Source organism: Haladaptatus sp. DYF46, assembly GCF_021083305.1.
Taxonomy (GTDB): Archaea; Halobacteriota; Halobacteria; order Halobacteriales; family Haladaptataceae; genus Haladaptatus.
Genome location: NZ_JAJFAY010000011.1, coordinates 57,672 through 114,779, shown reverse-complemented (window position 1 = coordinate 114,779; position 57,108 = coordinate 57,672). Strand labels below are relative to the sequence as shown.

56 protein-coding genes, 2 pseudogenes and 1 CRISPR repeat array (1 of these 59 cut by a window edge) are annotated in these 57,108 nt (G+C 51.9%); of the genes and pseudogenes, 19 read left to right on the top strand and 39 right to left on the bottom strand.

From position 1 onward, the window contains the following. Positions 1-18 precede the first annotated feature (18 nt). The 7 genes from LJF34_RS27150 to LJF34_RS27120 form a co-directional block, all read right to left on the bottom strand. Positions 19-381, bottom strand: coding sequence for a DoxX family protein (locus tag LJF34_RS27150; protein ID WP_231189590.1), 363 nt, complete (start codon positions 379-381; stop codon positions 19-21). Positions 382-385: 4 nt separating this feature from the next. Continuing rightward, positions 386-985, bottom strand: coding sequence for a carboxymuconolactone decarboxylase family protein (locus LJF34_RS27145; protein ID WP_231189588.1), 600 nt, complete (start codon positions 983-985; stop codon positions 386-388). 186 nt (positions 986-1,171) lie between these two features. Then, positions 1,172-1,768 (bottom strand): helix-turn-helix domain-containing protein, encoded by a 597-nt coding sequence (locus tag LJF34_RS29360; RefSeq protein WP_231189585.1) that lies wholly within the window; start codon positions 1,766-1,768, stop codon positions 1,172-1,174. A gap of 560 nt (positions 1,769-2,328) precedes the next feature. Then, positions 2,329-2,493 (bottom strand): cupin domain-containing protein, encoded by a 165-nt coding sequence (locus LJF34_RS27135; protein WP_231189582.1) that lies wholly within the window; start codon positions 2,491-2,493, stop codon positions 2,329-2,331. A gap of 260 nt (positions 2,494-2,753) precedes the next feature. Next, positions 2,754-4,013 carry an MFS transporter gene (locus tag LJF34_RS27130; RefSeq protein ID WP_231189579.1) on the bottom strand — a complete coding sequence of 420 codons (1,260 nt, stop codon included), beginning with the start codon at positions 4,011-4,013 and terminating at the stop codon, positions 2,754-2,756. Then, a complete protein-coding gene (locus tag LJF34_RS27125; RefSeq protein WP_231189576.1) occupies positions 4,010-4,429 on the bottom strand; it encodes a luciferase family protein in 420 nt (139 codons plus the stop codon). The genes LJF34_RS27130 and LJF34_RS27125 overlap by 4 nt, the downstream gene beginning before the upstream one ends. Then, entirely contained in the window at positions 4,426-5,010 is a 585-nt protein-coding gene (locus LJF34_RS27120; RefSeq protein WP_231189574.1) for an NAD(P)H-dependent oxidoreductase, read from the bottom strand. The genes LJF34_RS27125 and LJF34_RS27120 overlap by 4 nt, the downstream gene beginning before the upstream one ends. A 279-nt stretch (positions 5,011-5,289) precedes the next feature. On the opposite strand from LJF34_RS27120, the gene LJF34_RS27115 reads away from it, so the two are divergent. After that, positions 5,290-5,949 (top strand): helix-turn-helix domain-containing protein, encoded by a 660-nt coding sequence (locus LJF34_RS27115; protein ID WP_231189571.1) that lies wholly within the window; start codon positions 5,290-5,292, stop codon positions 5,947-5,949. 181 nt (positions 5,950-6,130) lie between these two features. Next, entirely contained in the window at positions 6,131-6,763 is a 633-nt protein-coding gene (locus LJF34_RS27110) for a LysE family translocator (RefSeq protein WP_231189568.1), read from the top strand. Between the two features lie 217 nt (positions 6,764-6,980). Here LJF34_RS27110 and LJF34_RS27105 read toward each other — a convergent pair whose 3' ends face one another. Both LJF34_RS27105 and LJF34_RS27100 read right to left on the bottom strand, forming a co-directional pair. After that, complete coding sequence (locus LJF34_RS27105; protein WP_231189566.1) at positions 6,981-7,439, bottom strand: cupin domain-containing protein; 459 nt, start codon at positions 7,437-7,439, stop codon at positions 6,981-6,983. A gap of 189 nt (positions 7,440-7,628) precedes the next feature. Further along, positions 7,629-7,991 carry a helix-turn-helix domain-containing protein gene (locus LJF34_RS27100; RefSeq protein ID WP_231189565.1) on the bottom strand — a complete coding sequence of 121 codons (363 nt, stop codon included), beginning with the start codon at positions 7,989-7,991 and terminating at the stop codon, positions 7,629-7,631. 116 nt (positions 7,992-8,107) lie between these two features. Here LJF34_RS27100 and LJF34_RS27095 point away from each other — a divergent pair, with 116 nt between their 5' ends. The 3 genes and pseudogenes from LJF34_RS27095 (at position 8,108) to LJF34_RS27085 (ending at position 9,517) form a co-directional block, all read left to right on the top strand. Beyond that, on the top strand, positions 8,108-8,347 hold the full coding sequence (locus LJF34_RS27095; protein ID WP_231189563.1) for a hypothetical protein: 240 nt from the start codon (positions 8,108-8,110) through the stop codon (positions 8,345-8,347). A gap of 1 nt (position 8,348) precedes the next feature. Further along, a complete protein-coding gene (locus LJF34_RS27090; RefSeq protein ID WP_231189561.1) occupies positions 8,349-8,759 on the top strand; it encodes a nuclear transport factor 2 family protein in 411 nt (136 codons plus the stop codon). 5 nt (positions 8,760-8,764) lie between these two features. After that, positions 8,765-9,517 (top strand): annotated as a pseudogene (locus tag LJF34_RS27085) (SDR family oxidoreductase). A gap of 77 nt (positions 9,518-9,594) precedes the next feature. On the opposite strand, the gene LJF34_RS27080 reads toward LJF34_RS27085, so the two are convergent. The 4 genes from LJF34_RS27080 to LJF34_RS27065 all read right to left on the bottom strand — a co-directional run bounded on the left by LJF34_RS27080 (position 9,595) and on the right by LJF34_RS27065 (position 12,925). Continuing rightward, on the bottom strand, positions 9,595-10,533 hold the full coding sequence (locus LJF34_RS27080; RefSeq protein WP_231189559.1) for an NAD(P)-dependent oxidoreductase: 939 nt from the start codon (positions 10,531-10,533) through the stop codon (positions 9,595-9,597). A 3-nt stretch (positions 10,534-10,536) separates the two neighbouring features. Then, on the bottom strand, positions 10,537-10,920 hold the full coding sequence (locus LJF34_RS27075) for a RidA family protein (RefSeq protein ID WP_231189556.1): 384 nt from the start codon (positions 10,918-10,920) through the stop codon (positions 10,537-10,539). Between the two features lie 817 nt (positions 10,921-11,737). After that, the gene (locus LJF34_RS27070; RefSeq protein ID WP_231189553.1) at positions 11,738-11,920 is read right to left on the bottom strand and encodes a hypothetical protein; all 183 of its coding nucleotides are present in this window, start codon (positions 11,918-11,920) and stop codon (positions 11,738-11,740) included. A 240-nt stretch (positions 11,921-12,160) separates the two neighbouring features. Further along, positions 12,161-12,925 (bottom strand): SDR family oxidoreductase, encoded by a 765-nt coding sequence (locus LJF34_RS27065; RefSeq protein WP_231189551.1) that lies wholly within the window; start codon positions 12,923-12,925, stop codon positions 12,161-12,163. Between the two features lie 1,063 nt (positions 12,926-13,988). Between LJF34_RS27065 and LJF34_RS27060 the strand changes: the two genes are divergently transcribed. Continuing rightward, positions 13,989-14,399, top strand: a complete 411-nt coding sequence (locus LJF34_RS27060; protein WP_231189549.1) for a VOC family protein — start codon at positions 13,989-13,991, stop codon at positions 14,397-14,399. Between the two features lie 133 nt (positions 14,400-14,532). Here the strand turns inward: LJF34_RS27060 and LJF34_RS27055 are convergent, their stop codons facing one another. Next, a complete protein-coding gene (locus LJF34_RS27055) occupies positions 14,533-14,802 on the bottom strand; it encodes a hypothetical protein (protein ID WP_231189547.1) in 270 nt (89 codons plus the stop codon). Between the two features lie 113 nt (positions 14,803-14,915). After that, positions 14,916-15,236 carry a hypothetical protein gene (locus LJF34_RS27050; RefSeq protein ID WP_231189545.1) on the bottom strand — a complete coding sequence of 107 codons (321 nt, stop codon included), beginning with the start codon at positions 15,234-15,236 and terminating at the stop codon, positions 14,916-14,918. Positions 15,237-16,201: 965 nt separating this feature from the next. Here LJF34_RS27050 and LJF34_RS27045 point away from each other — a divergent pair. Further along, a pseudogene (locus tag LJF34_RS27045) lies at positions 16,202-16,935 on the top strand (IS6 family transposase). Between the two features lie 309 nt (positions 16,936-17,244). Here the strand turns inward: LJF34_RS27045 and LJF34_RS27040 are convergent. The 3 genes from LJF34_RS27040 to LJF34_RS27030 form a co-directional block, all read right to left on the bottom strand. After that, positions 17,245-17,628, bottom strand: coding sequence for an ester cyclase (locus LJF34_RS27040; RefSeq protein WP_231189543.1), 384 nt, complete (start codon positions 17,626-17,628; stop codon positions 17,245-17,247). Positions 17,629-17,985: 357 nt separating this feature from the next. Beyond that, on the bottom strand, positions 17,986-18,975 hold the full coding sequence (gene hemB, locus LJF34_RS27035; RefSeq protein WP_231189541.1) for a porphobilinogen synthase: 990 nt from the start codon (positions 18,973-18,975) through the stop codon (positions 17,986-17,988). Positions 18,976-19,633: 658 nt separating this feature from the next. Further along, a complete protein-coding gene (locus LJF34_RS27030; protein ID WP_231189539.1) occupies positions 19,634-20,341 on the bottom strand; it encodes a thermonuclease family protein in 708 nt (235 codons plus the stop codon). 2,003 nt (positions 20,342-22,344) lie between these two features. Here LJF34_RS27030 and LJF34_RS27025 point away from each other — a divergent pair. Next, the gene (locus tag LJF34_RS27025) at positions 22,345-22,821 is read left to right on the top strand and encodes a transcriptional regulator (RefSeq protein WP_231189537.1); all 477 of its coding nucleotides are present in this window, start codon (positions 22,345-22,347) and stop codon (positions 22,819-22,821) included. Between the two features lie 149 nt (positions 22,822-22,970). Here LJF34_RS27025 and LJF34_RS27020 read toward each other — a convergent pair whose 3' ends face one another. After that, positions 22,971-23,687, bottom strand: coding sequence for a helix-turn-helix domain-containing protein (locus tag LJF34_RS27020; protein ID WP_231189531.1), 717 nt, complete (start codon positions 23,685-23,687; stop codon positions 22,971-22,973). A gap of 77 nt (positions 23,688-23,764) precedes the next feature. Here LJF34_RS27020 and LJF34_RS27015 point away from each other — a divergent pair, with 77 nt between their 5' ends. From LJF34_RS27015 to LJF34_RS27005, 3 genes are read left to right on the top strand one after another with little or no spacing between them, the layout of a single operon-like run. Further along, positions 23,765-24,649 (top strand): NmrA/HSCARG family protein, encoded by an 885-nt coding sequence (locus LJF34_RS27015; protein ID WP_231189530.1) that lies wholly within the window; start codon positions 23,765-23,767, stop codon positions 24,647-24,649. Positions 24,650-24,678: 29 nt separating this feature from the next. Then, positions 24,679-25,629: an alpha/beta hydrolase gene (locus LJF34_RS27010; RefSeq protein ID WP_231189528.1), complete on the top strand. Its 951-nt coding sequence runs from the start codon at positions 24,679-24,681 to the stop codon at positions 25,627-25,629. Positions 25,630-25,665: 36 nt separating this feature from the next. Then, positions 25,666-25,992: an antibiotic biosynthesis monooxygenase family protein gene (locus LJF34_RS27005; RefSeq protein WP_231189525.1), complete on the top strand. Its 327-nt coding sequence runs from the start codon at positions 25,666-25,668 to the stop codon at positions 25,990-25,992. 155 nt (positions 25,993-26,147) lie between these two features. Here LJF34_RS27005 and LJF34_RS27000 read toward each other — a convergent pair whose 3' ends face one another. The 6 genes from LJF34_RS27000 to LJF34_RS26975 form a co-directional block, all read right to left on the bottom strand. Further along, positions 26,148-29,969: a type IV secretion system DNA-binding domain-containing protein gene (locus tag LJF34_RS27000; RefSeq protein WP_231189522.1), complete on the bottom strand. Its 3,822-nt coding sequence runs from the start codon at positions 29,967-29,969 to the stop codon at positions 26,148-26,150. After that, the gene (locus LJF34_RS26995; protein WP_231189519.1) at positions 29,966-30,232 is read right to left on the bottom strand and encodes a hypothetical protein; all 267 of its coding nucleotides are present in this window, start codon (positions 30,230-30,232) and stop codon (positions 29,966-29,968) included. The genes LJF34_RS27000 and LJF34_RS26995 overlap by 4 nt, the downstream gene beginning before the upstream one ends. After that, the gene (locus LJF34_RS26990) at positions 30,232-33,273 is read right to left on the bottom strand and encodes a hypothetical protein (RefSeq protein ID WP_231189517.1); all 3,042 of its coding nucleotides are present in this window, start codon (positions 33,271-33,273) and stop codon (positions 30,232-30,234) included. Before LJF34_RS26990 ends, LJF34_RS26995 begins: the two co-directional genes overlap by 1 nt. Positions 33,274-33,285: 12 nt before the next feature. Beyond that, positions 33,286-33,660 carry a hypothetical protein gene (locus LJF34_RS26985; RefSeq protein ID WP_231189514.1) on the bottom strand — a complete coding sequence of 125 codons (375 nt, stop codon included), beginning with the start codon at positions 33,658-33,660 and terminating at the stop codon, positions 33,286-33,288. Then, the gene (locus LJF34_RS26980; RefSeq protein WP_231189510.1) at positions 33,660-35,051 is read right to left on the bottom strand and encodes a hypothetical protein; all 1,392 of its coding nucleotides are present in this window, start codon (positions 35,049-35,051) and stop codon (positions 33,660-33,662) included. Before LJF34_RS26980 ends, LJF34_RS26985 begins: the two co-directional genes overlap by 1 nt. A gap of 107 nt (positions 35,052-35,158) precedes the next feature. Beyond that, positions 35,159-35,551: a hypothetical protein gene (locus LJF34_RS26975; protein ID WP_231189507.1), complete on the bottom strand. Its 393-nt coding sequence runs from the start codon at positions 35,549-35,551 to the stop codon at positions 35,159-35,161. Positions 35,552-35,673: 122 nt separating this feature from the next. On the opposite strand from LJF34_RS26975, the gene LJF34_RS26970 reads away from it, so the two are divergent. Further along, a complete protein-coding gene (locus LJF34_RS26970; protein ID WP_231189503.1) occupies positions 35,674-35,847 on the top strand; it encodes a hypothetical protein in 174 nt (57 codons plus the stop codon). A 69-nt stretch (positions 35,848-35,916) separates the two neighbouring features. Continuing rightward, positions 35,917-36,159, top strand: coding sequence for a hypothetical protein (locus tag LJF34_RS26965; protein WP_231189501.1), 243 nt, complete (start codon positions 35,917-35,919; stop codon positions 36,157-36,159). 32 nt (positions 36,160-36,191) lie between these two features. Here LJF34_RS26965 and LJF34_RS26960 read toward each other — a convergent pair whose 3' ends face one another. Continuing rightward, positions 36,192-36,920, bottom strand: a complete 729-nt coding sequence (locus LJF34_RS26960) for a hypothetical protein (RefSeq protein WP_231189500.1) — start codon at positions 36,918-36,920, stop codon at positions 36,192-36,194. Positions 36,921-36,962: 42 nt separating this feature from the next. On the opposite strand from LJF34_RS26960, the gene LJF34_RS26955 reads away from it, so the two are divergent. The 3 genes from LJF34_RS26955 to LJF34_RS26945 all read left to right on the top strand — a co-directional run bounded on the left by LJF34_RS26955 (position 36,963) and on the right by LJF34_RS26945 (position 38,859). Further along, the gene (locus LJF34_RS26955; RefSeq protein ID WP_231189498.1) at positions 36,963-37,391 is read left to right on the top strand and encodes a hypothetical protein; all 429 of its coding nucleotides are present in this window, start codon (positions 36,963-36,965) and stop codon (positions 37,389-37,391) included. 725 nt (positions 37,392-38,116) lie between these two features. Then, positions 38,117-38,377: an AbrB/MazE/SpoVT family DNA-binding domain-containing protein gene (locus tag LJF34_RS26950; protein WP_231189629.1), complete on the top strand. Its 261-nt coding sequence runs from the start codon at positions 38,117-38,119 to the stop codon at positions 38,375-38,377. Then, positions 38,374-38,859, top strand: a complete 486-nt coding sequence (locus tag LJF34_RS26945) for a nucleotide-binding protein (RefSeq protein WP_231189495.1) — start codon at positions 38,374-38,376, stop codon at positions 38,857-38,859. Before LJF34_RS26950 ends, LJF34_RS26945 begins: the two co-directional genes overlap by 4 nt. Positions 38,860-39,407: 548 nt before the next feature. Here LJF34_RS26945 and LJF34_RS26940 read toward each other — a convergent pair. From LJF34_RS26940 to LJF34_RS26925, 3 genes are all read right to left on the bottom strand, one after another. Continuing rightward, complete coding sequence (locus LJF34_RS26940) at positions 39,408-40,304, bottom strand: mechanosensitive ion channel family protein (RefSeq protein WP_231189492.1); 897 nt, start codon at positions 40,302-40,304, stop codon at positions 39,408-39,410. Positions 40,305-41,532: 1,228 nt separating this feature from the next. Further along, positions 41,533-41,931 carry a hypothetical protein gene (locus tag LJF34_RS26930; RefSeq protein ID WP_231189489.1) on the bottom strand — a complete coding sequence of 133 codons (399 nt, stop codon included), beginning with the start codon at positions 41,929-41,931 and terminating at the stop codon, positions 41,533-41,535. 174 nt (positions 41,932-42,105) lie between these two features. Then, the gene (locus LJF34_RS26925) at positions 42,106-43,092 is read right to left on the bottom strand and encodes an alpha-ketoacid dehydrogenase subunit beta (RefSeq protein ID WP_231189486.1); all 987 of its coding nucleotides are present in this window, start codon (positions 43,090-43,092) and stop codon (positions 42,106-42,108) included. 135 nt (positions 43,093-43,227) lie between these two features. On the opposite strand from LJF34_RS26925, the gene pdhA reads away from it, so the two are divergent. Together pdhA and LJF34_RS26915 are read left to right on the top strand one after the other, a co-directional pair. After that, complete coding sequence (gene pdhA / locus LJF34_RS26920; RefSeq protein WP_231189484.1) at positions 43,228-44,316, top strand: pyruvate dehydrogenase (acetyl-transferring) E1 component subunit alpha; 1,089 nt, start codon at positions 43,228-43,230, stop codon at positions 44,314-44,316. A gap of 1,264 nt (positions 44,317-45,580) precedes the next feature. After that, complete coding sequence (locus tag LJF34_RS26915; RefSeq protein WP_231189481.1) at positions 45,581-46,270, top strand: bacterio-opsin activator domain-containing protein; 690 nt, start codon at positions 45,581-45,583, stop codon at positions 46,268-46,270. Positions 46,271-46,491: 221 nt separating this feature from the next. On the opposite strand, the gene LJF34_RS26910 is transcribed toward LJF34_RS26915, so the two are convergent. From LJF34_RS26910 to LJF34_RS26895, 4 genes are all read right to left on the bottom strand, one after another. Continuing rightward, on the bottom strand, positions 46,492-46,863 hold the full coding sequence (locus LJF34_RS26910) for a tautomerase family protein (protein ID WP_231189467.1): 372 nt from the start codon (positions 46,861-46,863) through the stop codon (positions 46,492-46,494). Positions 46,864-46,869: 6 nt separating this feature from the next. Next, positions 46,870-47,160 (bottom strand): acyl-CoA dehydrogenase family protein, encoded by a 291-nt coding sequence (locus LJF34_RS26905; RefSeq protein ID WP_231189465.1) that lies wholly within the window; start codon positions 47,158-47,160, stop codon positions 46,870-46,872. Beyond that, on the bottom strand, positions 47,085-47,936 hold the full coding sequence (locus LJF34_RS29355; protein WP_231189626.1) for an acyl-CoA dehydrogenase family protein: 852 nt from the start codon (positions 47,934-47,936) through the stop codon (positions 47,085-47,087). The genes LJF34_RS26905 and LJF34_RS29355 overlap by 76 nt, the downstream gene beginning before the upstream one ends. Positions 47,937-48,301: 365 nt before the next feature. Further along, the gene (locus LJF34_RS26895) at positions 48,302-48,970 is read right to left on the bottom strand and encodes a hypothetical protein (RefSeq protein WP_231189464.1); all 669 of its coding nucleotides are present in this window, start codon (positions 48,968-48,970) and stop codon (positions 48,302-48,304) included. 221 nt (positions 48,971-49,191) lie between these two features. Between LJF34_RS26895 and LJF34_RS26890 the strand changes: the two genes are divergently transcribed. Next, positions 49,192-51,090: an ABC transporter permease subunit gene (locus LJF34_RS26890; protein WP_231189462.1), complete on the top strand. Its 1,899-nt coding sequence runs from the start codon at positions 49,192-49,194 to the stop codon at positions 51,088-51,090. On the opposite strand, the gene LJF34_RS26885 is transcribed toward LJF34_RS26890, so the two are convergent. The 6 genes from LJF34_RS26885 to LJF34_RS26860 all read right to left on the bottom strand — a co-directional run. Beyond that, positions 51,087-51,998, bottom strand: coding sequence for an ABC transporter ATP-binding protein (locus LJF34_RS26885; protein ID WP_231189461.1), 912 nt, complete (start codon positions 51,996-51,998; stop codon positions 51,087-51,089). The two genes, LJF34_RS26890 and LJF34_RS26885, sit on opposite strands and share 4 nt — an antisense overlap. A gap of 221 nt (positions 51,999-52,219) precedes the next feature. Next, positions 52,220-52,663 (bottom strand): PIN domain-containing protein, encoded by a 444-nt coding sequence (locus LJF34_RS26880; protein WP_231189460.1) that lies wholly within the window; start codon positions 52,661-52,663, stop codon positions 52,220-52,222. Then, positions 52,660-52,950, bottom strand: a complete 291-nt coding sequence (locus LJF34_RS26875) for an AbrB/MazE/SpoVT family DNA-binding domain-containing protein (RefSeq protein ID WP_231189459.1) — start codon at positions 52,948-52,950, stop codon at positions 52,660-52,662. The genes LJF34_RS26880 and LJF34_RS26875 overlap by 4 nt, the downstream gene beginning before the upstream one ends. Positions 52,951-53,386: 436 nt before the next feature. Then, positions 53,387-54,247 carry a hypothetical protein gene (locus LJF34_RS26870; protein WP_231189458.1) on the bottom strand — a complete coding sequence of 287 codons (861 nt, stop codon included), beginning with the start codon at positions 54,245-54,247 and terminating at the stop codon, positions 53,387-53,389. Positions 54,248-54,834: 587 nt separating this feature from the next. Next, entirely contained in the window at positions 54,835-55,440 is a 606-nt protein-coding gene (locus LJF34_RS26865; protein WP_231189457.1) for a site-specific integrase, read from the bottom strand. Positions 55,441-55,803: 363 nt separating this feature from the next. Then, positions 55,804-56,425: a CRISPR direct-repeat array (repeat unit 30 nt; unit sequence GCTTCAACCCTACTACGGTTCGTCTGTAAC). 118 nt (positions 56,426-56,543) lie between these two features. Further along, positions 56,544-57,108, bottom strand: partial view of a CRISPR-associated endonuclease Cas3'' gene (locus LJF34_RS26860; RefSeq protein ID WP_231189456.1) — the final stretch only. Its footprint extends 2,171 nt past the window's final position; only the last 565 of its 2,736 coding nucleotides appear in the window; its start codon lies off the right edge, out of view; the stop codon is at positions 56,544-56,546.

Here is a 57,108-nt window from a genome sequence, read left to right as displayed (position 1 = left end):
ACCGCTCCCAGGAGTGGTTCACGAGACCAGGTTCAACACCAGTGTGGCAACGGCCAGCAGAAGGTACACATGCTGTCCACTGACTGAATAATCACCAGCGCGCAAGTGGACGATGACAGCACCGACAAAGTACACAACGAGGCCAACTGCGGCGGCAGTCGCGACTGATGGCATTGGTACGCCAATACCGATCAGCAGTCCGAGTGCACCCGCCGCTTTCAGGATGCCAAGCATGGGCAGCCACGATTCCTTCACGCCTACCTTGGCCATAGATTCGAGGATGGCCTCAGGAGGGCGAAAAAAGCCCACCGCCGAAATACCGACAGCGACGATAGTTAGGATACTGACACCGATGTAGGCAATTGACATTGTGAGTGCCATGATTTTATTCCTGTGTGTTTTGCACGGGCGTTCGTTCATCATGTCCCATCTGTATTTCCGACTGAGCAATCGCGCACAAACCGTCGGATTCGATTTCGAGCGGAATATTAATGAGATTAGTGTAATTTTGGAATGCATTCACCCACGTGAGTTCAACAATCTCTCGATCGGAGAAATGTGTGCGCAGTTCTTCGAACGTATCGTCGGAGACGTTCTTCTGGCGTGTGACTTCTTCCGCATACGCCAATGCCGCGTGCTCCCGATCAGAAAAGAGCGTGCTCGTCTGATACTCCGTGAGCGCGTTGAACTTCTCCATCCCGAGGTTCTCACGGATTACCTCCGACTGCGCGAGATCCACGCAAAAGCCACATCCGTTGATCTCTGAGGTGAGCGTCCCCACCATGAGCTTAAGTTCAGGGTCAAGTCGAATCCCATTCGCATGGAATTTCTGGAACTTGCGGTTAAGTCCGAGAGACCTTGGAATGCGCGCGGTCACGACCTTTAGCGGGGTCATTACCTTGCCGAACTTCCGTCGCATCATCCAGTAGATGAACCGCATTTTGAATCCATCGGGCTTTTCGATCGGCTCTAGTCTCGGAACCATATTTCAACGTACGGGAACACGGGGGATGGATGTTCAGTGCAACATGTTCCAGCCAACAGCCAGTCACATAAGCCGCAAGCAAAGAGCCCAGTGTTACAAGCCGGTCGGGTCGGAAGAACGATCAGACTACCCAAACATCGGCGTCCTCGGTTGTGACCCGTGGGTCGTCCCTGAACACCCATCGATCTACTCGATTGGCTTCGCGAAGAACTCTTTGATGACTTTTTCTTCGGCGTTGTGGAGTATCCTGCTCGCCGTCGATTTGCCAACATCAAGTGCGGCCGCAAGATCGGTGAGCGTACATTGGCGTGGACTGTCATAGTAACCGCGCTGGATGGCCTCGAGCATAAATCGCTGTTGACGGTCGGTCAATAGATCGTTCGGCTGAGTCGATTGGGTGACTGAGACGACCTCATACGTGAAGCCAGTGTCCTCGAACTCGGCTTTGAACTGTGACAGCCGCTCGTGTGAGGTCGTCAGATCAATCGTTATCCACCCATTTCGGAGAGTGAGCGGAAATTCCATTGTGACGAGGTTTCCTGAGTCCAAAATTGCACGAATTGGTGGCGGAATGAGCGGCATCTCATACTGGATCAGAATGGACTGGTCGTCGGCGTGGAGTACGTCATAGGGAAGCCCGGCGTCATCAAAAGAGCGAAGGACGATCTGACGGTACTTCGTTGGTGCTTTGAACGCGACACGGAGTCCAGTATCTGTGGGGAAGACAGCGGGTATCCGAAACTCCTCGTCTGGGTGGTCGGTCGAGAAATCTACCACGTCCACCGGGAGTTTGAATCGAATTTGAGCACTAGGCATATATCCCATTTTTCGGTTACTGGCTACTTCTACTTTGACACGAGCATGTGCTTCTAGATATCATTGACTGTATTGCTCTCCGATCACGCTCCTGTGCATTTGGGTGTCGATACCCAATTACGTCACCACTGTGCTATCGGGCTATACTGGATGTCGGTCTGCCTCACGGCACTTCTCATGCTTCTTGATGTAATTCCATTCGTAATCAGGTGTGTGGTACGACTTCGACGTAAATCATAAGTGGTAGTGGTTTTAGGTGAGTTCCCGCCCTAAGTGAGACACGAAATTTGTATCGCTAAGAGAGAGCTGTTCACCACCCAGCTTCGACCATTTTACGGAGGTCAGACCGGTATATTCCACATGTAGATATATTTTTACCCATATGTCTTTGATAGTACAGTTACCCGAACTTTCTCCCAGCATTGCAGGCGCCAACGATCATACAGCGAATGCATTGATCCAGGTGTCTGAGCCAGGAGAATCAGTCGATCTGTTCGAGATCCGTTCGTGTTCGCTCGGTTTCGACGTTAACCGGTGTTGCGCGTGCCAGCCGGTTCGAACAGTAGAATCTCCGCCTCCGTGTCGGCAGTCGGACGATGCTCAACATCCCGCGGTACGATAGCGAGTTCTCCCTCTTGAAGAGTCACATCCGGTTCATCCCGGAGTTCGATCGTGATCTCGCCTGACGTCACGAAGAACAGTTCATCGGCCTCCTCGTGATGATGCCAGTCGAATTTGTCTTCGACCTTCGCAAGTTTGACGGCTTGGCCATTAAGTTCACCGGCGAGCCGTGGGGCCTACTGTTCGTTGAACGAGGCTCGACAATCTATCATCCCGGATGGGGGTTTTCGGAAACGCGTTCGGTGGTATCAAACTGAACCGTGAACCGAACAGGGGTATCTCACAAATGCCTGAGTCCACCTTGCAGTAGTGCACCTCTCAATCGTACTAGTCAGTCAAGTGATTCCTTAGGTGAGTTTCTTGGTTGATCAGTGGGCTCTAAATCGGCTTCAGCTGGTGGCGTGACGTACACGGATGCAAGAGCGAACACGGCCGCTCCACCCGCTAGTAATACCCCCACCGCGACAAATGTCATTCCGAGACCTAGTGTATCGCTTACTGGCTGGACCACTAACGGTGAGAAAAACTGACCAAGGAAAAATGTGCTCGTCAGAACACTGAGTGCCCGACCGCGAACAGACTCGGGGGTGACCGCCGCGATCCACGCATTGAGATTTGTCAGGAGGAACCCACTGCCAGCGCCCGCAATCGCCAGCCCAATAACAACACTGGAGACCGTCCCACTCACACCGATCACAGCATACCCAATACTCATGAATCCAAATGTGAGCGCAACGATACCGATCACACTCAGGGATCGACGGATACGACCATACAACAGCGAGGCGACTCCGCCGGCTCCCGTTGACGCCGCCAACGCAGCACCGATCACCGTGCTACTTGCTCCTGTCCGTGTTTCGAGGTAGAACGGAACCTGCACAGGAGTCATATAGAAGATGATCTGCCCAACCAACCCGAGCGCGGCAATAAGTCCGAGTGTACCGAGTGGGAGTCGACCGAACGTCCGGCGGAGGTCATCAAGACTCGTCGGACGGTCCCCAGTTGGTTCACGGCGGCCCGGCTCTGGCAACCAGAATGCCATTGCCGGGAGGAGCACTAACGCTACCGTATAGACGAGAAACGGAACCCGCCAACCGATATCGGCGAGTACACCCGCGAGCGGCAACAGAACGACGCCACCGAGGGACATGAACGCACCCTGTCGTCCGAGGATTGTATCCCGGCGGTTCTCCTCGTAGTAGTCGGTGATCAGTGCGGTCACCGTTACCATCACGCCTGCAACGGCCAGCCCCAGCACTGCTCGACCGGCGAGGATCGCTATCAACGAATCCAACACGAACCCTGAGCCACCAGCGAGTGCGTACACGACTGTCGAAACGAGGAGCAACCATCGGCGGCCGTATCGATCGGCAAGCGCGCCGATGATGGGGGACCCGACTGCGATAAACAGCCCGTGCATCGTGAGGACGAGTCCAACGAGAACTTCGGCGTTCGGCGTGTTTGCAAACTCTCGCTGAATCGCAGGCAGCGCAGGAGAGATCGTCGCTCCCGCCATGATGGTCAGCATACTAGCGAGCAACAACGTTCCCTGGGTGAGTCGCGGGCGCGGAAGTGTCGTCTCGCCATTCATGCAGCTCTCACCTCGTTGAACACGTCTTCCAACGAGGCACTCATGTCCAACTCGGCGAGTGCTGCGTCGATATCGATCATGTCTCCCGTAGATGTTTCCTCCTCGTGGTTCTGCAGTGTAACCACGTGGTAAAGGTATGCGACGCGGAGGAGCCAGAGTGCTCCATCAACGTCTTCATCAGACTGAATGTGGTAGGAGACCCATCCAGAATCGGACATGACGTGATGCATTTCCGCCAGTTTCTCCTCGAGGAGGATATCACGAATGCGCCTGGTAAACGGGATGTCAACAAGCTTGCCGCGGTGGATGTGACCGATCTCTCGTCCATCAAGAGTGAATTCACGTCCACCACCACGGTCGTGCGAGTCGACTTCTACCCCGGACCACGCACTGACGGTCGATTCAATCGAGTTCATATGCCAGTCTCCGGAGTATCGACAGCAGCCGGGACGAACTGTTCGGCATAGTCAGCGACCGCCTCGACGAACTCTTCGAACCGATCCTCGTATGTCTCGTCGATGAGGGTCCCGTCCTCACCGAAGGCATCACGTACGTTCGAGACAGGGAGATCAGGACCAGGATGCGCGTTGAACTCCAGCGTGATATCGTGGAGATGGCTGAGCGCTCGCACACCACCGAATCCACCCGCCGATACGGTGACGTACGAAAACGCTGTGTTCTCGTATTCGGGATAGAGGTGGTCGAGGAGATTCTTCAGCGTGCCGGGGATCGAGTGGTTGTACTCCGGCGCGACGATAACGAGTGCATCCGCCGCCTCGACTTTCTGGCCAAACGCGTCCACGTCGGGGTGGGGGTCGCTGACTGCATCGCGCCGGTTCCTGAACAACGGAATCTCGTAGTCCCTCATATCGAACAGCTCGGTATTGTGGCCGTTCTCACGGAAGCTGTCAGTGACATACCGGGCAGGGTGGATCGAACTCCGTCCCTCCCGAATCGTTCCCTGTACGACGAGGATTTGCAGTGAGGGAGCAGTCATTGTCTTTCACCTCCTTTGTGAATTTGCGTTCTGGACTGGTGTTTCTCAGTCTGTTCATGGGGGTTACCGGTTCGATGGTGGGTTGGTGGCACCATGACTGAGAAAAGGACGGAGCGCATTGTGGAAATTCGTGTGAATATATTCACCTCCAAAGTTTGTCCTGCAGTGTGAACCCCAAATGCTACTCCGTTTTTATAACTCGATAAAACAAATTGTTGTGGGTTCAGGGGTAGATATTTTCACAGATTTATATTACCGGCCACCCAACTCTCAAACAGGATGCCACGTGTACAGCTTACATTCAACGCTGCAGCACGCCCAGATCCACTAGCTGCGATTTCAACCGAGCTGCCCGACGAAGAGTTCAGGATACTATCGAGTCATCCTACGGACAATGGAATACTCGGACTTGTCGAACTCGACACGCAGGAATCGGACACCGTTATTCAACACTTCGAGGACGCTCCAAAGATGTCGTACGAGGTACTGCACAACGATGGACAGACCGTAGTGATCCAGTACCGGATTCCAGAAACGGAATCAAATCGAGCACTTCGCGCCTCAGGAATTCTGCCGCGATTTCCCGCGCACTTGCAGGATGGGTGGTTAACAGCCGAACATACTGCCGCACACGAGCGAGTATCCCAGTTCCCAACAGAGATGGACGCAGCTGGTATCCCGTATCAGATCCAGTCGATCACACACGCACACGACCCGACAGAACTGCTCACGGCTCGACAACACGAAATCATCACCGAAGCGGTTGAGCGTGGATACTACGATAATCCGCGTGCCTGTACTCTCACGGAATTGGCAGAGGGATTCGGTGTGAATCCATCGGCTGCGAGCGGGGTGCTCCACCGTGCGGAAGAAACCATTATCAAGGAAGCGATCGGCGAGTCAACAGGTGAAGTAGATGAGAGTGGAGAACCAAAATAAATTCAACACGCCCAGGAAATAGAAAGACCGTAAGACAAGGCTTTTCGATGTAGTAGCAGCCATGAACCACTTGAGACAAATATACGGGGATATAACAGTCGAATCTGCAACTGGGTAGGCAAAAGCGGCAATCTGAGACGGCAATCCGTTGCTTTATTTTAATTTGCCATGATTTTAGTCTGTGATTGACCTTCACGTAATCCTCGCATTCATCCCCGCCGCCTTGGTGTTGATAATCTCACCGGGGCCCGATAGCATCTATACGCTGACTCGCAGCATCAGTGATGGCCGGACTGTCGGCGTGACTGCTGCACTAGGATCCTCAACGGGAAGCATTGTCCACACGACAGCCGCGGTTCTTGGGCTCTCAGCTATTCTTAAAACATCAGCTGCTGCGTACACCATCGTCAAATTGGTCGGTGCAGCGTATTTGGTCTATCTTGGCATACAGACATTCAGAAATTCGGAGGAGTTTGAAATCACACCAGAGAGTACGAGCTTTACACCGAACGAATCGTTCAAAAGTGCACTCATGATCAACGTATTGAATCCGAAGGTAGCAATATTCTTCCTTGCGTTTCTCCCGCAGTTCGTTCAGCCAGGTGGTTCGACTGCTATCCAGCTGTTTACATTCGGAGTCCTCTTTGCGACACTTGGATTTTGCTATCAAGCACTCTTAGCAATCTTCTCGGCACGGGCTCGACGATCAATTACCGAACGCGAACTCGTGCCGACGATCCTTCGTGCAGTAAGTGGAAGCGTCCTCATTGGCTTCGGGCTCAAGCTAGCGCTTGAACGACGGGTCACATCGTAATCTTCGAGACACCGACTATCCGTTCTTCCTCGGTTTGTGAAACGACAGTGAACGATCTATTAACCAGATACATTGAGAATTCCGGTGTCAACTTTTCGACTGCGGGGAAGGGAAGACTACAGCAGATCGCTTCAGTGATGGTGCTACTAGTTCGTGGGATTGTGTGAATCACTACAAACAGGGAACAGGCATTTCGACGATGGACGAAAAACTCGAATTAGGTATACTGGCCAGTCTCTGTCCCACACTCCTCACAGTAAAAAATCACTGGTGTATCGCTCTCATCAACAATCACGGGGGTTCGCTGTTCACACGAGGGACATTCACGACGGAGATCAGTCGGGCCCGCATCACGAGGCGCTCCCAATGCAAGAACTTGGAGCCGTTCAGACCCTCTATTCCAGCCACGTTGCCATTCACCGGGCGCAAACCGAATCGTTTCTCCCGTCGTAACAGATATCTCACCTTCCTCGGTATCGAACGTCGCCGTCCCGGAGAGGACGATGAACACTTCTTCTTGTTCGTGGTGGCGATGGTAGCAGTCTCCAATGCTCACACCGGGGTCACGTTCAAAGTAATTGATCGCAACCCCATCAGTCTCTAGTGTCTCTGATAGAGCGTTAAAATACCGAGATCGTGTGTCAGAATCGGGATGTGAGAGTTCAGTTTTTCTCATCGTAGTAATCAAACGAATAAGAACCACAAATAATTTTCCCAGAATGGTATCTAACTTGGGATATACAGTAATACTGAGGGGGTAGTTCACTCAATCACTTCCAACAAAACCCAATCTATCGAAGCAATGCTGTATGCATTGAGACCCTCCGGTCTCAACTTGTGTTTGTCGCTGTAGTCTAGTTTGAGTTCAACAAGAGTGTTGTTCCTCGTCCAACCATTCATTGTCCCATGCTTCGATTTCATCGAACACGGAACGCAATGAGGTACCCTTCGGGGTGAGACTATAATACGTGGCGACAGGCGCGTCCTCTTCCACCCGACGATTCACGTATCCCATCTCACCGAGGTCACTCAGCACCCGTGATAGTGTCCGTGAATTTGCGTCGGTAGTTCGTTTCAGTTCATTGAATCGTAACTCGCCATCTTGGAGCTCATATAGAACAATGAGCCGCCACTGCGAGCCGATCTGTTTGAGAGGGGCAACAAGAGAGCATGGTCCCGCTCTCGGTTCGGAATCGTCCTGGGATTGTGGATCTGCATCGGTGGACATTGACGTTACTCGATTACATTGATGATAGCGATCCTATATATTGGTTCGGATTTAAACCTAATAGTGGAATGCAACCAAATTCCGCCTGCAGAGGGACTTTCCCAACCCAGGTAACCATGACTGGTCGAATCCAGGCAATCGAAATGACAGCAAATCATACAAAAATCACCATCACCGTAAGAGAAGACACACACGACTCACAGCACGCGATGCTGGCAACCGACGCGATAGTAGATGCCGAGGAGTGGAAGACGGTTATCGCGACGGGTGACGAAGTCACAACAGCCCAGAATGTCCTCATGAAGGACTGTAGTGGGTACTTTCATACCTGCGATACACCTGAGGAGGAACTGTAAAATGCGTAAGAATCAAAATACCGAAGAGGTCAGACAGACTATTGAGCGCCTGATCGAGAATGGTAGTCAGTATAATGTCGATGAACTCGACCGCATTTACCATGATGATTTGACAATTGTAAAAATCGATGAAGTGGGAGAAGTAACTGCGATAGACAAAGCGGAAAACATGGCACTCTTCAGGGAAAAGCGCGACAGTGGAGCTGAACCGCTGAGTACAGAGGCCGAGTTCAACTATGCCAGTGGGGGTTCGGACACAGGTCATGTGATCGTGACACGAAAAATGCAACTACAAAGCAGGCTAGAGAAATCAGTCTTTAGTATTCACCTGGTTCAAGAGGATGGGCGGTGGCAGGTTATTCAGGAAACAGCCTTCGTTCAACCAATATCGGCGGACGAAGCCTCAAAGTGACGACGATGACTCAATCATTTGAAGATCGAGTTTTCATCGTTACCGGCGGAAGCAGCGGGATTGGAGAAGTAATCACAGACGCTCTCGCGGAAAGAGGGGGCCACGTCCTTATCAACGGACGCACTGAAGACCGACTGACGACGATCGCTGATCGTCATCCAACCGTCGAATACGTGGTTGCCGATATGAGCCATGATAACGGGCCAAAACAAACCATTCAACACGCCCGAGACTTGTAGGGACGAATCGACGTGCTTGTCAACAATGCCGGGATGTTCAAGCCAGTGCCGATCGAGGACCAGACGCCTGACGTCCTTCACAAGATGTACGCTACCAACGCGATTGGACCCAGCCTACTCGTTCAGGAAGGGCTTCCGGAGTTGAAGCAGACCGATGGAACAATCATCAACGTTAGCAGTGTCTATGGACACAAAGCAGGCGTTCCACTCAGTGCGTATGCAGCTTCGAAGGCGGCAATAGAACAGCTGACGCGTTGCTGGGCACTCGAACTAGCACCGTCAAATGTTCGTGTAAACGCCGTCGCCCCTGCCCCGACAAAAACACGAGCGTTAGAACGTGGGGGACTCTCCGAAAAGCGACAGGAGGAAGTGAAATCCCAAGAACGCGACCAGATTCCGTTGGCTCGGCGGGGCGAGCCCGATGAAGTAGCGGCCTGGATAATTCGCTTGGCGGATCCTGAAATGTCGTGGATCACTAGCGAAATAATTTCTGTTGATGGTGGATTGAGTATTAAGTAATATACTCACCTGAACACTCGAAGGCGGCATTGACGTAGTGTTTCATCACCACGACGAATTTACTTTATTGTTTTTAGTTAGTTGAGAATATTGTCTGATCGCCATGTTTTCACGACGCTGTCCAATCCGTCCCTATACGTTGAATATTTAGGTTCCCAATTGGTCTCAGCCCGAAGTTTGGCATTTGATGTCGGCATCGGTGTACTGAAGAGTTCCACTTGAACATCACCCATTTCCCGGCGGGCGACTGCCTCTGATATCCGCTCTGGGGCGGGTGCGTCAAGATGCTCTGCGAGGGTAGTAGAGAACTCAGCCATGGTGACCGGTTCGTTATCGACAGCGTGCCAGACACCACTGAGATTTTCCTCAGCTGCGGCAACAAATGCACTGGCAGCATCACTCACGTGAACTCGCGAAATTTGTGCATCCTCCGAACCGTCAATGATCGGTTGGTCGCCCTGAATAAGGGCTTCGCCATGTTCTTGTGTGTGATATGCATCTGGGGCGTAAAAATAGCCACATCGTAGGATACCCACGTCGAAGCCATACTGTTCGTCAGCTTCTCTAGAAATATCTTCTGCGTCAACCGCAGACTGGGTTGACGGAACGGGATGACGTGGTGACTCTTCATCAAATGAAGAACCATCTGGTTGACGGGCCACCCAGACGATGCTCTGTTGGAGATATTGGTCTGCACCAACAGTAGCTGCTGCCTTGGTGAGTGTTTGCGCTCCCTCATGTCGAACTCGGTTGTTGAGTTCCCAATCTTCAGGTGAGGGATCGTCTGTCGGGATCGCGGTCGCCGCATGGATGAGAACATCAGCTCCTGTTGCGGCGCGAACAACTGATTCTTCATCGAATAAGTCACCACGGCGAGGTTCACCACCATGTGATTCGACGATTGTATCACCACGTTCGTCTCGTGTCAGTCCAACAGTAGTGTATCCACGGTCGGTGAATTGGTCGACGAGTCGTCGCCCGAGCACACCAGTAGCTCCCGCAATGAATATTTGCATGCGTTATTTCACCGCTGTCGGTTTGATTTCGACTAACAATTCGGGGAAGGCTAAGCGTTCTACTCCCAGCAGCGTGCAGCTTGGTTCTTCGAAACGATCGGTTATCAGATCCCAATTCTCGAACAAGCGGTCGACATCTGTCGTATAGCAGTCGATTTGTACGACGTCCCCGAAACCAAAGCCTGCGTCAGTGAGCACTGTTTCCATATTTTCTAGTACTTTGGTTGTTTGTGCACGCATGTCGTCAGGATGTACCGGATTACCTTCGGCATCCATCGAGGTCTGGCCAGCACAGTACAGAACGCGATCGCTATTGCTGATCTCAATCGCTTGGGAATATCCAAACTCGCCCTGCCATTCCCAAGGATTGGTTTGTTGTTGATTCATCAGTGTACTCCTTTTCGAAAGGAGTTCTTCGACCGTTCGTAACGTACCATTGCATAGTATGCTATGGTCAGAGTGATTGTAATTGTTTCCTGTATCTCATTCCAGTAACCTAAGAGACAATTTTCACAATGACGAGGTTAGCCTCTTCAAGTGTGGCCATATATTGTGAAACAGTGGATTGGGAGTCTCCGACCCTCTCTTGGGCAAATTTAACACAGACCCCGACATCCTCGATGTTTTCTTCTCTCTGAGGTGGGAAATGACGAGCCGGGTCAGCCAACCACCGAAGAATACGTAACCGGTTTTCATTTGAAAGCGCTTTGATGACGTCGATAGGATCCACAGAGACTGCGAGAAAGGTAGTTGATTACTCGGCACTGTCTAGATAAGGAAAACCCAGTGGCAGCGGTACGATTGACGAGGTTTCCCCACTGTTCGAAAGTGGCTGATCTTTGAGATCAGGGGAAGATACACCGTGAGAAGACGGAATTCGACCGCTCCACCGAAAATTTCGTCATCATGAGACGAAGCGATTCGTTGGCCACTCACGGTAGAGCCGTTGAAACACCACTATACAACAAAACCGCTTAACTAGACAGTGCCGATTACTCTATCGTGTACGAACACCCATCAAATATACCTGGTAGATGTCGATTGCGATGAACCCAGCCCGATGGAACGCACCTCTTTGCAGTTCAATCAAGTAATCGGCCAACCCCTCACGATACATCTCGCAGATCTCTTCGATAGGTAGCGAGAAGAGTAACGGGTTCAGTATCTGGAAATTGGATCCAAAGGGCGTCAGCTTCGAAAACCACTATTGATCTGTTCTAGATTTGATTGCTTCATATGCGACACCAGCACCTGCTCCAAGTACTAAGCCTACACCAGCACCAATTCCCCCTTCTGATGCACCTAAAACCATGCCTGCTCCTCCACCAATCGCTATCCACGTCCCGTCTGGGTAATTGGATTGTTCGTCAGCTCCGGTTTCTGCCATACTGTCCTACTGTCGAGATGGTGTATATACCTTTTGAGATATAGAGTAGGCGGAGGCCCACCCCTCTGACGATTCCATCACACTGTCCAACGATATTAATTCCCAAGCACTGATGTTTCGCATAGTTCGTCTCCGTTCATGGCGAAACGAGCGGCCGAAGTGTCTGGTACAATCATCGTATGTGCTTGCTCGCCCGTTGATAATCTGCCTGCTGCCGGCTATCCATAGACACTTGTATCGCTATTCTGGATTTTCGATGACTCCTTCTGTTATTCTTCTCCAGAGAGATGGGAAGCGTTGGGTGAGCGAGAGACCGATTCTCGTCGTCCGATCAGGCGTGATCACTGACCGAGTCGAATGAATCTTGTCGGCCAGCTTGTGGCCGACGTTCTCGGGGTCGATCGTCATCCACTCCGGGTACGCAAGGTCGGCGGTCATCCTTGTGTTCACTGACGGCGGAACCATCAACGTACAGGAGACATCGGTGTCTCGGAGTTCGAGTCGGAGCGAGCGGACGAATGCCTTGATGGCACCTTTGGTCGCGGAATATCCGGACATGCCAGGATGTCCGGTATCCGCCGTTCCAGAGCACATGTTGTGGATGATTCCGGTTCCCTGGTCGAGCATATGCGGGAGAACCGCCCGAATCAGTCGTTGATAGCCGAAGAAATTGACCTCAAATTCACGGCGCGTATCGGCTATTGACTGCTCTTGGAACGGAGCGACTCGGGCCACACCAGCGTTGTTGACGAGGATGTCGATTCGACCCCAATGCTCGATGATATCGTTCACTACTGTGTTCACGTCGTCGGTGTCTGTGACATCGCACTCGTAGTATCGAACTCGAGCGGGAACGTCGTCTTGGATGTCCAGAACGTTGTTTCCGTTGATATCGAGCGCGGCAATCCGACGGTTGTCCTTAGCTAAGGCAGTCAGCAAGTGATAGCCGATTCCTTGATTCGCGCCAGTGAGGACGATGACCTCCTCGTTAATTGACGGAGTCATACTCTAAGTGGTACCTGATCGGCAATGAAACACAACGACCGTTGAAATTCATGTATGCAATACGTCAACTGTCTGTAGGAAACTACACAATCTCGAGAACGGCGAGCAGAGTACTTGAGACGCGTAGACCAATAACGAATATCGAAACAACAGACATTGATTTGGCCATCTGCTGAATTTTCGATGTCCTCGTGAGCGCACCCACCGGAAGGATGATAGCCACGGTCAAAACTGTGCCCATGAGTGCCGAGAAGAAATGCTCGCTCAGACCCAGTATTGGAACCTTGACTCAATGCCTCCACGATTGTCTTTACAAAATCCATTCCCTAAGTATACCCGTCCGAGACTGATAAGCGCACTGCCGGCGATCCACGTGTGTTTATATTGTCTTTTACAAGAGTAGTTTTGTAAAGGGATGGTGAGGGACGTATAAGTTGGCCGAAAAATATGGTTGGGTACCTAAATACAATATCGCAGGGTAGTTTTCACGAACCAGAGATATTCTGTGTGTCGATGCGGTGATTTCGACCAACGAAAAGCCAAGATATTGCGGTCGAAATTTCTCAATGAAACTCATAGGATATCAATCACGTGTAGGAGAGGGACAGTTTGTTGTATCTTAAAATCGTCAATTTGACCAGCGAAACCTTTGAATATAGTTTATTGCCTCTCCCTATCGTCGCTCGTCTAACAGCACTTAACTGAATTGCGGGTTCTAAGTTCCCTTCTTTATGGAGCGACCGAAAGGTGATAGAGTCAGAAGAGTATGCATTTGTATGAAAATGGAGGCGTGCAAATGAGGTTGTTCATGCATCCGACACCGAATGCGAAATTACGTAGCGATATCGGCTGGGAATCAGCATATCCGACGTGTCGAGATGGATTGGATCAGGTGGCAGAGGGATGGAGCGGAGAAGCGTTTCTAGAATAATCTACTATTATAGGCACAGAGCCTACCGGGAGGCACGATCTCCAGAGAATAACAAAATGTAAATATAGTATCTATTTGTTATTTACTCCGAAAATAGATAAACTTTATCAATGTTGTCCCATCTGTACTACTATGGAATGGTCATCTCTCACACCAGAATTACTGGTCACGGATTATCAGAAGAGTTTCTCGTTTTATGTTGAAACACTTGGATTCACCGCGGAATTTACTCGCGATGATCCGTTGTTCGCCTATCTTTCCTTAGAAGGTGCCCAGCTTATGATTGAGGAACGAACGGGAAGTGAATGGTGGGTAACCAGTGAGATAAACCACCCATATGGAAGTGGGATAAATTTCCAGATTACAGTGGATCCGATTGACCCATATGCAAGCCGTCTCAAGAATGACGAGTGTCAACTATTCGAAGGAATCCACGAGGAGTGGTATCAGGTAGACGAGGGCGAACGCGGTAATAGACAATTCTTGATCCAAGACCCGGATGGATATCTCCTCCGATTTATGGAACACATAGGTACGCGTTGAGCAGTTCTACTCTGACGGGGGGGGCATAGAACGAGTACCGCAATAAGCACCTAAGAGTGGAGAGACTTACTATCGTACGAACTTTTCTATGACACCCTCGTCTTGCCGGTGCTACCGCGGAGCAGATGGTATATTATATCGACCCGAATTCGTTCGATAATGCCTCGGCGCTTTGCGAGATTTCAGTTGATAGCCGCTCGTCAATCACGTTTTTATTGACATCGGACACATGCCTGCAGACGATGTTTCGAAGCCCAACACGACCGCCCGCTGTTCGCGGATCCGCGCTGGTTTCGTACTCAGCGACCTGTTCTCCATCGTGCATAACCGTATACTTGCACGGCTTTGAATCCCCTGTCGTCATTTCAACGGCAATGGATTTTTCCAATTCGACGACAACCATGGTTACCACTGAACCTCGTCATCGATGGCGATTGGACCAGACTCGACGACAGTTGCATCAAGCCCACCACGGTGGGCGAGCGCTTTCGAGAGTCCTTCCTTGCCGACGAGCGATTACATATACCCACACGGTTCACATAGCTGAATTCCCTCGCAGATGGCGTCACCGACCGTGAATGTTTGGCCCACGAGGTGGTTGAGTGGGACATTTTGTGTCGTCACGTTTCGACGGTGTGCGCCCGTCGAGAGTTCAATTCCGGCATCCTGTTCAACTGCTGCCAGCGCTTCGGCTTCGATGAAGGTGATATCGCTCGCTTCCTGTACCTCTCGGTTCGGATCCTCGTCGAGAAAGTTCCACAAACCACGCCCCTCGAAATACCGGTCGCCTCGGAGTCCACGTTCGGCGACTGCGTCGACGGTCTTTCGTGCTTGCATCGGTTCACCACTATCGGGAGCAATGTGGAGCTGCGTAACTCTACCAATTCCCATGAATTTGCTTCGTGACCATGAATATTATACATTTTGAAAGCAGAAACAAGGTATCTGTGATTCGCGAAGCCGATTCAACCTACAGTTAACTCCAGCGAACAAGGGCTCATCGACCACGATTGTATGCATTGAGATTCACGGTCTCATCTAATGCACGCATCTTCAACCCAGAACTGGCGCAGACTCACTGGCATTCACTGCGTCGAAATAGCCCTGTGTAGTAACCGGACGTCGATTGCCTTCACTACGTTATTTCGATAGTAATCTATTACACACCAGATAAGCTATCAGTCGGCGAATGAATCAAGCGCCTCGCGTATATGCATCCTCATACTCTCGCCGCCAATGTGTCCAGAATTATCAACAATAATTAATTCTGCATCAGACCAAGCACGATCAAGTTCCCACGCAGTTTTGAGCGGTCCGGCAAGGTCAAGTCGACCATGAACCAGAACGCCGGGGATACCGGTCAACTGGTCGGCATCGCGTAATAATTGATTTTTATCGAGTTAATCCCCATGCGAAAATAATGTGAAGCGATACGAACGAAAGATAATCTCCAGTTCAGTGAGCCACTGCTGAAGGGTTGTTCATCTTCATCCGTCTCATGAGAAACGACTGCATCTTCCCATGCTCACCATCTATTTGCAGCCTGTATCCGCACTTCCGAGTCAGAATTCTCCATGAGACGTGCATAGGCGGCGACGATGTCGTCGTCGCTGTTATTGTCAGGAACGCCTGCTCGGAACTGCTCCCACGCTTTCGGTAGGAAGCGCGACAACCCTTCATAAAGCCAATCGATCTCAGATTGTCGGGTAGTAGTGACTGGTGAGATAACAATCTCAGAAACAGGCACAGTCTAGTTGAGCCAGCTTGAGGAATGAGCAGGTTGTTGAGTAACTTGCCTAGAGATGCTCGCAAACCTGCTCGAAGAAGGCTTAGACGCGGATTTAGAAGAAACTTGGGAGAACGAACGGACGGCGACGTTGACGAGACGCGAAGCGTCTCGTTCGCCAACCAGAACGCGACGCGTTCTGGTTACGCCCGTTCGGGCGTTCGCCGTCCGTCTCCATGCGACTGGTTGTTCACTCAGGGAGACAAAAGCAATTTTAGCGCTTTTCGACGTAGAACGGTCACATCAAGCGATTTTTCAGTGGGTACATCGGCTGTCTGACAGCGTTTCAGACCCGCCAACGGCGGAGCCGTCGCGGGTCGCGGTGGACGAAATCGCTGTCAAGATCAACGGCGAGTGGTCTTGGGTGTACGCTGCAATAGACACAGAAACAAAACTGCTACTCGATGTCACAGTGTTTGATCGGCATGGGACTGATCAGGCGGCTGCGTTTCTGTCTGAATTAGCCGAGAAACGCGATCTCTCGGGCGCGGTGTTTCTCGTTGATGGCTACGGCTATCGGACTGCCCTCTTTCGAATTGGGTTAAGCGGTCGGCTCGACTACACAGAGCGAACCTGATCGAAAAATGGTTTCACCCGCTCAAACAGCGCATCGACCGCTTCAATACTTCGTGGCTGGACAGTCGCCCGAGCGTCCAGCGGTGGCTTGAAAAATTTGTGCATTACTATAACCATCAGAGACCGCACCAATCGCTCAACGACCGAACACCTGTCGAAGAGGAGCTAAACTAGACAGTGCCCATATCTGGATTATGATCGAAATTTGTGGTGCTTACCACGTCCGCAGCCAGCACTCACCAGTAATACTCCTGGGCCACAGCTGATCTATGTAGCAATCGCCCAAGAGAGGACCGATCCAATCCAGCACCACACGGAAGGATGTTTCATAGTGCTTAGAACAACCGCCCCCATACGCACGTTGGCCGATCCATCTGATGGCGCGTTGGCTGGTCATGTTGATAAATCACTGGTCAAGCTGCTCTGCAGTTTCTCCGATATTCTCTCGGATCATCGTTTTGCGGTGTAGCTCACGCTACTCGCCTACTCAGCTTCGATCTGCTTCATAAGGTCGAGCGTATCGGACTGAGTCCATGACTCGACTAGCTGTCCATCTTCAAACCGATTGATTCCGATAGCGGCCATCTCCACTCGTTTGCCATTTTCGTGAGTTCCTGTCATCGTCCACCGAAGGGCAACTTTATTGCCTTCTTCAACCTCGTCATCAATAGCTAATTCGAAGTCCGAATAGCTTTCTCTCGTTATGTTCGCCAATGTCTTATACAGTTCTGGCCCGCGCAGTTCGTCAGCGATTTCGCGGTCGTGGATGACATACTCTGGTCCGACGAGTTCGTCTGCAACATCCGGGTTTTCTCCGTTCCATACTCCCTCAAAGAGCTGGTAAAGAGCTTCGGTTTGTTCGCTCATGAAATCACGGTCTCCACCGGTTCAATGTTATTAGTCTCTAAATACGTTATTCTAGTGGACCGAAAGTGACTGCGTATCCCGTCACAATCAACACGCTCCGGCGCTCACCACTGCACCCCCTCCCCCGCTCGGGGCTGGCAGGAGATCGAACACTTCGTTAAAAGTCACTATAATAGTTCCAAAATTTGATATTTTTGATGAGGTTAAAGAGGCCGGCACATCCTGTTAACACACCAAATTGAGTACGCTTGCGTGCATGGTAACGGCCAACATGAGGGCTATCACGTTCCGACAGTCATGCATACGTCAGCTGAAATCCGTCCGACAACTTAGATCATGCGTGCAAACGTCCGCCACCTACTCCTTCGACAGGGAACCAGCGATCGTTTCGGCGAAGTAGGTGAGAATCAGATCGGCCCCGGCACGTTTGATCGACAGTACCGATTCGCGAGCCACTGTGTCAAGATCGAGCCACCCCTTCTCAGCGGCCGCGTGGAGCATTGCATACTCACCGCTGACGTTGTAGGCGGCAACAGGATGATCGAATTCCTTGCGCACTGCCCGAATCACATCGAGATAGGCGAGTGCAGGTTTGACCATCAGCACGTCCGCGCCCTGCTCGACATCGAGCGCAACCTCTTGCATCGCTTCGCGTACATTAGCGGAGTTCATTTGGTAGTGGCGACGGTCGCTGAACGCCGGATCGCCCTCGGTTGCCTCTCTGAATGGCCCGTAAAAGGCACTCTCATACTTTGCCGCAGTGCTCATGATCGGGATGTCCTCGTAGCCATGTTCGTCGAGCGACGCGCGAATTGCTTCAACCATCCCATCGGTCATACTACTTGGCGCGACCATCTGTGCGCCTGCGTCGGCGTGAGAAATAGCGATTTGCGCTAACCGATTGAGTGTCGCATCGTTGGCGACCGTCAAGGTAGGCGATTCGTGTGCCCGCTCTTCGAGAATTCCACAGTGACCATGGTCGGTGTACTCGCACATGCAAACATCGGTGATGATGAATGCATCGGTTTTCCGCGTGATGTCGCGGACAGCACGCTGGACGACACCGTCGTCGGCCCATGCGCGAGACCCACTCGAGTCCTTTGATTCCGGAACACCAAAGATAATGACGCTTTCGATGCCTGTCTCAAGTACTTCCTCGACGCGATCGACGGCCTCCGCAACGGGGACACGCTCGTGGCCCGGCATCGAGTCGATGGGCACACGCTTGTCGGTCGTCGCATCCACGAAAACGGGTGCAATGAAATCACTCGATGAGAGGGTGGTTTCGCTCACGAGACCACGGAACCCATCACGACGGAGTCGCCGTGGTCGCTGTCTGAGGATCATTCCAATAGTTATTGCTCATAGCTAAAGTCACTACCGTTTCAAACTCATGTCTAACCAAGAGTAGTCACGATACATACGGCTTTAGGATCGCACTTGGTCTCTTATTCATTGCCTTTGGTGGCGTTGGATATTTGCGTGGAAAGCAAATTCTGATTATTTATACGTTCTCATTTGGAATCCAATTCTGGTGATCGCAGAGGCACTTGGAGTTGATCTGCAGCTTTCTAATTTCTATCAGTGACGAGTATCGCCTGTATGGATATCCACAAAACATCCAGAAGCCTTTGAGAACGATAGTCACCCTGGAGGTCATGACGGCTTTCCACTGCCATCCTTCACTCGAGATCAGGTGTGTCCACGTCTGCTTAGTGCAACATGAGGCAGTGACTTCTGCACGTTGGGATTAAAATCCCAGCAGACTTCCGATATCGAGTAAATCGTAGAGAAAGGCGACTATGAGTCCAATAGTTGCACCGATTGTGGCTTTCTTTATCCTCTTCATCATCAATTCAAATTGATACCTCTGCATATATGTCTTATGTATTTTCACTCTCACTTAGCAGTTGGCTCGGGAAGCTTGTGCTGTATACAGGCTCTGCAGTCAGTACTATAGAGTTATTCGTTAGAGGGTGCCTCAACAAAGCTAGAGTCAGACCTTTCAAACCGTTGTCGTCGTGTTCTTCCACAGACCGTAGCCGCCTTGCTTGGCCTCCTGTTGCTTTCGCTCAAACTCCGCTCGCTTGCTGAACTCACCATCTGCCACTCGTGCATAGCCTGATCGGAGCAACTGGGTGTTATACAGCCACTCTCCCGTATAGACGTACATCTGGGGGTGGCCGTCACTGCTGCTTCCCACCCGTGGATCTGTGACGAGCGTGACGGTGCTGTACTCCAGTTGTGCTTTGGTGGTTTGAAGCGCTCGCGTGTGGTACAGACCGCTCTTCGGGACGCGTACACCGATCAGATCAATCGTCTGGGTTTTGCCATTGCGTTCGATTTTGATGGTTGTCGGATCGACGATTTTCGTCACCCGCGCTTCGAATCGCTGGCTGCCGCTGGGTGTCTCGACTCGTGCGGTGGTCTGTGTCGGCATTGTCGTCCGTGCTGTAGTACTGTTCGGTGACGTTGTTGGTGCTGTGGTGGTCGTTGCTGTGGTCGTGCTGGCTATTTGCGTGGTTGTTGTGGTTGTGGTCGTTGCCTTGGGTGTCATCGTTGACGGCGTACTGGTCGCCGTCTGCGTCGGCTCTGTACTGGCCGGTGTGGTTGTGGATGTGTCGTCGCTACTACCGCCGAGTCCAAGGCCGCCGAGACAGCCTGCACAGACGATGAGTAGGACAAGGCCAAGAATGGGGAACGAGCGATGCATACTGGTGGTCGTCTCTGTGTTTAGTTCAACGTTGGGGGTGCCGAATGATGTGCGATGGCGAGCGACTGGAAGCACCGAACGCACGGCAGCAGACCGCCTCGTCCGACTGGACCGCTACTCGTGACCGGTGGGACAGTCGACCTGCTTCAACCAGTGGACAGTCCGTCTTCGAAGACACAAGCGTATCAGAAAATGCATCTTGTGATCGTACCCTGCTGTCACGTAACTGGCCAACTGAGATGGAGCGTACGTCACTCAATACACGGTTCATCAGTGTTTAAATATCAACACTGACAACTTCAGCTATGTCCACGGCAGTCTCGATCAGTCGACGAAGATTGATTCTCATTACAATATTTGGCGGAATTGGAGCAGTTAGTCAGGCATATCAACTATTTCACGAAGACTGGAGTTTCTTTGTGATATCACTCTTCGTCGCGTTTCTCCTTGTAATTGCAGCTGGTCTCTGGGCACTCTCCAAATAGAGACAGATCCAGGAACGTCCTTCTATGGTTCACCCTGTATTACATCAGATATGCACGCTATCAATAACTCTGTTTGAACACACCACATTTCCGTAGTAATTATTCGATCCCAGAGCTTTTCGGACCCTTTTACTGGGTATTGGACTCTGTTCGTCGTGGAGTTCATACCATGCTGTCGCGCTCTTTCTGACAGTTCCTGTGGGGATCTACCGGAGGACAGTCGTCCTTGCTGATACTGGCAATCGTGGTGTGTCTTCATAGATGGAAGTCCCAGTTGCTGCTGCCCGACGTCTACCTGTTTCGGCAAGGTGGACAGTCAGGTAGGACACTGCAAGAGTCTAGGGCGTGCTCTGGTTCCAGATCTGACAGTCCCCCCGTTGATGGCCGGTGGACAGGACAGTCTATCGGTTGTGGACAGTCCTCCGTGCTGTTCCCTTCCCGCTGTGGCGGGTCGCTTATTGAAATCGCGGTGTGTCGCCCACGTTGGCACCCACTGGTGCGCTCGGATTGGCACCCAGACCAGGCCGTCATATCGGCACCTAGATGGGGCGTGCTAGTGTTGGCACCCAGCCATGCCTCAGGCTGTGAGTAGAGATGTGTCGCTCGTCGGCATCCCCTCTGTTCGGGTGCAGAGGTGGCACCCCCACTCTAGACGCACAACGTTCTGTCGGGCCTGTCCGGCCAGAAGTTGACTGTCCGGACTTATCTCGCCTCGTGACTGTCATGCATGGTCGTGCTGCCCTACTTCTCGTGGTCATCACTCTGTTTCTGGGGTGCTACTGCTCGCGATGTTTTGCAAGAAATCTAGTGTGGTTTCATTCGCACTGTCGGCTCTGCGGTTGTTGATTGTGTTTTTCAGGCTGTGATTCACCACTTCTCGCCTGTCATGGTCGCCACGGTCTTCGTGCTATCCTGGACGCCAACGCACTCGGTCCTTGTTCACCATCGTTCCTCGGTATGTAGTTCTTCTCCCCCTTGTCGTCCTGACTTCAGTCAGCCCACTCCGTTGCTTGCTCTGCTGGTCGCGCTGCTGGACTGTCCCCTTCTCGTTTTCTTTTTACTCTGGGTCCACCATGGCCTGACTGTCCCACGTCCTCACTCTATTCTTTTCTCCTCGTGTTCTCGGATGGACTGTCCCAGTGCTGTACCTCTGGTTCCCCGTGGTGGATCTGCTTGGTGGACTGTCCTCTGTGTCGGCGTGTTGTGTCCGCCACTTCTCGTGGGATCTGTTCGGCGCTGTGTCGCCCGCTGGGGTGCCCTCTGTGCGCCATTGTCGTCTATTTCTGTGTTATGATACATTGGGGGTGCAGTCTCTGGCGCCCACTGGGTTGCCGCTTTCTCTAGGCACCGGCAGCATTCCCACCGGTGGCGCTATTTATCATCTCTTACACTTCTCGTCATCTACTCCAATTTTCTATTCGCCACCGATGTTGTTCCCCCATGAGTGGGTGGTCGGGAGTGGCTTGCATAGCTATGTAGTGGATTAGTATTAAGGCCTTTCAGTCTTAATATGGCTTCATGAATGAAGATAACCAAATTGAAACATCCACTGACTCGCTCCCCACCTTCGATGAGATGCGTGACCACCTCGGCGACGCCCGCCAGAACATTCTCACGGTTCTCTATGTAACTGACACATCTGGCGTGAACACCTCTGACCTCCGGGAGCAAGCAGGCATCCCAAGCGGCAGCATGAGCCATCATATGCGGAAGCTCCAACGGTGGGAACTGGTCGAAGAAATTGACCGTGAATATGCGGGCCGTGGATCACGTGCTATCGTCTGGGCCCTCACAACACGTGGGCACGAGTTCTGTGACGATGGCTTGGAATTACCCGATGATCCACTCGTTGAACCCGAGGATTTCGAAGCGCTTCGTGCAGAAGTCTCGGAGTTACGAGACGATGTCGAGACGATGAAGAAGGCGATGGTTCAGATTGCCGTGAAAGCAGGCGGTGTCAAAGAAGAGACCGCACAGGAATGGCTCTCAGACTAATAGAGATCAGCAAAAGAATTCATATATTCAGTAGGCAACTAGGTCAGAGATCATTGCTTGGATTAGGTGACGACTGCACAGCGTATCGCGGAGTCCCAATTTGAAGGATTCCGCCTCTTTCTCGATATTCTCCGTCACGACGGCCCAGTTTAGGCAGCTGGCTCGCCGAGGAAGTTCTTGATAATGCGGCCTTCAGCGCGGTGGAGAATACCACTTGCTCCTCCTTTACTGACGTCCAGCGCAGCCGCGAGCTCGGTGAGCGTGCACTCGCGCGGGCTATCGTAGTACCCATGCTCGACTGCCACGGTAATGAACCGCCGTTGGCGATCCGTTAGCAGGTCGGTTGGGTCGGTTGACTGTGTGACCGAGCCGATTTCATACGGAATTCCCTCGGCCTCAAACACGTCTTTGAGTTGGGACAGCTGCTCGTGCGAGGTAGTCAAGTCACTACTCATCCACCCGTTTCGAAGGGTCAGGGGATACTGCAAGAGAGGCCCCGAGGAGAGGAGTGCGCGATGTAGCGCGGGGAGTAACTCGTGGGAGTACTGAATGAGCATCGTCTGCTCATCGGCGTGCAGCACGTCGTAGGACGGCAACCACGACGCTTCGTCAAGATGTCGAATGAGGGCTTCGGTGTCAGACGTCTGAATTTCAAGGACGACTTGGATGCCATCTGCTGTCGGGAGCGCTGCTAGAATCCGAAACTCATCGTCCGGGCGCTTGGTCGAGAGCGCGCCTGGTCCGTTAGAGAATTCGAATTTGATCTGTGCACTTGGCATATACCGATGTTTTCGACGCCCATCCTTATCCGCATGACGTTGAACATGTTTACGCTCATCACCAAGCAGCATCCCCCCGTAGTACATCTCATGGTGAGACAAATGCACCACGACGAACGTGCCGCCAGAATCAGACAGTTGAACAGGGATACGAGGGATTCGCTATGAGTCAGTTCAGCGTCTTAGTCGTCGGAGCGACTGGCCGCCAGGGTGGGGCGGTTGCTGACCGCCTGTTGTCCGGCGAGTACGGTGACTTCGATGTCCATGCATTGACGCGCAGTCCCGAGAGCGACCGCGCGCAGGCGCTTGCCGACCGGGGTGCGACGCTCGTTGAGGGAAACCTCCTGAACAAAACCAGTCTCAGGACAGCGGTTGAGACCGTTGACGCGGTATACTGCGTCACGATTGAGGCTGAGAGCGGCACCACACCTACTGAAGCAGGGATTGAGGCCGAGATCGAGCAAGGAACGAACATGGCGGAGGTCGCCGCCGAAAACGGCATCGAGCATTTCGTGTTTAGCTCTGTCGCCGGGGCCGAGCGTGATACCGGGATTCCTAACTTCGAGTCGAAGTACGACATCGAACAACGAATCTACGATCTCGGACTTTCCGCGACGATTCTTCGACCCGTCACGATCATGCAGAACTACGAGCGCCAGCGCGAAACGATCCTGAACGGAAACCTTGCGTCCCCCCTCACCGAGGGCGTCTCGATGCAGATGGTCGATGTCGGAGACATCGGTGCGCTCGCCGCCACCGCGTTAGCGACCCCCGAGGAGTACGTTGGTGAGACCATCGAAGTGGCCGGTGATGAGCACACGCTCGAAAGTGCAGCCGAGGTTTTCACCACCGTAACGGGAATCGATATCGAACCCCAGCACGTCCCGATCGAGGTCGCCCGTGAGGAAATGGGGGAAGTGGTAGCAATGATGTTCGAGTGGATCAACAACTACGGATACGGTGTCGATATCGAGACACTGGAGCGTGACCATAATATCGATCTTACCCGGCTTGAGACGTATCTCCGCGAGCGTGACTGGGAACAATGAATGACGCCTAACAAACAACCACTCTACAGATGACCAACAATTTGCATAACGTGGCCGCGGCGGAGGAACCGCATCCCGAAATAACCGGCTTTCTCCAGCAGATGGGGGCTGCACCAATACCGACCCTCTCGTCGTTGTCACCAGAGGGGGCTCGGCAATTTAGTACGCAGATGTTCCCGACAGCTGATGATCCCGAACCAGTGGAGGAGGTTATGGAGCTGTCTATCACTGACGAGGGAATCCCAATTCGCGTGTATGTCCCAGCGGAAGAGGGTCCATATCCGACGTTAGTGTATCTGCATGGCGGTGGCTGGGTAATTGGAGATACTGCCATGTATGATGCGACCTGTAGAGCGATAACGAACGCAGCTAACTGCATGGTCGTGTCTGTCGACTATCGGCTTGCACCCGAACACAAATTCCCGATTCCGCTCGAAGACTGTTATACCGCTGCCGAATGGGTATTCGATACGGCGGAGATGATGCAGGTGGACACGGATAATGTCGCTATCGGCGGTGACAGTGCTGGAGGGAACATGGCGGCAGCCGTTGCACAGATGGCTCGCGACCGTGACGGTCCTTCGTTCGCTCGCCAGGTACTCATCTACCCCGTCACCGACCACGAATTCGATACGCCCTCTTACGAGGAGAACGCTGAAGGCTACCTGCTCACCAAAGCCGACATGGAATGGTTTTGGGATCATTATCTTCGCGACGATATCGACGGCCAGCATTCATACGCCTCGCCACTCAAGGCGCAAGACTTGCAGGAACTGCCGCCAACCACGATCGTCACCTGTGGATTCGACCCATTACGCGACGAGGGAGCCGCATATGCTGGTCAACTTGAGGCAGCTGGTGTCGATGTCAATCATATCCACTACGAGGACGCCATCCATGGAATCGCTCAGCTGCTGGTTGAGCCCATGGCCCTGACACGGGCACGCGACCTCATCAACGACGTCGGTGAAGATCTCTAGGCCCCTTTTTAATTATTGTTAACAACTAAGTCAAACATGACCGAAATCGTCGAATCAACAGACAAATTCACGCTGGTTATACTGTTCAAGACCGTTCCAGAGCACCAACAGAAGCTCATCGACACGGTCGCAGAGGAGACACGAGAATGGATCCGTGAATTACCGGGATTCGTTTCTTCCAATCTTCATAAAAGCGCTGATGGGACACGAGTTGTCAATTACGGACAATGGGAGTCAGCGGAAGCATGGGAGGAATTCAACGATGATCCAAGAACTGATCGACTCCGCGAACGAATCGATGACGTCGAAGGTGTGGAATTAATTGAAGCGAATAATTATATCGTTGATGATGTTTTTCAATGAACTATGGGTATCATAATCCCCACGTCACGTCGTTCCAGAGTACGCCTCCTAGTGGAACTCGATCTCTGACTAGACACTTCCTACAGGCAATATATGACAACAACTTGGGCGAAATCGCACAAAAACTCTGGATTGCTCCGGTAATCACTAGGGTTTCAATTAAACACATTTGAAAGGTCGTCTTCGAGGAAGCCGTCTCCGTCGGCATCGTCACGGGTCTGTTCGCTCTCGTCCTGCTCAGCACAGTCGTCTGTATCGCCACCGCTGTCGCTCCCACGGGCGTCTCGGTTGTTGTCGGTTGCTTGCTCGTCGTCAGTTGGCAAATCCGTCAGTGGCGTCTGTATGTTGCCCTCGTACAGTCGGATGTCCATTGGTGTCTCTGTCTCCGGCGGGACGACGATCACGTCCCACTCCACCTCACTCGGATCACCGTCCATCTCGTACTCAGGAATCACCGGTGGCTTGACGTTCCGCTCGCCACCCTCTGGGTAGGCACTCGCGTCGGTGAAGATGGCGGCTGCCGTCTCAAAGCGGGCATGCACGGTACCGTCACCGTCGCGGAGAATGTACTCACCGGTCTGCTCGTCGTACACCCAGACGTTCTCTCGGCCACCGGGCCGCGTGATCGTTTCGCCATCGATAGTGAGCGTCTGTGTCCCCGTGTAGAACCGCCGTTCGCCATCTGCCGGGTGACTGCTCCGACAACAGAACGGATCGTTGGCAACCGTATCATACACGTCTTCAGCTACGTCTTCACGGGCGAAGAACAAGCACCGATGGCCTGCGTTGTGTGCCTGGGCGAGATTTCGTACTGTCTGTGAGGGTTGGGTACTCCCGGTTGTATGCTCGCTTTCGATGTACGCGTTACTCGTCCCGGCTAAGCGATTCAACAGCGCATGGTCCTCTCGATAGCCGTTTACTGTGTCGGCTATTGTCTCAGGATCGTCGTCTGGCCCAATCGAGAGCACATCATCAAGGCGAGCAAGACCATCCGGCATTGCGTTGCCGGTTTGCTCGGGAATCTCGAAGATAAAGCCGAGTTGGGTCATTGGGATGTAAGCGTCGGCCATCGGGGCCCAATGCTCGGCCTTCCCGTCGTTCTCCGAATCGCCAAGATTCAAGAATCCAGTATCGAGCGGCTTGACCTGCATTTCGTCCTCCACCTCGCGCCGGTCAATGTACGGATCGGGAATTTCCTGCAAGACTTTGCGCCATGCTTTCCCCGCATCACTCACGGTCGTGTCCGGCAGGTAGTCGTCCAGTCGGTCCACACACTCCGCAACAGCCACCCAGCCACCGGGATTACCGTGGCGGATCGTCTCGTCGTAGACGGCTTTCAGCGCCTGATTGCGCCATGCCTTTTCGCTGAGATCGCTCGCGGCCGCTGTTGGTTCTGCATCCTGCTGCTCGCCGGTGTAGAAGTGCGAGACTTCCTGCTGTTCTTCCGGGGTGAGTTGGGTTGTTCCGTACTCGGCAAGCGACGTCCGTTTCAGTGCGCCCAACTCAGCGTCAGTTCGTCCGGGTTGGCCGGTCTGTTCAGTGCGGACTTCGCCGACCGGCGGGAACGCGCGCACCTTGTAGGAGTGGGTGAGTTGGTCGTTGTCGTCGAGCGTCCGCATGAAGAACGTGTACGGACTCATGTTCATCAGGTCCTCCCACTCGATATCCCGCGAATGCTGCTTCGCAATGAGACGAGCGTCCTCGTCCCCACCGGGGTTGTAGGAGATGAACGTTTTACACTGGTTCGCAATTGCCTTCTCTACCTTCGTCGGCAACTGATTTGATGGGTTCTGACACGCGAGCGTCAGGCAGAAGTCGAACGCACGGGCTTCCGAGAGGATCTTGTGGATGTTGGACTCTTCGGTGACGATGGAGTCGAACTCGTCACAGATCACGTAGAATGGCGGATTGTCGTCGGCTTCCCGAATCGCGACCCATGCCCGACGAATGAGCGCCGTCGCGAACAGTCGCTTTTCGGTCTCCCCGCTGCTCGGGTCGTTGCGAACGACAACAATCTTCCCGTTCTCGACGGCCTCCTGAATCGACACCGTACTATCTGGGTTGCTAATCAGGTTCCGCACGGCGTCGTTCTCAATCCACTGGCTGAACCGTCCGGCGAGCGGTTCAAGGTCGCTATCCTCTTTATCGGCAATGCGTTTGGCCGACTCGCGGATGAAGTGAATGCGTTCTTCGTCCATCCAGTTGTGGAACTTATCGAGGTTGTCGCTATCGGCGACACAGCACGCCAGATCGAGGAGCGTACAGTCTCGCCCGGATTTCGCCATCCCACGGATCAGCGTCCGTGTGACTCGATTCATCAATGCCCCCCAATAGTTATCGTCACCGCCTGCCTGTGCAGCAATCGCCACCACGTCGTCGGCGAGCGCTTCGACAGCGCTTGCGAACGCGCGACTGTCCGGCGGGGCATTGCTCGGGACTTCCATGAAGTTGAACGTTACTTGCTCGTCGTACTCGTCGGTGAGGTCGACAAACACCAAGTCGTCCTCGCGATCTTCAGGCACCTCGCGAAGGAACTCGTCGGCGTCTTTCCCTTTGGGATCGAAGATGAGACAGCCATGGCCGCGATTCATGATCTGGCTGGCTTGATTCACTAAGAAGGTGGTTTTGCCCATCCCGGTTCCGCCGCCGACAAATTGGTGAATATTCAGGATCTCGGGAGTCACGCCCGCCTCGATTCCATTCTTCTTGCCGCGTCCGTACCAGTATGGCCGGGCCGGGTCGTCCTCCGAGAGCATGGCGAGTTGGATTGCACCCGGATCACTGGTGGCGCGTTCGAGGTCGTGAGCGTCATAGTCGAACCGCGGGGTCCGGGGCGGAATGCCACGCCCGGATTTGCTCATCGTGTACTCGATCTCTTGGGTGTTGAGATCGGTCGGGACGTGACAAATCCCGGTGAGCGTGTCGGTCGCGAACGTGATTCCTTGGTTGGTACCGGTCCACTCTCGGCTTGCCATCGACTCCAAGAAGCCATTCAACTGCTTTTGTTTGAAGAACTTCGGGGTGAAGCCTTGCTCGTAGCTGGAGTCGTAGAATTTCCGGTACATCCCAGCGGTCTCCTCGACGCGACTGACAGCTTCCTCCTCGCTATCAGAGACGGCAACCACCCGAATATCGACGTGATAGCCTTTCTTCCCCCGTTGGCTCGCGACGACGTTTGCGGCTTTCGAGTTGCTGGCTTCCTCGCGATACTTGGTGAAGTTCTCCTGTTCGTCCGCGTCCACGCCTTCGAGTTGCCCCCCACTCATCGCTGAGGCCGTTTCCCTCAGGACCGCGCCCGCGTCGAAGCCGCTTTTGGACTCTTTGAGCCGTCGCACGGTCTTGCCGATACCGTGATACCAGTTGCGACGGTCCCATGTCGCGTTTGAAATCGCGGGCTTGATCATGATCTGGACCATCACGTCCGCGTTCGGACGGTGCGGTGCGCCGACCATCTCTGAGGTGATCGAGTCATAGGGGTCTGTCTCGAAGTGGTCGGGATCGAGCTTGAAGTGCTTGATCGGGAGGAACGAATCGTCTTGGCGGAGCTTGAGGCGCGCGGCCGCGACGTACTGTCCGGTGGCCATATCCAAGAATTCAGGCTCGATCTCGACAATGTCCGAATCGCCGTAGTAGGTCTTGAGTTGGCGATCTAAGCGGTCGTGCATTCCCTCGTCACCCGGCGCGAATCGATACTGCAAGATTTCCTCGTCGTCATCGTAGACCAATTCGAACGCACTGCCGGGCGTCACATTCTGCTTGCGAACCCGCCCGTCGAGCTGCACGTCATGGAGCGAACTGAGTAGCTGCATTCCACGTTGAAGCCCGCCTTCGTCCTTGTACGGGCGAATCCCGATGAGTGCCGATTGCTCACACGCATGGTCGTAGAGGTCGGTCACGAGGTCATCATCAACCTGCCGAACGGCGGGACTGCCTTCGCCGCGCACGTTCTCGTACACGCTTTCGAAAAAGCCCGTCATGCGACCACCTCTTGATAGCGCTCGCTCGCATACTGGCCGAGTCGGAGTGCGTTGATCACGAGCATGACGACGGCAAAGTGGGCTGCCAAGAGACAAGTGAGTACCAAGAGATCGCTCACAAACCCGCTGCCGAAGCTGGTCAGTGTAAACGCAAACTGCTCGGGGAGCGACACGCCGAACACTTCGACAACGGGGGCGAGCGGACTGGCAAGCAACAAGTTTCCGAGCAGCGAGAGTCCCCACGTGGCGATGGTTTGGGGCATTAGGACCACCTCCAATCCCACTGCTCGTCACTCTCGGCACAGTACTCCTCCAAAAAGCCCTGCAAATCAGAGCTATCGTTGGCCGCGTCGTACTCGTACAACGCGAACTCACGCGGGTTCATCTCGTCGGTCATCACCACACGGAGCGGGTAGCTGCCCTTCTGATCGATGTCAAGCAGGGCGTCCGACCAGCCTTTCCCCGCCTCTCCGGGATCGGCGTCCTGAATGTACTCCACTGCTTGCTCACTCAGCCCAATCTCGCGCCCGCGTTCGTCGTTCATCTCCTTGAGGTAGTGGTAGATTTGGCGCGATTGGTTCTGGAAAATCACCTCGGCGCTCTCGGTTAGTGTCTCGGTCTGGCTGCCGCCATCGCCGCTGGTTTCGGCGAAGAACTCCGAGACCGACTGGGTGAACAATCCAATTGAGAGGTCGTAGTGGCGACTGTGACGGTGGGCCTGCTTCAATGACTCCAGATTGGCGGAGTTTTTGAGCATGTAACTCGCCTCGTCGATCAACATCATCAGCGGCTCCGGCGAGGTCTTGGCCTGCTCGTACATCTCTTTCAACAACAATTCCATCATCAGGCCCCCACGCTGTTGCTCGTTCTCGTAGCGTTGGAGGTCGAGGTAGATCGTGTCGGCGTCGTCAAAGCTGATGTTCGATTGCTTGGTCAACTGGCCGTACTCGTCGTTGAACGCCTCAATATCGTTGTTCACAATATCGATAGCCGTCTGTTGGCGGTCGTTGACTGCTTCGTCCGACTCCCGAATTTCCTTATCAACATAGGTTTCGGGGTCCGTGACCATGGCTTTCAGCACGTCGATCACGTCGGCCAGCGTCGGACTCGCATTGCTGTGCGTCGTCGGGTCCTTGGTGATTCCCGCCCGCTTGTACGCGGCCTTGATCGCCTTCTGCCACGTCCCTTTTTTCTCCTCGAAGCCGCTCAGCCCTTCAATGTGGTAGTAGTTCCCGACAAAGCCGATTGTCTGGGTGACAGCGTCGTTGTACGGCGTGTGCTTGCCGATCTTCTGCAAACGGTCAGTGGGTGTCGGCTCGATGCGCATCGGATTGATGGGCGTGTCCCCGCCGACGATGATGTGCTGGCCGTCGAATGCCTCGCACAAGCCGGTGAACTCTTGGAGTGGATCGATCATCACCAGCTTCATGTCGGGGTGTTTTGTCTTCTGGCGGAACGCGATTTGCTTGCCCGTCGTGGTTTTTCCTGACCCGATATTCCCGTAGATGCCGAAGTTGTACCCGGTCTGGCAATCGTACCAGTCGAGAATCGTTGGCTCGCCCGTGTGAGCGTGTTCGCCGATCTCGATACCGCCGGGTTCCTCGACGTTCTGGGTACTCCACGGGAAGAGACTCGCTAAGCCCATCCCGAGCATTTTCACGGGTTGGTAGGCCGATTTCGGGACAGTCGGGGCGGACATTCGATAGCCCGCTTCGTGATTGAATTTCATCCGCTTGGCCGAGACTCGTTCATCCTGTAAGCGGGCCCGAATCTGGCTGATCGCCGTTTGGAGTGTGTCAGTGTCCGGTGCCCGAACGGTGATATACGTCTGGGTGTCGAACAAGCCGTAGTCGCTTGCTTCGAGTGCATCGAGGGTTGCGCTCACCTCGCTGAGTTTCCGCTCGTACTTGCTGCCGAACGGATTCCATTTGGAATTCAGCGCGTCCTCGGCTTTCTTGGTCAAGGCGTCCTGGGCGTCGGCCAGTTCGCGGCGGGCTTTCTGCTCGTCTACCCCCTCGATAGAGGTCGAAACGACGACTTCGACGCCCGGTAGGCCGTAATTCAGCACGTTTTCAAGCGCGCCGTAGGCGGGTTGACCGGGCCACTCACGCAATGCGAGTGTCGTCGAATACAAGTCGTCGTCAATTTGCACGTAGTCGGGATTGCTCCGGTCGAACACTTCGGGGGCAAGGACACTGCGGAAGTGTTCGGCGGTCGCCTCTTCCCCGGATACGAGGTCTGCGACCGCATTCGCATTCACGGCCGCGGTGTCGAACTCCCAGTCTCCGACCTCGCCCGGCGTATCAGCGTCGGGGACGGATGGTGACCGTCGCGACCGTCCGCGGGCGGGTCGCTGGACTGCGCCGCCGTCGGCTTCGATGGGCTGGCGACTCTCGTCATTGTTGAGCGCGGTAACGTGCTGGTAGGTCATCTCGTGTTCGGGGTCTTCGAGCGTGCCCGGTGTGGGTGCGCCGCGAAGGGCGGTCGTCCACTCGTCGCGTGCGCCCACGTTGTCCGCTCGATAGTAGTCCGCGGCGACCTGTGCGAGGTCGAACGAACTCACTGGATGGGCTGACAGCCCTTCGATCTGGCCGAGCGCCGTTGCCAACTCCTCGACGCGCCGTCGCAACGTATCCAGCAATTGGTTCGTGAGATCGGCGCTTCCCGCTCGCTCGTGAAGTTCTTTCTTCTCGATCAACTCCCCAAGGCCGGGCACGTTACCAAGGCCACCCTCCTCGCTCGTCGTATCTAGTACCCCTTCACCGGGACGAACCTTCGCGAGCATGTAGTATTCACGCGAAAGCGTGGTCTGTTGGTAGAGATCGACCACGGCAGCACGCTCTTCCCACACGTCCGCCCGCACCTGTTCTGCGAACGAGAGATCGTCCTGCTGGCGGCGAACGCTGAGTTCGGCGTCCTTGTAGCGTTCTTGACGGTCATCGTAATTCACCGTCCGCATTGGACTGTACCACTGCGCTTCATACGACACTGTGGTCGCGAGCGTATCGGCGAGCGAGCGCACACGCTTTTCCCACGTGCCGATGTCGGCGAGCGCCATGTTCGCGGGCTCGATCTTCACGCCGCCGATGAGCGCGCCCGACTCATCCACAAGTGCGGGATCTCCCCGGAATGGGTAGTTGAGGCTGACCAACTCTTGGGTGCGGTCGTCGCTCTCGTCGGGCACGCCCGGCAAGCGATTCAACAGCGGTTTGCGAGCGAGCCGGGCGGGGAGACTATCGTTCTGCGGTTGGTTGAACAGGCGGTCGTCCGTGTCCGAATCGTCGGAATCAGTGTTGTCAAACATTGGTTTGGAGGATTACGAGTCGTCGTCTGCATCGGTTGCTGAGCGATACTCCGGGGGTTGGTAGCCGAGGACGGGCGTCTGGATGTCGCGGTCGTGCAACAGCACGTGCTGGCGGGTGTAGTGGCGAATGATAATCGAGAGGTACTCGACCGGCCCCATATGGTCCGGCGTCGCGAGCACGCCGATAGTCGTCACGAATGCACACAGAATGAGAACGACCCACCCGAGAGTGGCGGGCCAGCCCGACAGCACGAACTTGACAATGAAGTACAGCACGAGCGAGGGCATGTACAGCTTCGCGAGGTCGAATTTGTCGTAGCCGTACAGATCTGCACTCGCCGAATACTCCGACAGCACGAGCTGTACCTCATCGTTACGGCGGGCCATTAGTCATCACCTCCCGTGCGACTGAGCCGGTAGTGTGGCTTGGCTTCGTACGAATCGGCCGACCGCGACCGACCGGACGATTGCTCGCGCGCATGGCGGGTTCGAACGACGTGCTTTCGGGCGCGAGTGCGGAAGCGTTGGTCGCTGGAGTGAGTCGCGTCGTGTAGTGCACGAATGCGCTCGGCTGTCTGCGTGTCGTCTGTTCGACTCGACCGATTCATACGATCGGCCAGCAGGTTGGCTTGTTCCCCTGTGATACCTCCGTCGGCAGCGACAGCGCGATCTTCTGGGGTCGTCGTGCTGGAGTTGGAGGTGAGTGAGATGCCGTCGTCGTCTTCGTCTCGGAAGCGGTCGTAGCGCTCATGGAAGGAATCGGCCCTGGATGCTGCCGCTCCGCCGACTGCAGCGGCGCTCGTCGTGACCGACGCGGGGAATTTGAAGAATCCGTACGAGATGACGAAAGGAAGGCCAAGTGCGATGGCAAAGATCGCAAGGGTTAGGAAAAACCCGACAATGCCACCGATGCCGAAACTCCACTCTAATTCGTAGGCAACCCGGAGGAGAACGGCGACGGGAAGTGAAACCCAGACAAGCCCGAACCATTGCCAGAACAGCATACTGCCCAACATTCTGAGACGGCGATGGGGAGCCGCATACGCGGTGAGGAGGATGATCGGCATCATGATCGGGGCGAACAGTAACACCAACTGCCGAAAGCCGTACACGAGTGCAAGAATCAGTGCCTCTGTTGTGCTGGTGAGGTAAAGTGCGAGAATACCAATAGCGGGTCCAGCACTGAGTTTAAGCACGCCGCCTAATGAACTGGTGAGTTCTTTCGGTTTGGGTGCGAATGCCCATGCAACAGAATTTGCGAAATGCTGCATGAGGTTCGTGAAATCGTAGGCAAGACCAACGACGATAACCGCCATCCCAAGACGGCCAAGCCAGCGTGTGATTCGTCCCCGACTGAACATCGTGCTGGCACTCATCGCAGCAGCGCTCATCATCACGAACATGCCGAGGAACAACACGATTGCGGGAAAGATGTACTCGCCGTATACCTCCTTGTGAAGGGTTGTAAACGGCTCATTCGTGGGAACGCCGTTATTTCCCATATGTGCGTAGGGGGTCCCAACCCACAGTGACATAGACGCGCGCAGTGCCCACCGGAATCCGCCGCCGATTTTCTCTTTAAGGAAGTCAACGGTCTCTTTGGCCCATTCTCTCGGACCGATGCCAAGACCGAACCCTCCACCACCACCGCCGGTACTGCTGTTATTCGAGCCAGCCCAGTGCCCCCATCCGTCACCGGGGCTGTAGCCATTATCATCACCGGCCGAACCGTTGGTTGTTGAGTTATTCGTCTGTGTCTGTGCGGCGACCGGACTCACGATGCCTGTCGCTCCAACGACCGAGGTAACGACAAGCAGAGCGACAAGGGTCCGAATCACCAAACGGGAGTGTGTCATAAAATTGAATTTCGTCAAGTGGTCGGGGGCTATCCGAGGATGTTCCCGCAGGAACTGCTCGCTTCCACGGGTGAGAACCCAAGCGCGAAGTTCGCGAACGCCAACCCGATCACGATCATCGCGACACCAACGAAGAAGCCACCAATGGCAACGTTCGCTAGTTTCGAGGTACCTTTGACGGGGACGGCTTTCAGCACGACTGCAGCGAGCAGCATGGCGACGAGAAATGCGATTGCAAGGCCACCGATGCCCGTTTGCACGGCAGCGGCGAACTGACCGCCTTGGGTATTGCAGAAGTCCTGCGCGGCGGCGGTCCCTATCATCAATGTGCTACCGCTCCCTGCGACAAGAAGCGGGGCGAGGCGGCGTGAGAGGGCAGTTATGAACGATTCTTGATTCAGGAGGACGTGTGAGTCAGTCATGGTTTTGGATTGTCTATTATATGCTTTTAGACACATTGTCTTTTTCGACGACTTTACACAAATAATTATAACGTCACGATAGACTTAAGTTTAACGGGTATAAACATAGGAGAGAATTCAACATGGCTCGACCAAGTGTCGAAATTCCGTACCACATCATCGGTGGCGTCAAAGACTACGCAGAAAAACACGACCTCAGCCGCGACGAGGCCCACGCAAAGCTCTTGCGTGAAGGATTAGTCGCAGATGGAATTTTTAACGGAGATATTTCGGATGATTCAGATACGACAGACTAACGATCTTGGCAGTGTTGTCCGAGAAATTAAGAGAACACGGCTCGAACGGGCAAGTACGAGGTAAAAACAATGGGACTCCGCGCACGGCTCGATGCAAAGACGGCTACCTTTATCGGGGTAGTAACACTCGTCTGTGCGGTCTTTTTAATCAAGGATTGGGGAATCATCTCATCGATTTTCCTCGCGATTGCTGGTGGATACATGGTGACACGAAAACCCCAGCACTTCACTGGCATTAGTGTCATTACAACCATGATTCTCTATGGAATCCTTGTGTTCATCTCTATCGTATTCGCCCCCGTCAGCGGCTAATACCCGCTAATTCTTTGACCGAAATAGCAATCTCAGGCGACCGACCGGCCATTCACGGAGATATTCTTCGCGACGTCCGGCCAGCCCCGAAACAAACTGCTATGCGTCCCATGCCACCCCTTCGTTTGAACCGAAAACCCGTCTACTGTACACTTTCCAACCTCATCAGACACGACCAACGCAAGCTGTGGTTGGTTGAAGATCTCGACCGACACGTTCTGAATGGTCGCGTTCTGCACGCCATGGAGGACTGTGAGGCTCCACCCTGTGGGTTGCCGTTGAATGATGCGCGTATTCCTGACTGTACAGGTGCCGTCGTCGATGCGGATGGGTCGCTGCTCGTGGTAGAACTCCTCGCCGAACGCCTGATCGATAATCACTTTACATCCGATAATTTTCGAATTCTCGCCACCGATACGGATATTCGACGCTTGTGAGTTCGCTGCGATACAGTTGATCACTTCGACAGTGCCATCCCCTTTGTCTGGATGGCCCCCAATCACGTAGATGCCATTATCAGGCCATCCGCCACACATGACCTCCTCTAAGCGAAGCGTCCCTTGCGTGCGCGGATGCATCGTGATTCCCGATGTCGCCCACGAGCGACCGGCATACGGACCACCGTCGTACGTATCGCGGGAGTTGATCGTCTTTTGGTAGGTCTTCCCACCAAATCGAATGTCGAGTCGCCGACCGAGAATCGCTGCCTCTTCGGTTACTGGATCGAGGCGGAAGGCTCCCTGACACCCGAGCGAATGCATCCCCCGTTGCCGAACATTTTGGACGATAGAGGTTCCGGCTGTATGGTGATTGAGGATTTGGATACCTTCGTTTTTCCCGCGCCAATCGAACACGAATCCACCGAAAACGAATTTGCCGCGGTGCGGATTGTCAGGCACGCCGATTTTGAAGTGTTGGGCGGGGCCGTGAAACTCGCCCTTCGTTACGTCGAAGCCGTCAATCGCCTCGACGATCCCGTGTTTCATCACGGCGTTATTCCCGATAATCCCCATATCTTTGTTCCCAGCACGCCGGATCTGGGAATTCATCTTGTACGTTCCCTGTGGGAAGAACAACAGCGTCTCGTCTCGAAGCTCTCGCTGAATAAGCGGGGAGACGTCCTCTTTGCCGGTCGGGTCGGCGCCAGCGTCTTTGACCATGTTGACAACGCGGGTGAACTCTCCCGAATACTGGCTGGGATCGAGGGCGCTTCCAACGCCGACTTGACTTGAGTTCGTGCTATTGGAGTTGTTGCCGGATGACGGAACACTTCCACCGCCGCCGCCCATGGACATGCCACAGCCTGCGAGACTCGTACTGAGACCGAGTGCGGTCGTTGCTTTGAGGTACGTTCGTCTGTTCATATGCAAATAATACCTCGTTAATTCATCTACCCTATAATTGCAATTCAACTAGGATAAAGGTTGGGACTACACTCGGGGATCAATGGCCGCGAGCGAGCGATACAGCGGCTATTGGTCAAGAATCAGTCGGTGGCTGAGAGATGGATGACAGCAACCTACTTCCCCTCGCTCGTACAAGCGGGAGAGAGTAGGTTGGAACTCCCTGATGGCGTAGAGGGAACGCTCTCACGTCGGTCAGTCCCACAGGGAAGTAATGCGTGGTCTCATGAGCAAAACTGACCAACGTGAGTGCGGATCGACACTGTGGCGTACGTGCCACAGATGCCCATTAATTTTCTCCCGTATATACCTTATCATTAAGCAAATTCTCGAATATAAGAGAATGGGATACTGTCCGAATCATAGACGAGGTATACTGGGAACGAGTCCCCACACACGGCCAGTCGCCACACATACTTGCCGTCCTGTTCTGTATCCCTCAGAAAGGGCTTTAGCGATTGCGTCATTCAGATCCGTATCACTGTATGAGTCAAACATCGGGATCTTTACTTCAGAGTAAGAGGTTAGAGGTTGAACACATATGTGTGACCAGCATGCTAACAGTGAGTCAGAAAGGACAAGTAACGATTCCGATCGAGGTTCGGGATCGCCTTGGGATACACCCAAGTGATGAGGCCAGATTCGAAGAGACAGATCACGGGTACGTCCTCCAAAAACAGGTTGCTGAGGAGCGCTTCACAAAGTGGTACGGAACGATCAGCAGCTACCAGCCAATGGCCAAGCGGATGCAGGATCTTCGCGGTCGTCCACTCACCGATGAGAACACATCGTCGGACGGAGACTCCGACGTGTGAAGGCCGTTGTCGACTCCTCGACTCTCTTCGCCGATCTGTATGAGGACGATCCCCATTCGGAAGCGGCACGAAACGCCCTCCGAGCAGCGTATCAGAAGGGATCGTTGGTCATCAACAGCGTCGTGTATGCTGAGCTCGCCGGCGATGATGGATTCACAACGCGAGAGGACGTCGATGCATTTCTCTCAGACACTGGTATCGACGTTGAACAGCCCTCACGAGCAGCACTGACTGCTGCTGGTGACGCATTCACCACCTATCTCTCACGCCGAGGTGCCGGGCTTCAGTGCCCAGAATGTGGGAACCAGACAGAGATGTCGTGTCCGTCGTGTGGGCGTTCGCTTGCACCACGTCAGCCCCTTTCACCTGATTTCCTGATCGGCGCACACGCTGCCGTCGACGCTGGCAGGATCATTACATTTGATGCAGGCTTCTATCGGAGCTATTTCGACGTGACAGTCCAGCCAGAGCGAAACGATTGAAGAATATATGTGGCCTATCGTCGCTCTCTTCTGCCGGCCTATACCACTTATAACTTGACCAGCTACCGAACGGCATCACAATTCGCGGTGATGTGTTCCTCGACCAACAGTGGTTTGCTCAGCAGCGGCGCAAATTATGGGTAGAGATACGTTGATAGTCCTCGCTGTCCGTCTCGTCGGCAACGCGGTCGGCAACCTGCTCAACCCAGTACAGGACAGTATGTTTCGACCGCTGAATCAGAGGATCGTCGTTTCGAAGACCAATCTCCCGAACATACCGATTGATCGTTGCCTCGACCTCGACTGACAATCATGTCTCGCGTTGCTTCCCGCCTTGGTAATCCCGGTCGTGTCCTTGCCGTTGCTCGGCTCGCAAATTCGAAATTCGAGCCCTCGATGGAAGAGTGAGCTCATAGCCGTTAGTACTGATTATCGGCACAGAGTCCGGGGAACAGGAGACTCCCCCAAATCTCTGGATTTGTAAAGTGAGTAGTTCGCCAAGTGGTGACCGCCTGTCAGAGTGTGAATCAATTGATGGTGAGTAGCGATCAGTCGCTGCTACTCAAACCCGCCGACCCATTTATATCGATACTGCCGACGAGCTCAGTATGTGAATACGGCATTTCAATGCTTTCCGCATCGAAACGCTGTTTCACGGCTTTGACGAAGGCTGCACGAACGGGTGCGGCTCCAGTCTCGTTGGGGTCAATCCACACTCGGCCGGTAATCACAACAGACGAGCCGCCAAGATCAGTCACTGGTGCCTGCGGCGCGGGATCTGAGAGGACCCCCTCTATGGAGCGAGCCTCTTCCAAAATGAGCTCTTGGGCACGATCAATATTATCGGTATAGCTGATGCCAAAGTCATATGATACCCGGCGAGTATCATTTGCGACGGGGTTAGTAACGACCGAGCTTGCGAGATCAGAATTTGGGACGGTGATAAGCTCGTTGTCAAAGCTATCGAGTTTGGTCACACGCATTTCTATTTCACGGACAATTCCACTGTTGCCGTTCCATTCAATATAGTCGCCCGTTTTGAACGGCTTATCTTTGAGAATAAAGATCCCAGCAACGAAGTTGGCCAAGAGATCTTGAGCAGCGAAACCGAACGCGAGTGCGAGGGCACCACTAATCGTCGCGAAGGCAGTCAGAACGGCACCGAAACCTGCGATGGTGGCTGCAGTCGTGAGTGCGCCGACGAGGGCGATAATCCCAGCGATACTCGCAGCCAATCCCACGACTGCGGCTGGGAAGTCTCGGGTGTTGAGCCCGCGCCGGGTGAGCTTCACAAGGAATGGTTTCACAATAGCATAGATGATAAGAAATGAGATGACGAATATCAGAAGGGTAACTACGAAATTAAGCAGAGCGCTACCGTATTGATTCATGAATTGCTGTGGGTCAGTTGGAATCGCTTGTAAAGGTAGTTGAGTTATGGACATCTATCTGATGTTCTAACAGGTAGTTTATAAAGATGTCGTGTGAACACTTAGTGTTGTATATTTACTTGAAAGCAATCATTGTCCAGTCAATGCATTAGAGACAGATTTATGTTTAAGTCTACTTTCATTTATTTGATAAATATATATATATATATACTAGAAATAAGGCTAGACTGGAAATTTGACACTTATACCCACGTGACACGCTATCATAAATCGCTAAACACCTATGTGGCTGATGGATGAATACCACATCTATGCAAACCGTTCAAGATTCACAGTCAGACTCACGGATACGAACCACACCGATCGGTAGTGAACCGCTTACTGTTGCGATTATCAGAGCAGTCACTCAGAAGCATGGAATGGAGCCTGTTGTGCCACTTTATGAGGTAATCAATACTGATGCTCTCGAAAGTCTCGCCGAGCACTCAACCGTCGAAATCAGCTTTGAGTATATCGGGTATCAGATTACCATTCAAAATAGTCACACAGTCACTGTTTCTGATCTCTAATGATATAGTTCTCCCAGTTTACTCACCACATCTTTGAGCTGGGGAATCAAGTAGACGCTTGTAGCCCGTTCTACATCGGTGTCAATAGAGAGTGATCCATCTCTGTGGCACTGTGAATGCTAGAGCACAGGTAACGGATGAGGGGGATCTACTTACCTTCACCCTTGTGAGCGAAGGTTTGCAGGCTAGTGATACTTGATCGCTCGATTAAGAGCGTACTCAGGTTGATTAGCCTCGCGGGGAGAGGAGCGGTCACATGAGTATGACTGACCAGCCAGAGGGCGGGGAAACGTCAATCAGTGTCACGCACGCCACCATTCATAATTATCTTCGGTCATTATGGATTTTTCTAGCAAGGGGCCGTCGATAAATCTGACAGAGACGGTATCTTGACGATGGTCAAGACCTACTGAAAATTGCCAAGAAGAACGATTAAAGGTAGAGCACTCTCTATCTTACTGAACGACATAAATCCCTGCAAAGGCTTCGGCCAATGCAAGCTATCTCGTGAGATGGCATGTCCGTTACCCAACGTCAGAGGAAACGATCTGTGATTGCTTTACACGGGTCTTGATACCACTCTCTCCGTCAACGATCCCGTCGTGGTCGATAGTATGTTCAACCCCGGACTTCTCGACACGGATCACGTGCTCGTCTGCATCGTAACCCACCGTAGACACATTCTGTTCAAACCGGTCAATAACTGGCCTGAACTACTCCGGCGGTTCGGTCTCTTTGTTGGCCGGTTCTGTTGCCCCTTCCGGTATGGTTTCACCCTCGTCAACGAATGCTAAGCGTGGTTCGGGAAAGCCATAGCGATGGACGTGGTTGGCTTCAACGCCGTCGTAGAGGTCGTTAGGGTCAGCGTCGTTCCATTCTTCCCAGTAGCCATTGAGGTCCGAGAGGAATGATACGAGCACTAACTGTGAGTCAGCTGGATACCCAGGATTCGTGTCAGCGGTCGTCATCGGGCCCTCGTTCGTAGGAAACTCCCACTCTGCAACCGTCGTCTCTGATGGTCGTGCAATCACTATTCCGACATCGGGATTGTCATCGTCCGTGTCGATTACGCGATCCCCGACCGACAGTCGTGCCGTCCCCATTTCGCTCATAGTGTCGCGTTACGACTGAGAGGCAATAAATCGGAAGGTTGCAATGTTGGTATATGATTCTAATGGACGATGCTCAAAAGATAGTCTCGTCACTCGGTGCTACAAACCACGATATGAGGTCGGTCTTTGTGACACCTTCGCCAACGTTTGGGAGCCTGGTCTAGGCATAGTTATTTAAAAATTGATAGTTTTCTTGATGCTTTCCTTGATACGAGTGGCATTAGGGAGGTAATAGTCCTCCAGTGCGTGGAGCGGGAATGGCGCGTCAAACCCAGTAATACGCTGGATCGGCGCTTTTTGATACATAAGCACTTCCTCTTGAATCGTAGCGATGACTTCGGCACCGATCCCACCTGTTTTGGGCGCTTCGTGAACGATAGCGGCACGTCCAGTTTTCCGAAAGGATTCAACAATAGTCTCTTCATCAAGCGGTGACAGTGTGCGCAAGTCAATAACCTCAACCTCGATACCTTCCTCAGCGAGACTCTCTGCAGCCTCGATCGTCGGGGACGTCATCCCACCCCACGTGAACACGGAGATGTCCGACCCTTCACGGCGAACAGCGGCCTCGCCAAGCGGGACAGTGTAGTTATCTGTTGGAACCTCTTCGCGGAAGGCCCTGTAGATGAGCTTCGGTTCGAGAAAGATAACAGGATCAGGATCGCGGATCGCCGAAGCGAGCAGCCCTTTTGTGTCGTAGGGCGTACTAGGTACGACTACTTTTAGACCGGGCTGGTGGACGAAAAAGGCCTCTGAAGATTCAGAGTGGTGCTCAGGAGCGCGAATGCCACCACCATAGGGCGCGCGAATCACCAGGGGACAGGAGTAGTGCCCACGAGAGCGGGTTCGCAGCCGTGCCGCGTGACTCACGATCTGATCAAACGCAGGGTAGATGAAGCCCATAAATTGTATTTCGGTGATAGGTATCTTCCCATACGCTGCCATGCCGATTGCCGTCCCAATGATACCAGACTCTGCTAACGGCGTGTCAATGACTCGACTGTTACCAAATTCATCGAACAATCCTTTTGTAGCACGAAAAACGCCACCATTTTTTCCGACATCCTCGCCAATCACGAGCACGTCGTCGTCGCGTTGCATCTCTGAGCACAGTCCATCGCGAACTGCCTCTACTATCGTGAAATTTTTTGTTGTACTCATATTCATTCTCCGAGAATCATGATTGTCTCGGGATCCCATACGATCATAGAGATGGATCCTATATAATTATTTTTACTCTTTTCTAATAAAATTTGTGCAGAAGATATATTAGTGAATATAATAATTCAATTAATTATGGCTGTAGGTGCGCAGGAGAGAGACGTAGTTAAGGTTCTCGAAGAAGATGGAAGTATTGTCGATAAAAGTGCTATTTCAGGACTATCGGATGAGTTTCTTCGAGAGATGTACACTAAAATGAAACTAGTCCACAGATATGACAAACGAGCGATTTCTCTCCAACGTCAAGGGCGAATAGGAACATATCCACCACTGCAGGGACACGAAGCTACACAAGTTGCAAGTGTACTTGCTCTTGACGATGGTGACCAATTATTCCCAAGTTATCGTGAAAATGGTGCCATCATCACACAATCTGACAATATCGAGAAAAACCTATTGTTGTGGATGGGTCATGAGATAGGGAACGCATTCTCCAAAAATTCAAATGTGTTTCCCATAGCTAACCCTATTGCAACACAAATACCACATGCGACGGGCTATGCTTGGGCATCGAAACTAAACGGAGATAAAGCGGCTACACTTTGCCACTTTGGAGATGGAGCAACAAGCGAAGGTGACTTTCATGAAGCATTAAATTTTGCTGGAGTATTCGATATTCCAGTGATCTTCCTATGCAATAACAATCAATGGGCGATTTCAACACCGCGAGTTCGACAAACTAAGAGTAGAACCTTGTCCCAGAAAGCTCAAGCATATGGATTGGAAGGTGTTCGTGTTGATGGCATGGATCCACTTGCAGTTTATTCTGTAGTTCGAGACGCAGTCAAAAAGGCGAAGCACCCAGAGAAAAAGGAATTAAGACCAACACTTATTGAGTCAGTTCTTTACAGATTAGGTGCCCATTCTACATCAGATGATCCCAGTGTGTATCGCGACGAAAAACAAACGAAACAATGGAATCAAAAAGAACCTATTAGGCGATTTGAATTATTCCTATTGAAAACTGGTCGACTTACTACAGAGGGGGTTGAAACAATAGAGTCCAAAATCGACCAAAAAATCGAAAATGCTATCGAGAATGCGGAATCATTTGAGTCAGACCCTGAAGAGATGTTTAAATATGTTTATGAGACACTTCCACAGAGAATCGACCAACAGTGTACAACAGTTGCTGATCTCCCACGACCAGAACCTGAAGAATAAATACCACTTCAAGCGACCCGCAATCGGGTGAGTCGACCGGATGAATTGTCTCGTGGACTCATGGTTGGTGGCGGCCATCTGTCCAACCTCAAATGTCATCGACTCAAGTTACTCACTATGGAGAAGACGAGTTCGATGAGATCTACTCGCTCCTGCAGGTGATGCAAGATCATGCTGATGAGCCACTTGCTGATTGAATGGATGTAGTGGCGAGCGGATCGGTTGTTCCAATCGATATGACTGACATTCTACCAGAGGTTGGTCAGTGTTTACATTGGGATAGAGTAAAAATGAGGAGAATAAGGGGCTTGCTGGCGAGGATATGTTTCATGCTTATTGATAGTATCAACCCCTCAGTTACACATCCAGTTATAAAATCAATAGGCGATCACAGGCATCGTTAATCTACACTCGTCTCGAGGTACAGCTCCGCAAGGGGTGCACTCGCGTTGGGAGTGGTAAGTGCAAGGAGCGCGGCGTCGCAAAATCGAACTTTTTGGTCTATACTACAACTATTACCCGGGCGTGGAATTTCGAGTCTTGAATGCATTAGAGCAAGCGACAACGGTTCACCTGCTTGAACAACCAGGTGGGGAACCGTGCTAGAATCTCGCAGCCGGATGATTACAACGGCTATGCGATTTGCTACCTACTTGGCGATGGTGGTGAGGACAGGGCCAGCTCACGTCGTTCGTCTTCGGACACAACATCTCGCTGAGTCAAGGTGATACCCGCCGGTTCAGCGATGATACGCCGATCTTTAGCAGAGATTTCAACCTGTTCGGTACAAGCATACGAAGCTAACGCAGTTGGTTGACCACCCACCATCCACCATTCCACGTCATCTCTACGCCCTACCCTTCCCTTCCGTCAGCTATTTACTATAAAGTAGGAGTGCTGGTTGGGAAGTAATCTGTTCTAAGAGCCAGAGACCATGAGTGTACGACGGTAGTAACAGTGAAAAGAAAGAACACATCAATGTCAATGAGACCGATCTTGCTCCAGATGTAGCCTCCGAACAGGCTGGCCACCACCACTGTGATTACGATAATGCTGATGTCGATACTCAGGTAGCAACTGTGCCCATAAAGAGGCTGTGCCAGCAGCCGCTCTTGGTACCGCCGGTCGAGCGATATCCAACGATAACTTCCCCGGCGAGTCCGGCGACGATGGGCCAACCCATGGAAGATAATTGTTCTAAACTAACCCCAGATTTTTTACATTTGTGGTAACAAATTACTCTCTGTGGCTTTTCTCCTTGGGTATGTCCTCGTCTGACCAGAGTAATGATTCTAATTCGGTTACTGAAATTGTATTCGAATCGACGGGTGAGTCATGTCCCTTGAATAAAATATCGGCCAAGACTAATTGTCGAATTGTGTTAAAGCAGTTACTTCCAGCACAGAACGGCTTCTTCATATATTTCCAAATTTCAGAAGCGAATATCGAAGAGATACACGGACTCATGGAGAACGAGACTGATCTTGAAACACGACTTCTTGCTAACGGAGGTACGTCTGGGATTTTTGAAATCCGCATCGGAGATGGTAGACCGTATTTTGTGCCGCTTATCATCGAATCTGGAGCGTTCTTATCGAAAATGCAGATCAAGAATGGAGAGGGTCACATCGTTGTTCAAGTCCCAGCGGACATCTCTTCCTGCGAGATCGTTGATCTCGTATTGGACTACCATCCGACAATGGATGTTGTTGCTCAACGGCAAAACACCTATCCGATGCCACTATTCTCGCAGAAAGTCTTCCAGAGAGCGGTGTATGAGGAACTCACTGAACGACAGATTGAGGTCCTCCTCACCGCGTATATTAACGGCTATTTTCAGTCTCCTCGTGAAAAATCGAGTAAAGAAATTGCAGCTGAAATGGATATTACGATTCCGACATTCACCTATCATCTCCGTCAGGCCCAACATCAAATATTCAAACTGCTGTTTTAGCCGCGTCTCCAATGACACTATCACTTGGTCGTAGATGCAACTCTAATCCACTCCCATCCTTGTTCTGACGTAACATCGTTGGTCTCATCGGGTGAGAAAAACTGATTGGACTACGCATTGGGTGAGGTGGAAATTCCGGGGGGATATTGCCATTGATGAGGGTAGAAATCGAGGAGTCGGTATTATATTGTTAAAGAGCGTGAATTCCTCTCTCAATCAGATCAGCTCTCAGCTATGAATTGGGACACACCATCCCGGAAAGACCGGTCTTCTTCACTATTTTCAGCGATGGTGATCATCACATTTTCTGGGGAGATCCCCGGATCCTGTTCTAATAATTCCGTCACACGAGCGTAAAACGCCTGTTTGTCTTCGCGATCTTGGCCAGCACGCATTGTCAACTCAAGCACGGCTCGATCCCCGTCTCGATCATGTAACTCGAGGTCCTGCGAAGGGAGTTCTTGAATGAGTTGATAGCGATCACTTGGTGGGAAGTCAAGCGTATCGAGAACAGCCGTGTTGACCGCGTTAGCGACTGTATTTCGATACTCGTCGGACTTGTCTACCAGCACTGAAATTGTAACTAACGGCATACGGAATCACTCTCCGTCCTGCTCGATCACAGCTTTTGCAAGCGTGTCTTTGTGACCCTCATTTGGACCGCCAGCTATCGTCAGGAGTTTCGCATCACGAAGGTAGCGTTCAACGTGATATTCGGTAGTGTATCCGAGACCCCCGTGGAGTTGAACCGCTCTGTTCGCATTGTCGACTGCGGCCTGCGTTGCGTTGATCTTCGCCATGGCGAACTCGCGTGTTACATCGTGGCCCCGATCAGCGCAGTCAGCTGCTCGAAGTGTGAGCAATCGAGCTGTGTCGACACGTTCTGCCATCTCGCCTCCCATCGCACGCCCTGGAAGTCACTGATATGCTGGCTGTATTGTTCTCTTGAACTCGTGTACGAAACTGTGTCTTCGAGCGCAGCACGAGCGATACCAACACCACGGGCAGGGACGTTCACACCGGTGTGGATTTCACCACGTTCGGTGTATCCCTCTCCTTGCTCGCCAATGAGGCGATCAGCAGGGACATGGATGTCTGAAAGTGAAACGCGCGGCGATTTAACGCTGTTCGCACCTAACGTGTCCCAGTCGTTCTCTCTATCGAACTCTTCGGTTGGCACGAGAAACGCGCTAATGTTGTGCGGTGCGGCCTCATCAGGACCAGTTTTCGCGTACGTGAGAACGAAATCCGCGTCGTAGAAGTTCGTCACCCATTGTTTGTGGCCGTTGAGTACCCATCCGTCCCCCTGCCGTTCGGCCGCTGTTTCCATCTCCAATTTGTTGCTCCCGGCGTTGGCTTCGCTTTGCCCGAGCACACCGACTGTCCCGAACGTCGCCATCTTCGGGAGGAATGCGTCACGTTGCTCGTCGGAGCCGAAGCGCTCGATGACTGCCGCGACACCGATATGCAGTCCAAGGGCACTCGCTACGGACATACACGCAGCTGAAAGTTCTTCGATCATCAGCGCGAGTTCGACGAGGCCTTCACCACGTCCGTTGTATTCTTCAGGCAGCGTCAATCCCGCGAGGCGACGATTACCGAGTTCGTCAAGAATTCGGCTGGGATACTCGCCTTGCTGATCTAACCGTTTCACTTCGGGTCGAATTTCGGTTTCTGCAAACTCCCGAACATCGTCTCGAAGCGACCGTTGGGTCTCTTGAACAAGAGTGGCTCCACTGTGAGAAGACGGGACTCGGCTGCTTTACCAGGAATATAATCACTAGATTGACAAATAGTTTGGTAGCCATATACGGGAGAGGCATTGAAACGCCATCCTACAACAGTGTTTCTTAACTAGATAATCAGATGGTTCGTTATTCCTATAATCACTGAAGACAACCCTAATCGTCCGACAACCGAACACCAGTCGAGAAAGAGCTCAACTAGACGGTACCTGGTTCACTATTCTGCGATAAAAGTAATTTTATCTATATTATTCCTTGAAGTATAGATTATTTACCCAATCCTGTACTAGAGAACTTTCCTATTTGCACTTTTATTGACATTGCCGTTATCGTATGCAATAATATCTAATATTGCTTGATTCGTAGAAATATGTTGTCCTGCGACCGAGTGACTGAACCGTAACTTTCGTTTTGCATCAACAGCCCCAGCAGTATCCACATTTGAATAATCTATTCCTTTGTAATGCCACAGCGAGTTCGGAGCATCCCCGTTTGAAGAAAGTGATCTATAAGTAACATTATTGTTACTGGGGTAATAGTCACAGTCCAGAGTCATAGATGCTTTCCAGATTGTCGTGTTTGTCTCCTTTATCTTATGTGTATACGACACGCTAGGAGATATGGGAATGGATTCAGGAGTGATAGCATTAGCATTCTCTGGGCTGATTTCCGTTGTCGTGACTCGCTCGTACGCATCTCTCACCAATTCGAGTTGCTTTTCGTCCAATTCACTGTAAGCTTTGACGACGCTGTCGGTTTCTCCTTGTTCAAGCGACCGTGTCACGAATTCATCAACCAGATTGGGCTTGTTTTCAACGACCATATCGGCCGAAACTGCGTCATCTTGACCGGGCGTTGCACTACTTAGGCCGCCAAGTAGACCGACGCTAGCCGTAACTCCAAGACCTTTAACTACGTTCCGTCTGTTCAGCTGATTGCGTTTATCTTTCGCCATAGACTACAAAATTCTATTACTTTCACCCATATATAATATTTTTGTATTGGATGGATATAAATAATATAAAATATGAAATTTATATATTTTATTGTGGCGCAAAGAGAAATCATGTTAGATAAGTATGATAGCTGTTATTTTGTTAGACCTGGATTTATGCTCATTCAATACGCATAGAAGGACAGATTTAAGCAATCAGGGAGAGGTTCTAACCGTGAAGAATGCGTGTGCATTTTACTAAACTACTCTCGGTTTCACGAAGAGAGTACCAAACTATTCTTAGTCGACGACTGTTTCTAATCGTCTCCACTACTGCTTTCTCTGTAGGGTTGGCAACAACTTCATTACGACCAACGACGATCCAGACACTCGGTGGGGCGACTCCCATTGCAGACGTTCAGGGGACAATTGCTTTATTAGTACCATTCGTTGCAGCTACATTTGGTTACCGTGCGGTCGTTGGCGAACGGGAGTCCGGAACAATTCGCATTCTCGCGGGAACCCGTCTTTCCCGCTCGGATATCATCCTCGGAAAAATCGTCGGACAAACCGTTGCAACATTCACACCAGTTATCTTTGGAACCACTCTTGTCGTCGTCGTAGATATATTCTCATTGAATAGGTTTTCCGTTGGAATCGCCCTTGAGTTCGTAATTGTGGCACTAATATACACTTTTGCCGTCGTCGCTATCATTGTCTCCATCTCAACGCTTGCCTCCTCATCGGTTCAATCAGCAGTCCTCATCGGCATCACCGTGCTTGCTGGATTGCTACTATGGAGCGATTTGATGGTGATTTTCCTCTGGGATACGTTTACAGGCACAGTTCCTGGGAATAGTTTGCGATATCCGAACATCTTCGAGCTAGCTTCTCGATTGTCACCGAATGATGCCTACTATGTCCTCACTAATTGGATTCTCGATGTACCAATCGGAACGGATAGTGCCGTTACTCAACTGACTGGACCATTGAATGAAGCTGTAAAAGGAGAGCCACGACCTCTCTATCTCACACCGTGGTTCTCTCTTATACCTCTTGTTGGCTGGCCATTCGTATTAGTGTTATTCTCACTTCGAACGTTTGAAAATAGATCACTTACTGTCCGGCCCGATGAGAAATTTAACTGGGTTCGCCGACTGCAAATCCCATGGAATCGTCTATCTAATTGGGCTCCTTTTGGAAGCATCCTTGGCAGAAGAGATCTCTTCTCTTGGCTTCCCGGACGATGGCAGTCAATCGCACAACGTGAGTTCCGTATTCTCTCACGATCACCTGGAATCTGGCTCCTCGGCGCACTCATTTTCGTAACCAGTATCTCCAGTCTTGCTGTTCAAGATATCGTCAAGAACTATCTCGGTCCACTCGTCCCATTAGCTGTTTTGCAAACTCCCGGAATTACATTGTTCGCAGGTAGTGGTGCCGTATTTTTCACATTCCGTGCACTGTCTGAAGAGCGTCGTTCGGGAAGTATTCGTTTGACAGCGGGAACAAAAGCGTCGCGTGCAGACGTCATTATTGGGGTCCTTATTGGACGTACAATTGCTTTCGTGATCCCTGTACTGATAGCAATCGTACTCACCTGTGTCGTTGCAATTCCACAGTACAGCGCTGTTCCTCTAGTACAGTTACTCGAGTTTCTCGCGGCGAGCGTGGGATTTTTGTTCGCAATGGCTGCTGTTGGAGTTGCGATCTCTACGCTTAGCCGACATCAAGTTGTCGTTGGTGGGTTAGCATTTTCATTCGTTGCTCTTCCGTTTTATTGGGAACCACTAGTAAATTCGTTTTATAGTATTGTGACCGGGAATGCAGTTGATCTCGTCCGCCCACCACAGGATCCAACATACTTCCTATTTAAATGGTTGTTGCCACAGAATTTGTATCGCGTTCTCACGAACTGGCTCCTTGGTGTTCCAAATTCGAGTGGAACTGCCCTTTTTGTCACATCGGATATGTTACAACAATCCACCGTCTCGAATATCACAACAGTGAGGTCTGTATTTGGGACAAATATACCGGTTTGGTACCTTCATCCAATTCTAGCCGTGGTTGGCTTGATGCTCTTGCTTGGAGTCTCGCAGATCTTTTCAATTCTTGTCTTCTCCCGTAGCGATTTAGATTAATTCTCGGGCGTATTATCAGCTAACATGATGAAAGCATCTTCGATAGTCTCATTTTCGACATGGAAGTCAGAAACAGAAAGATCAAATTCGAAGATTAATTCGAGAATTCTGAACTGATCTTCAGGTCGACAGAGAATTGTCACACCTGTCTCTTTCTCGTTGATTCCAGTGACGGATTCCATATCTTCGAGAAGCTGATGGAGTTTCTCTGGTAGCGGCGTGTCGATTGACAGCCGTCGTTCAGTTCTAACAGTTTTCCGGAGCTCTGTAGGAGTTCCTTCGAAAAGAAGTGTCCCATTGTCCAGTAAGCCAACTCGGTCGCAGACGCGTTCGACTTGATCGAGAACGTGGGATGAAAACAAGACAGTTGCGCCGCGGTCACGCTCGTCAGCGACGATCTCTCGGACTAGACGAACACCATGCGGGTCAAGACCAGAGAATGGTTCATCGAGAATGAGTAGATCTGGCTTCCCCGCGATAGCCATTGCGAGCCCGAGGCGCTGTTGCATACCCTTTGAGTAGTTGCTAGCATACTCATCAGCTGCACTGTGGAGTCCAACCCGGTCAAAAATGAGGTCAATATCGTCGCAATCATCATTTGCGTCGAGAATATATTTGACGTGTTCACGCCCTGTGAGCCGCTGATACACGCCAAATCGGTCTGGAAGAATTCCAGTCCGTGAGTGGATGGTTTCGGACTCTGTCTGCACATCGAGGTCAAAGACTGTTGCGCTACCACTGGTGGGTCGTGTATAGTCCATTAGCATGTCGATGGTGGTCGATTTTCCGGCTCCGTTCGGCCCCAAAAAACCATACACTTCTCCGCTTTCGATGGTAAGTGAAAGATCGTCGACGACTGTTTTGTTATTATATGATTTCGTGAGATTAGTAGTGTTAACTGCAATCATATTAGAGCATTATCGAGCAAATAAAAAAATATACTCATCTCTTTGGCCGAACATCGTTGCTCTGTGGGGTGGTGGGACTTCACGATCTACTTCGTGGATAGAAGTACGATCACGGTACACTGTCTAATAAACCAAATGAAGGCCACAATTCGTGGTGAGACGTTCTCCTCGATCAGTAGGTGGTTTGCCCAGCAACACGGGAGCAAGTAGGACAGAGGAGTTTACGCTGGTTCTTCACGGATTTGACGCAAGTCAATATCATTTGCTAGATCGCCGAACTCGGGATCCGCTCCAACGACGAGGAGCGCTTCCTTCTCGATTGCCAACGCAGCAGCGTATGAATCGCCAAGAGAAATGCCACCTGCCCCCTTGATATGGGCAACTGTACTCCATGGCGGAGTCTCAATAGTCAGTCCAAAGCCCTGCAAGACGCGCAGATCCTGCTCACCGATGTCGAACTCATCTTCACCAGGCGAAATATGGTTTGGATCACCCGTTTCGAGACGCGCAACTTTATACACAATTTCTGTTGCGGTGGCATGGGAAATCGCTCCACTTGCTTGATCGCTGTCGATCGCCTGAAGCTGCTCAGTCACAGTCGAAGCGCCAGGTTCATCGTAAAAGTACGCAATAAGTGGTTCTGTGTCGAAGACGTAGTCCGTCATTGGTGCTGCTCAAGCCGCTCATCGTGCTCACGTTCACGGTGCTTATCTGCCTCTTTCATCTCCCGCAGGTGCTCGAGGACTGTACCCTTTTCGTAGCGGCCAGCATGGACACCCTGCATCGCTTCGACTGAGGGGAGGGGTTCGACCACAATCTTTCCCTCTTCTTCGTGGATGTGTACCTTCCCAGGCGTTTCAATGCCGAACCGTTCACGGAGGTCCTTGGGAATCGTCGCCTGTCCCTTCTTGGACACGCGAATGATTTCCCCTTCGTCAGTATTACTAGACATTGCTGTATTACAGTTGGAGATGGTCCTACAAAAGCTCTTCGTCATACTTAAATGGCGATTAGAGCCAATCCACTACGGCGAGCACCTAGCACAGTATCTCCGCGCGATACACACTAAGCGACTGACGTGTGGTCCGTGGCAATCAGGATGTACTAAGGACGACCCAGCATGCTACACACATCGATCACAACGGAACCCCTCAAATGATCGCACTGCCGCTTATGATGGTCACAAGAAGTGGCGGAATCTCGCGGTGCCGATCCCGAGAATCGGCGCGGTTGCAATAGTCGAATCAGCCGGACGACCAGTCTCAATCCCATGCGAGACAGTTTCCAGTCGATAAAAAATCGATTCCTCGAATTGCCCATTCGAAAATGAAGACGATGTTCAAAACTAATGATAGAGAGATGTGCGAAATATACAACTTAGAAAAGCCCTACATAATTAAGTCGGTATCCTCAGATTTATTTTCGTACGTTATGGGATCTGAATCAGCGATCATAAATTCATGTAAATCCATGTTTTTCATTGGTTTCGCCCAATGATAGAGGAATTGTTCAACGTGTTCCTCTTCAAAGGGATCCTCGTACCGAAGTTCTAGCGTTAATTCCAGTCTCTCGGCACCATCCTTATAAAGTAAGTTAAGTGCTTCAGAGAACCCGTAGGTGCTGGGTAGCATGTCTTTTTGGCTAGTATCTTTGAGTCCTAGTTTGATTTGCGATTTAAATCGTACATCAAGTGCTCCTGCAGATAGCTGCTCATCGGCATATTTCAGAATTGAGTGTCGATCAGAACGCAATACAGGCGATTTTGCCCAAGATCCCTCATATTTACTACCTTTTACATATGTTGTTGAATGAATTCTGAAACTTTTTGCAACTCCTCCCCCGTTATTTGCTAGACAAAATTCGACTTCATCCTGTTTGAGGGCACCAGATTGTTGCTCATTCGAACTATTCGAGTTTGAAATTTTAGTAACGAAATTGTAGGGCTTACTCAAACTGGGCATTCTCTCATGATGCATTAGCTCTTGTTGCTTTTCTAATATATCTGCCTCTCTATCCAATGTTTCATTTTGGCTCTTATAGATGAGGATTAGAACTAAGGTGAGCAATCCACTAATTGTTGTAGTGAATAGGCTCAGAAAGGTCTCTAATCGCCCAATCTGAGCATGTGGATATAAAACGTGTAGAAAATAAGTAGATAGCATCATCAGCGAAGATATAAGGATTACTGAAATAGCTAGAATTCTAGCAAAGACTGCTTGTTTGATCCGCTCTTCCAGATTCATTTCCATACCAATTATATAAAAACATCTTAACTTATTACTGTCGAACTGTTTTGTTAGTCTTGTAGTAGGTGTTTTTGAAGTCAGTTTACTGGCAAATTGTAGTATGAGATCACACTATTGTAACGAACTGGCAGGAAACGGAGAATAGCAGTCTCAACCGCAGAAACATCCGCACTCAGCAGTAATTGAGGAATGCTTACAGAGGGTGCTAGCGGAATATTATCACCTGTGGTTAGTTTGGTGCGGCTCACAGGGGACCCGGTAAACCCTTCGTATTATTATATTCTGGTTTATTCCTCCTGACGAATGTGGATCTAACCACGGAGATCGGAATAGTTCCACTTGACGCGGATACTCTTCTACCTCGATCTTCGTGGTCCGGGTCAGCGTCTAAGTTCGCGAGGTGGCCGTCTACGTAGTAAACGTCCGGACTCGTTTGTCCTTCTCTTCCATCACGCGATGTCGGTCCGCGCTGTACAATCGTAGTATATCACACCAAAGAACTGCGCACAGATTGATTCGAGGATTCCGGGGGCACTCTACTTCCCCTTATAATTTGTAGAGAAGTGATTCTCGGCTCCTCGATTAGCTGCTTACAACTCAACAGCGCTCATCGACTCAATGATATTCGCTTCAGTGGGTGCTGCGAGATACGGCTCAATCGCGTCATAGCTCGACCAGCCACCGAGCGCCATCACAATCCGCGGTGAGACATTCTCCTCGACCAGCAGATAATTCGCCCAGCAGCGGCGCAAATCGTGGGTAGATACTCGTCGATAATCGTCGTTGCCCGTTTCATCGGCCGTACGGTCAGCAGCGTTCTCAACCCAGTACTGGACGGTACGTTTCGACCGTTCAATCAGGGGGTCATCGTCCCGAAGACCAGCCTGCTGGACGTACCGATTGATCGTTGCCTCAACCTCGACCGGCAACCATGTCTCGCGTTGCTTCCCGCCTTGGTAGCTCCCGGTTGTGTCCTTCCCATTCGTGACCTCTAATTCGTAGTGACGTCCGTCATCCATTCGTGAGATGTCTGAGGGTGTGACGCCGAGCACTTCTGTCACGCGAAGCCCGCAGTCGCCCATCAAGCGGATGGCGATCTCGTGTTCGAACGAGTCTGCGGCGCGGGGGATCGCGCGGTATTCCTCCCGACTGAGCCAAACGTTGAACGTCCCGTCTTTGTTCCGTTCCGTCCTCATTGCGTGTTAGTCATGGTTTTCGTGCAATATAGAGATTGGGGACGCCGCTATCGAGATGTTGGATCAGCTGATTTCGGGCGTTTCACGGGTTGGTGGCTATTTTGGTTGCACGTTTATATAGAAACATGAAAAAAGAAGCTTCCTCGGACGGTAGATTGCTGAACTTCCCATCGAATGATATCCAGTAACTTGACCCCACCATTTCCACTGAAAACACGAGTAAATCCTATTTCGATATATGGAGTCAGATCACGCTTCGTCGCGCTGAGGATGTCCTTGCATTCGTTGCAGAAGAGGTGGAGGAGCCAGACACAACACGGATGGAATACCTTCGTGGTGTCCCGAGATGGGTTGCTGTTTCTCGCTTCAACTCAGGGACGAGTCGTCTGTAACAGTTCTTGGGGTTCGAGCGTGTGATTTGCGGGTTCTTCAATCCTACTACGGTTCGTCTGTAACGTGCGGAACATCGTCGATAGAGTCTTCGGTGCGATAGCTTCAACCCTACTACGGTTCGTCTGTAACGAGGTGCATTGTATTACGATAATGGAGATGAATGGATTGCTTCAACCCTACTACGGTTCGTCTGTAACTGTTGTACTCGATTTCGTAGATTCCGCTACTGTCGCTTCAACCCTACTACGGTTCGTCTGTAACGATTTTATCGCCATCACCATCGAGATGATCATGATGCTTCAACCCTACTACGGTTCGTCTGTAACCTGTGGGGTTCTGATCCGGACACCGGCAATCAGGTCGCTTCAACCCTACTACGGTTCGTCTGTAACGAACTTGACAAAGAAGAACTGGAAAAGCGGGCTGAAGCTTCAACCCTACTACGGTTCGTCTGTAACTCGGAGGCTGTACGACCGGAAGCACTAAGGCCGCGTGCTTCAACCCTACTACGGTTCGTCTGTAACTCGGTGTGCTCGTAGTGAGCCACCTCGTCGCACCATATGCTTCAACCCTACTACGGTTCGTCTGTAACCATACCCAATAGTGGGCACACAGTACTGCTTCTTGCCGTTTACACTTGGGTGTTTCCGTCGACCCGCAATAACCTCCAAACCCCCGGGGGTCGACGGGAACATCCACCCAATTGGATATTACTCACCGAGTGCAGTGGGCATGATCCCGAGCCCGTGGATGAGCGTGTATGCGTCTGCTGAACAGAGTACATGGAATGTCCTCTCTTCTTCAAACGAAAGACGATCGAGAATCGGCTGCGTCCGCTTTGTTACAGGGATCGTCACAAGAGCTTGCTTAAGTGCAGAAAATACGGCATCTGCTTTCTCAAACTCTCGTTGCTCTTTGAGTTCGTGATACCGATTCAGATACGCTTGTTCTACCTCAGATGGGATCAGAATTTCTATCGTTTCATAGTCTTGCCGAATCAAACTTGCGTGTCGAAGATCCTCTCCAGCAGCGAGATCGACTTTCTTCGCGAGTTTGTCGTCTCGATCTTTCGACCGCTCTCGCTTGTGGACACTCGTATAATACTCTTCGACCGCTTGGCTGATCATAACATGTTCTGGAAGCGATGTTGTCCCCCCACGATCAGTCGACGAAACAGCATTAAGCGCGTAGCGGGTCGGTGCCAACAAATCGCGGTCCCGTTCTCCGTCTTCACTCCCTATCAGACTGCCGTAGATAAGCTGTGATGGTGGAATA

Bases quoted from the DNA above. Each gene is read 5' to 3' on its own strand.
- LJF34_RS27150 (WP_231189590.1), bottom strand. From the start codon at position 381: ATGGCACTCACAATGTCAATTGCCTACATCGGTGTCAGTATCCTAACT.
- LJF34_RS27145 (WP_231189588.1), bottom strand. From the start codon at position 985: ATGGTTCCGAGACTAGAGCCGATCGAAAAGCCCGATGGATTCAAAATG.
- LJF34_RS27130 (WP_231189579.1), bottom strand. From the start codon at position 4,013: ATGAATGGCGAGACGACACTTCCGCGCCCGCGACTCACCCAGGGAACG.
- LJF34_RS27125 (WP_231189576.1), bottom strand. From the start codon at position 4,429: ATGAACTCGATTGAATCGACCGTCAGTGCGTGGTCCGGGGTAGAAGTC.
- LJF34_RS27120 (WP_231189574.1), bottom strand. From the start codon at position 5,010: ATGACTGCTCCCTCACTGCAAATCCTCGTCGTACAGGGAACGATTCGG.
- LJF34_RS27115 (WP_231189571.1), top strand. From the start codon at position 5,290: ATGCCACGTGTACAGCTTACATTCAACGCTGCAGCACGCCCAGATCCA.
- LJF34_RS27105 (WP_231189566.1), bottom strand. From the start codon at position 7,439: ATGAGAAAAACTGAACTCTCACATCCCGATTCTGACACACGATCTCGG.
- LJF34_RS27100 (WP_231189565.1), bottom strand. From the start codon at position 7,991: ATGTCCACCGATGCAGATCCACAATCCCAGGACGATTCCGAACCGAGA.
- LJF34_RS27095 (WP_231189563.1), top strand. From the start codon at position 8,108: ATGACTGGTCGAATCCAGGCAATCGAAATGACAGCAAATCATACAAAA.
- LJF34_RS27090 (WP_231189561.1), top strand. From the start codon at position 8,349: ATGCGTAAGAATCAAAATACCGAAGAGGTCAGACAGACTATTGAGCGC.
- LJF34_RS27080 (WP_231189559.1), bottom strand. From the start codon at position 10,533: ATGCAAATATTCATTGCGGGAGCTACTGGTGTGCTCGGGCGACGACTC.
- LJF34_RS27075 (WP_231189556.1), bottom strand. From the start codon at position 10,920: ATGAATCAACAACAAACCAATCCTTGGGAATGGCAGGGCGAGTTTGGA.
- LJF34_RS27070 (WP_231189553.1), bottom strand. From the start codon at position 11,920: ATGGCAGAAACCGGAGCTGACGAACAATCCAATTACCCAGACGGGACG.
- LJF34_RS27065 (WP_231189551.1), bottom strand. From the start codon at position 12,925: ATGACTCCGTCAATTAACGAGGAGGTCATCGTCCTCACTGGCGCGAAT.
- LJF34_RS27060 (WP_231189549.1), top strand. From the start codon at position 13,989: ATGGAATGGTCATCTCTCACACCAGAATTACTGGTCACGGATTATCAG.
- LJF34_RS27055 (WP_231189547.1), bottom strand. From the start codon at position 14,802: ATGGTTGTCGTCGAATTGGAAAAATCCATTGCCGTTGAAATGACGACA.
- LJF34_RS27050 (WP_231189545.1), bottom strand. From the start codon at position 15,236: ATGCAAGCACGAAAGACCGTCGACGCAGTCGCCGAACGTGGACTCCGA.
- LJF34_RS27040 (WP_231189543.1), bottom strand. From the start codon at position 17,628: ATGAGCGAACAAACCGAAGCTCTTTACCAGCTCTTTGAGGGAGTATGG.
- hemB (WP_231189541.1), bottom strand. From the start codon at position 18,975: ATGATCCTCAGACAGCGACCACGGCGACTCCGTCGTGATGGGTTCCGT.
- LJF34_RS27030 (WP_231189539.1), bottom strand. From the start codon at position 20,341: ATGCATCGCTCGTTCCCCATTCTTGGCCTTGTCCTACTCATCGTCTGT.
- LJF34_RS27025 (WP_231189537.1), top strand. From the start codon at position 22,345: ATGAATGAAGATAACCAAATTGAAACATCCACTGACTCGCTCCCCACC.
- LJF34_RS27020 (WP_231189531.1), bottom strand. From the start codon at position 23,687: ATGTACTACGGGGGGATGCTGCTTGGTGATGAGCGTAAACATGTTCAA.
- LJF34_RS27015 (WP_231189530.1), top strand. From the start codon at position 23,765: ATGAGTCAGTTCAGCGTCTTAGTCGTCGGAGCGACTGGCCGCCAGGGT.
- LJF34_RS27010 (WP_231189528.1), top strand. From the start codon at position 24,679: ATGACCAACAATTTGCATAACGTGGCCGCGGCGGAGGAACCGCATCCC.
- LJF34_RS27005 (WP_231189525.1), top strand. From the start codon at position 25,666: ATGACCGAAATCGTCGAATCAACAGACAAATTCACGCTGGTTATACTG.
- LJF34_RS27000 (WP_231189522.1), bottom strand. From the start codon at position 29,969: ATGACGGGCTTTTTCGAAAGCGTGTACGAGAACGTGCGCGGCGAAGGC.
- LJF34_RS26995 (WP_231189519.1), bottom strand. From the start codon at position 30,232: ATGCCCCAAACCATCGCCACGTGGGGACTCTCGCTGCTCGGAAACTTG.
- LJF34_RS26990 (WP_231189517.1), bottom strand. From the start codon at position 33,273: ATGTTTGACAACACTGATTCCGACGATTCGGACACGGACGACCGCCTG.
- LJF34_RS26985 (WP_231189514.1), bottom strand. From the start codon at position 33,660: ATGGCCCGCCGTAACGATGAGGTACAGCTCGTGCTGTCGGAGTATTCG.
- LJF34_RS26975 (WP_231189507.1), bottom strand. From the start codon at position 35,551: ATGACTGACTCACACGTCCTCCTGAATCAAGAATCGTTCATAACTGCC.
- LJF34_RS26970 (WP_231189503.1), top strand. From the start codon at position 35,674: ATGGCTCGACCAAGTGTCGAAATTCCGTACCACATCATCGGTGGCGTC.
- LJF34_RS26965 (WP_231189501.1), top strand. From the start codon at position 35,917: ATGGGACTCCGCGCACGGCTCGATGCAAAGACGGCTACCTTTATCGGG.
- LJF34_RS26960 (WP_231189500.1), bottom strand. From the start codon at position 36,920: ATGCATTCGCTCGGGTGTCAGGGAGCCTTCCGCCTCGATCCAGTAACC.
- LJF34_RS26955 (WP_231189498.1), top strand. From the start codon at position 36,963: ATGGTGATTGAGGATTTGGATACCTTCGTTTTTCCCGCGCCAATCGAA.
- LJF34_RS26950 (WP_231189629.1), top strand. From the start codon at position 38,117: ATGCTAACAGTGAGTCAGAAAGGACAAGTAACGATTCCGATCGAGGTT.
- LJF34_RS26940 (WP_231189492.1), bottom strand. From the start codon at position 40,304: ATGTCCATAACTCAACTACCTTTACAAGCGATTCCAACTGACCCACAG.
- LJF34_RS26930 (WP_231189489.1), bottom strand. From the start codon at position 41,931: ATGAGCGAAATGGGGACGGCACGACTGTCGGTCGGGGATCGCGTAATC.
- LJF34_RS26925 (WP_231189486.1), bottom strand. From the start codon at position 43,092: ATGAGTACAACAAAAAATTTCACGATAGTAGAGGCAGTTCGCGATGGA.
- pdhA (WP_231189484.1), top strand. From the start codon at position 43,228: ATGGCTGTAGGTGCGCAGGAGAGAGACGTAGTTAAGGTTCTCGAAGAA.
- LJF34_RS26915 (WP_231189481.1), top strand. From the start codon at position 45,581: ATGTCCTCGTCTGACCAGAGTAATGATTCTAATTCGGTTACTGAAATT.
- LJF34_RS26910 (WP_231189467.1), bottom strand. From the start codon at position 46,863: ATGCCGTTAGTTACAATTTCAGTGCTGGTAGACAAGTCCGACGAGTAT.
- LJF34_RS26905 (WP_231189465.1), bottom strand. From the start codon at position 47,160: ATGGCAGAACGTGTCGACACAGCTCGATTGCTCACACTTCGAGCAGCT.
- LJF34_RS26895 (WP_231189464.1), bottom strand. From the start codon at position 48,970: ATGGCGAAAGATAAACGCAATCAGCTGAACAGACGGAACGTAGTTAAA.
- LJF34_RS26890 (WP_231189462.1), top strand. From the start codon at position 49,192: ATGCGTGTGCATTTTACTAAACTACTCTCGGTTTCACGAAGAGAGTAC.
- LJF34_RS26885 (WP_231189461.1), bottom strand. From the start codon at position 51,998: ATGATTGCAGTTAACACTACTAATCTCACGAAATCATATAATAACAAA.
- LJF34_RS26880 (WP_231189460.1), bottom strand. From the start codon at position 52,663: ATGACGGACTACGTCTTCGACACAGAACCACTTATTGCGTACTTTTAC.
- LJF34_RS26875 (WP_231189459.1), bottom strand. From the start codon at position 52,950: ATGTCTAGTAATACTGACGAAGGGGAAATCATTCGCGTGTCCAAGAAG.
- LJF34_RS26870 (WP_231189458.1), bottom strand. From the start codon at position 54,247: ATGGAAATGAATCTGGAAGAGCGGATCAAACAAGCAGTCTTTGCTAGA.
- LJF34_RS26865 (WP_231189457.1), bottom strand. From the start codon at position 55,440: ATGAGGACGGAACGGAACAAAGACGGGACGTTCAACGTTTGGCTCAGT.